The 55,770-nt window shown below is 64.5% G+C and carries 59 protein-coding genes (1 of these 59 only partly in view); 24 read left to right on the forward strand and 35 right to left on the reverse strand.

What is annotated here, in order from left to right; genetic code table 11:
- Nucleotides 1–1,521, forward strand: a 1,521-nt coding sequence (locus tag ACIGGF_RS22195) for a DUF222 domain-containing protein (protein ID WP_397523324.1), incomplete at its 5' end; no start/stop codon positions are given.
- Between the two features lie 149 nt (nt 1,522–1,670).
- Entirely contained in the window at nt 1,671–2,009 is a 339-nt protein-coding gene (locus ACIGGF_RS22200; RefSeq protein ID WP_397523325.1) for a TfoX/Sxy family protein, read from the forward strand.
- 98 nt (nt 2,010–2,107) lie between these two features.
- Here the strand turns inward: ACIGGF_RS22200 and ACIGGF_RS22205 are convergent, their stop codons facing one another.
- On the reverse strand, nt 2,108–3,463 hold the full coding sequence (locus ACIGGF_RS22205) for an NtaA/DmoA family FMN-dependent monooxygenase (RefSeq protein WP_397523326.1): 1,356 nt from the start codon (nt 3,461–3,463) through the stop codon (nt 2,108–2,110).
- A 182-nt stretch (nt 3,464–3,645) separates the two neighbouring features.
- Here ACIGGF_RS22205 and ACIGGF_RS22210 point away from each other — a divergent pair, with 182 nt between their 5' ends.
- Entirely contained in the window at nt 3,646–4,404 is a 759-nt protein-coding gene (locus tag ACIGGF_RS22210) for an HAD-IIA family hydrolase (protein ID WP_094631006.1), read from the forward strand.
- Nucleotides 4,404–5,477, forward strand: coding sequence for an isochorismate synthase MenF (locus ACIGGF_RS22215; protein WP_397523327.1), 1,074 nt, complete (start codon nt 4,404–4,406; stop codon nt 5,475–5,477). The genes ACIGGF_RS22210 and ACIGGF_RS22215 overlap by 1 nt, the downstream gene beginning before the upstream one ends.
- A gap of 5 nt (nt 5,478–5,482) precedes the next feature.
- Here ACIGGF_RS22215 and ACIGGF_RS22220 read toward each other — a convergent pair whose 3' ends face one another.
- The 4 genes from ACIGGF_RS22220 to ACIGGF_RS22235 are packed head-to-tail and all read right to left on the reverse strand — an operon-like array spanning nt 5,483 to nt 8,584.
- Nucleotides 5,483–6,706, reverse strand: a complete 1,224-nt coding sequence (locus ACIGGF_RS22220; protein WP_397523328.1) for an O-succinylhomoserine sulfhydrylase — start codon at nt 6,704–6,706, stop codon at nt 5,483–5,485.
- Nucleotides 6,703–7,116, reverse strand: coding sequence for a rhodanese-like domain-containing protein (locus tag ACIGGF_RS22225; RefSeq protein ID WP_397523329.1), 414 nt, complete (start codon nt 7,114–7,116; stop codon nt 6,703–6,705). The genes ACIGGF_RS22220 and ACIGGF_RS22225 overlap by 4 nt, the downstream gene beginning before the upstream one ends.
- 45 nt (nt 7,117–7,161) lie before the next feature.
- Nucleotides 7,162–7,689, reverse strand: a complete 528-nt coding sequence (locus ACIGGF_RS22230) for a hypothetical protein (protein ID WP_397523330.1) — start codon at nt 7,687–7,689, stop codon at nt 7,162–7,164.
- Nucleotides 7,690–7,723: 34 nt separating this feature from the next.
- The gene (locus ACIGGF_RS22235) at nt 7,724–8,584 is read right to left on the reverse strand and encodes a TauD/TfdA dioxygenase family protein (RefSeq protein ID WP_397523331.1); all 861 of its coding nucleotides are present in this window, start codon (nt 8,582–8,584) and stop codon (nt 7,724–7,726) included.
- 294 nt (nt 8,585–8,878) lie between these two features.
- On the opposite strand from ACIGGF_RS22235, the gene ACIGGF_RS22240 reads away from it, so the two are divergent.
- Nucleotides 8,879–10,264 (forward strand): FAD-dependent oxidoreductase, encoded by a 1,386-nt coding sequence (locus ACIGGF_RS22240; protein WP_397523332.1) that lies wholly within the window; start codon nt 8,879–8,881, stop codon nt 10,262–10,264.
- Between the two features lie 66 nt (nt 10,265–10,330).
- Here the strand turns inward: ACIGGF_RS22240 and ACIGGF_RS22245 are convergent, their stop codons facing one another.
- The gene (locus tag ACIGGF_RS22245) at nt 10,331–11,200 is read right to left on the reverse strand and encodes an SMP-30/gluconolactonase/LRE family protein (protein WP_397523333.1); all 870 of its coding nucleotides are present in this window, start codon (nt 11,198–11,200) and stop codon (nt 10,331–10,333) included.
- A 55-nt stretch (nt 11,201–11,255) separates the two neighbouring features.
- Between ACIGGF_RS22245 and ACIGGF_RS22250 the strand changes: the two genes are divergently transcribed.
- Entirely contained in the window at nt 11,256–12,002 is a 747-nt protein-coding gene (locus tag ACIGGF_RS22250) for an amidohydrolase family protein (RefSeq protein ID WP_397523334.1), read from the forward strand.
- A 1-nt stretch (nt 12,003) separates the two neighbouring features.
- Here ACIGGF_RS22250 and ACIGGF_RS22255 read toward each other — a convergent pair whose 3' ends face one another.
- Both ACIGGF_RS22255 and purT read right to left on the reverse strand, forming a co-directional pair.
- On the reverse strand, nt 12,004–12,486 hold the full coding sequence (locus ACIGGF_RS22255) for a DUF456 domain-containing protein (protein ID WP_397523335.1): 483 nt from the start codon (nt 12,484–12,486) through the stop codon (nt 12,004–12,006).
- A 24-nt stretch (nt 12,487–12,510) separates the two neighbouring features.
- Nucleotides 12,511–13,716, reverse strand: coding sequence for a formate-dependent phosphoribosylglycinamide formyltransferase (gene purT / locus ACIGGF_RS22260; RefSeq protein WP_397523336.1), 1,206 nt, complete (start codon nt 13,714–13,716; stop codon nt 12,511–12,513).
- Nucleotides 13,717–13,804: 88 nt separating this feature from the next.
- Between purT and ACIGGF_RS22265 the strand changes: the two genes are divergently transcribed.
- Nucleotides 13,805–14,881, forward strand: coding sequence for a CaiB/BaiF CoA transferase family protein (locus ACIGGF_RS22265; protein WP_397523337.1), 1,077 nt, complete (start codon nt 13,805–13,807; stop codon nt 14,879–14,881).
- Nucleotides 14,882–14,983: 102 nt separating this feature from the next.
- Here the strand turns inward: ACIGGF_RS22265 and ACIGGF_RS22270 are convergent, their stop codons facing one another.
- Complete coding sequence (locus ACIGGF_RS22270) at nt 14,984–16,465, reverse strand: PLP-dependent aminotransferase family protein (protein WP_397523338.1); 1,482 nt, start codon at nt 16,463–16,465, stop codon at nt 14,984–14,986.
- A 91-nt stretch (nt 16,466–16,556) separates the two neighbouring features.
- Here ACIGGF_RS22270 and ACIGGF_RS22275 point away from each other — a divergent pair, with 91 nt between their 5' ends.
- Nucleotides 16,557–17,081 (forward strand): methylated-DNA--[protein]-cysteine S-methyltransferase, encoded by a 525-nt coding sequence (locus ACIGGF_RS22275; protein WP_397523339.1) that lies wholly within the window; start codon nt 16,557–16,559, stop codon nt 17,079–17,081.
- 65 nt (nt 17,082–17,146) lie between these two features.
- Here ACIGGF_RS22275 and ACIGGF_RS22280 read toward each other — a convergent pair whose 3' ends face one another.
- The 8 genes from ACIGGF_RS22280 to ACIGGF_RS22315 all read right to left on the reverse strand — a co-directional run bounded on the left by ACIGGF_RS22280 (nt 17,147) and on the right by ACIGGF_RS22315 (nt 23,918).
- Nucleotides 17,147–17,587: an LGFP repeat-containing protein gene (locus ACIGGF_RS22280; protein ID WP_397523340.1), complete on the reverse strand. Its 441-nt coding sequence runs from the start codon at nt 17,585–17,587 to the stop codon at nt 17,147–17,149.
- Nucleotides 17,588–17,676: 89 nt separating this feature from the next.
- Nucleotides 17,677–19,332, reverse strand: a complete 1,656-nt coding sequence (locus ACIGGF_RS22285) for a signal peptidase I (RefSeq protein ID WP_397523341.1) — start codon at nt 19,330–19,332, stop codon at nt 17,677–17,679.
- Nucleotides 19,333–19,335: 3 nt separating this feature from the next.
- Nucleotides 19,336–19,944: a SipW-dependent-type signal peptide-containing protein gene (locus ACIGGF_RS22290; protein ID WP_397523342.1), complete on the reverse strand. Its 609-nt coding sequence runs from the start codon at nt 19,942–19,944 to the stop codon at nt 19,336–19,338.
- Nucleotides 19,944–20,453: a hypothetical protein gene (locus tag ACIGGF_RS22295; RefSeq protein WP_397523343.1), complete on the reverse strand. Its 510-nt coding sequence runs from the start codon at nt 20,451–20,453 to the stop codon at nt 19,944–19,946. Before ACIGGF_RS22295 ends, ACIGGF_RS22290 begins: the two co-directional genes overlap by 1 nt.
- Entirely contained in the window at nt 20,450–21,049 is a 600-nt protein-coding gene (locus tag ACIGGF_RS22300) for a signal peptidase I (protein WP_397523344.1), read from the reverse strand. Before ACIGGF_RS22300 ends, ACIGGF_RS22295 begins: the two co-directional genes overlap by 4 nt.
- Entirely contained in the window at nt 21,046–21,552 is a 507-nt protein-coding gene (locus tag ACIGGF_RS22305) for a hypothetical protein (protein ID WP_397523345.1), read from the reverse strand. The genes ACIGGF_RS22300 and ACIGGF_RS22305 overlap by 4 nt, the downstream gene beginning before the upstream one ends.
- 60 nt (nt 21,553–21,612) lie before the next feature.
- Nucleotides 21,613–22,212, reverse strand: a complete 600-nt coding sequence (locus ACIGGF_RS22310) for an alternate-type signal peptide domain-containing protein (RefSeq protein ID WP_397523346.1) — start codon at nt 22,210–22,212, stop codon at nt 21,613–21,615.
- Between the two features lie 416 nt (nt 22,213–22,628).
- A complete protein-coding gene (locus tag ACIGGF_RS22315) occupies nt 22,629–23,918 on the reverse strand; it encodes an adenylosuccinate synthase (protein WP_032380192.1) in 1,290 nt (429 codons plus the stop codon).
- Between the two features lie 163 nt (nt 23,919–24,081).
- Here ACIGGF_RS22315 and ACIGGF_RS22320 point away from each other — a divergent pair, with 163 nt between their 5' ends.
- From ACIGGF_RS22320 to ACIGGF_RS22330, 3 genes are all read left to right on the forward strand, one after another.
- Complete coding sequence (locus tag ACIGGF_RS22320) at nt 24,082–24,786, forward strand: hypothetical protein (protein ID WP_397523347.1); 705 nt, start codon at nt 24,082–24,084, stop codon at nt 24,784–24,786.
- 16 nt (nt 24,787–24,802) lie between these two features.
- On the forward strand, nt 24,803–25,576 hold the full coding sequence (locus ACIGGF_RS22325; protein ID WP_397523348.1) for a site-2 protease family protein: 774 nt from the start codon (nt 24,803–24,805) through the stop codon (nt 25,574–25,576).
- A gap of 117 nt (nt 25,577–25,693) precedes the next feature.
- Nucleotides 25,694–26,161: a pyridoxamine 5'-phosphate oxidase family protein gene (locus ACIGGF_RS22330; RefSeq protein WP_397523349.1), complete on the forward strand. Its 468-nt coding sequence runs from the start codon at nt 25,694–25,696 to the stop codon at nt 26,159–26,161.
- On the opposite strand, the gene ACIGGF_RS22335 is transcribed toward ACIGGF_RS22330, so the two are convergent.
- The 3 genes from ACIGGF_RS22335 to ACIGGF_RS22345 all read right to left on the reverse strand — a co-directional run bounded on the left by ACIGGF_RS22335 (nt 26,151) and on the right by ACIGGF_RS22345 (nt 28,723).
- The gene (locus ACIGGF_RS22335; protein ID WP_397523350.1) at nt 26,151–27,080 is read right to left on the reverse strand and encodes a cation diffusion facilitator family transporter; all 930 of its coding nucleotides are present in this window, start codon (nt 27,078–27,080) and stop codon (nt 26,151–26,153) included. The two genes, ACIGGF_RS22330 and ACIGGF_RS22335, sit on opposite strands and share 11 nt — an antisense overlap.
- 94 nt (nt 27,081–27,174) lie before the next feature.
- On the reverse strand, nt 27,175–28,269 hold the full coding sequence (locus ACIGGF_RS22340) for an aromatic acid exporter family protein (protein ID WP_397523351.1): 1,095 nt from the start codon (nt 28,267–28,269) through the stop codon (nt 27,175–27,177).
- Nucleotides 28,270–28,306: 37 nt separating this feature from the next.
- A complete protein-coding gene (locus tag ACIGGF_RS22345; protein WP_032380738.1) occupies nt 28,307–28,723 on the reverse strand; it encodes a DUF3151 domain-containing protein in 417 nt (138 codons plus the stop codon).
- A 148-nt stretch (nt 28,724–28,871) separates the two neighbouring features.
- Between ACIGGF_RS22345 and ACIGGF_RS22350 the strand changes: the two genes are divergently transcribed.
- Complete coding sequence (locus tag ACIGGF_RS22350; protein ID WP_397523352.1) at nt 28,872–29,669, forward strand: hypothetical protein; 798 nt, start codon at nt 28,872–28,874, stop codon at nt 29,667–29,669.
- A gap of 12 nt (nt 29,670–29,681) precedes the next feature.
- Here ACIGGF_RS22350 and fbaA read toward each other — a convergent pair whose 3' ends face one another.
- Complete coding sequence (gene fbaA / locus ACIGGF_RS22355; RefSeq protein ID WP_243594553.1) at nt 29,682–30,722, reverse strand: class II fructose-bisphosphate aldolase; 1,041 nt, start codon at nt 30,720–30,722, stop codon at nt 29,682–29,684.
- A gap of 332 nt (nt 30,723–31,054) precedes the next feature.
- On the opposite strand from fbaA, the gene ACIGGF_RS22360 reads away from it, so the two are divergent.
- Both ACIGGF_RS22360 and ACIGGF_RS22365 read left to right on the forward strand, forming a co-directional pair.
- Entirely contained in the window at nt 31,055–31,801 is a 747-nt protein-coding gene (locus ACIGGF_RS22360; RefSeq protein WP_397523353.1) for a VTT domain-containing protein, read from the forward strand.
- A gap of 28 nt (nt 31,802–31,829) precedes the next feature.
- Complete coding sequence (locus ACIGGF_RS22365; RefSeq protein WP_397523354.1) at nt 31,830–32,525, forward strand: DedA family protein; 696 nt, start codon at nt 31,830–31,832, stop codon at nt 32,523–32,525.
- 29 nt (nt 32,526–32,554) lie between these two features.
- Here ACIGGF_RS22365 and ACIGGF_RS22370 read toward each other — a convergent pair whose 3' ends face one another.
- The 4 genes from ACIGGF_RS22370 to ACIGGF_RS22385 all read right to left on the reverse strand — a co-directional run bounded on the left by ACIGGF_RS22370 (nt 32,555) and on the right by ACIGGF_RS22385 (nt 35,955).
- Nucleotides 32,555–33,691, reverse strand: coding sequence for a glycoside hydrolase family 76 protein (locus ACIGGF_RS22370; protein WP_397523355.1), 1,137 nt, complete (start codon nt 33,689–33,691; stop codon nt 32,555–32,557).
- A 61-nt stretch (nt 33,692–33,752) separates the two neighbouring features.
- Nucleotides 33,753–34,442, reverse strand: a complete 690-nt coding sequence (locus tag ACIGGF_RS22375) for a TrmH family RNA methyltransferase (protein ID WP_397523356.1) — start codon at nt 34,440–34,442, stop codon at nt 33,753–33,755.
- On the reverse strand, nt 34,439–35,080 hold the full coding sequence (locus ACIGGF_RS22380) for a DUF6636 domain-containing protein (protein WP_397523357.1): 642 nt from the start codon (nt 35,078–35,080) through the stop codon (nt 34,439–34,441). The genes ACIGGF_RS22375 and ACIGGF_RS22380 overlap by 4 nt, the downstream gene beginning before the upstream one ends.
- Nucleotides 35,081–35,166: 86 nt before the next feature.
- Nucleotides 35,167–35,955: an SDR family oxidoreductase gene (locus tag ACIGGF_RS22385; RefSeq protein WP_397523358.1), complete on the reverse strand. Its 789-nt coding sequence runs from the start codon at nt 35,953–35,955 to the stop codon at nt 35,167–35,169.
- 89 nt (nt 35,956–36,044) lie between these two features.
- Here ACIGGF_RS22385 and ACIGGF_RS22390 point away from each other — a divergent pair, with 89 nt between their 5' ends.
- Nucleotides 36,045–36,497: a hypothetical protein gene (locus tag ACIGGF_RS22390; RefSeq protein ID WP_397523359.1), complete on the forward strand. Its 453-nt coding sequence runs from the start codon at nt 36,045–36,047 to the stop codon at nt 36,495–36,497.
- On the opposite strand, the gene ACIGGF_RS22395 is transcribed toward ACIGGF_RS22390, so the two are convergent.
- Nucleotides 36,465–37,103 (reverse strand): lysoplasmalogenase family protein, encoded by a 639-nt coding sequence (locus tag ACIGGF_RS22395; protein ID WP_397523360.1) that lies wholly within the window; start codon nt 37,101–37,103, stop codon nt 36,465–36,467. The genes ACIGGF_RS22390 and ACIGGF_RS22395 overlap by 33 nt on opposite strands.
- Nucleotides 37,104–37,233: 130 nt before the next feature.
- Between ACIGGF_RS22395 and ACIGGF_RS22400 the strand changes: the two genes are divergently transcribed.
- The 5 genes from ACIGGF_RS22400 to ACIGGF_RS22420 all read left to right on the forward strand — a co-directional run bounded on the left by ACIGGF_RS22400 (nt 37,234) and on the right by ACIGGF_RS22420 (nt 42,363).
- Entirely contained in the window at nt 37,234–37,833 is a 600-nt protein-coding gene (locus tag ACIGGF_RS22400; RefSeq protein ID WP_397523361.1) for a hypothetical protein, read from the forward strand.
- Between the two features lie 111 nt (nt 37,834–37,944).
- Nucleotides 37,945–38,406: a MarR family winged helix-turn-helix transcriptional regulator gene (locus tag ACIGGF_RS22405; RefSeq protein WP_397523362.1), complete on the forward strand. Its 462-nt coding sequence runs from the start codon at nt 37,945–37,947 to the stop codon at nt 38,404–38,406.
- The gene (locus tag ACIGGF_RS22410; protein WP_397523363.1) at nt 38,403–39,629 is read left to right on the forward strand and encodes an MFS transporter; all 1,227 of its coding nucleotides are present in this window, start codon (nt 38,403–38,405) and stop codon (nt 39,627–39,629) included. The genes ACIGGF_RS22405 and ACIGGF_RS22410 overlap by 4 nt, the downstream gene beginning before the upstream one ends.
- Before the next feature lie 276 nt (nt 39,630–39,905).
- Entirely contained in the window at nt 39,906–41,768 is a 1,863-nt protein-coding gene (locus tag ACIGGF_RS22415; RefSeq protein ID WP_397523364.1) for a hypothetical protein, read from the forward strand.
- Entirely contained in the window at nt 41,755–42,363 is a 609-nt protein-coding gene (locus ACIGGF_RS22420; RefSeq protein ID WP_397523365.1) for a class F sortase, read from the forward strand. Before ACIGGF_RS22415 ends, ACIGGF_RS22420 begins: the two co-directional genes overlap by 14 nt.
- Nucleotides 42,364–42,384: 21 nt before the next feature.
- On the opposite strand, the gene pyrE is transcribed toward ACIGGF_RS22420, so the two are convergent.
- The 5 genes from pyrE to clpB form a co-directional block, all read right to left on the reverse strand.
- Nucleotides 42,385–42,933, reverse strand: coding sequence for an orotate phosphoribosyltransferase (pyrE, locus tag ACIGGF_RS22425; protein WP_397523384.1), 549 nt, complete (start codon nt 42,931–42,933; stop codon nt 42,385–42,387).
- 105 nt (nt 42,934–43,038) lie between these two features.
- Nucleotides 43,039–43,614 carry a LemA family protein gene (locus ACIGGF_RS22430; protein WP_397523366.1) on the reverse strand — a complete coding sequence of 192 codons (576 nt, stop codon included), beginning with the start codon at nt 43,612–43,614 and terminating at the stop codon, nt 43,039–43,041.
- 57 nt (nt 43,615–43,671) lie between these two features.
- Nucleotides 43,672–44,757 (reverse strand): hypothetical protein, encoded by a 1,086-nt coding sequence (locus ACIGGF_RS22435; RefSeq protein ID WP_397523367.1) that lies wholly within the window; start codon nt 44,755–44,757, stop codon nt 43,672–43,674.
- Between the two features lie 85 nt (nt 44,758–44,842).
- Nucleotides 44,843–45,772: a DUF5666 domain-containing protein gene (locus ACIGGF_RS22440; RefSeq protein ID WP_397523368.1), complete on the reverse strand. Its 930-nt coding sequence runs from the start codon at nt 45,770–45,772 to the stop codon at nt 44,843–44,845.
- Nucleotides 45,773–45,872: 100 nt separating this feature from the next.
- The gene (clpB, locus tag ACIGGF_RS22445) at nt 45,873–48,419 is read right to left on the reverse strand and encodes an ATP-dependent chaperone ClpB (protein WP_397523369.1); all 2,547 of its coding nucleotides are present in this window, start codon (nt 48,417–48,419) and stop codon (nt 45,873–45,875) included.
- Nucleotides 48,420–48,638: 219 nt separating this feature from the next.
- Here clpB and ACIGGF_RS22450 point away from each other — a divergent pair, with 219 nt between their 5' ends.
- On the forward strand, nt 48,639–49,802 hold the full coding sequence (locus tag ACIGGF_RS22450) for a globin domain-containing protein (protein ID WP_397523370.1): 1,164 nt from the start codon (nt 48,639–48,641) through the stop codon (nt 49,800–49,802).
- Nucleotides 49,803–49,818: 16 nt separating this feature from the next.
- On the opposite strand, the gene ACIGGF_RS22455 is transcribed toward ACIGGF_RS22450, so the two are convergent.
- Nucleotides 49,819–50,490, reverse strand: coding sequence for a hypothetical protein (locus ACIGGF_RS22455; RefSeq protein ID WP_397523371.1), 672 nt, complete (start codon nt 50,488–50,490; stop codon nt 49,819–49,821).
- A 290-nt stretch (nt 50,491–50,780) separates the two neighbouring features.
- Between ACIGGF_RS22455 and ACIGGF_RS22460 the strand changes: the two genes are divergently transcribed.
- Nucleotides 50,781–51,200, forward strand: a complete 420-nt coding sequence (locus tag ACIGGF_RS22460) for a helix-turn-helix domain-containing protein (RefSeq protein ID WP_397523372.1) — start codon at nt 50,781–50,783, stop codon at nt 51,198–51,200.
- Here ACIGGF_RS22460 and ACIGGF_RS22465 read toward each other — a convergent pair.
- Entirely contained in the window at nt 51,197–51,472 is a 276-nt protein-coding gene (locus ACIGGF_RS22465) for a DUF2277 domain-containing protein (protein WP_397523373.1), read from the reverse strand. The genes ACIGGF_RS22460 and ACIGGF_RS22465 overlap by 4 nt on opposite strands.
- A 22-nt stretch (nt 51,473–51,494) precedes the next feature.
- The gene (locus ACIGGF_RS22470) at nt 51,495–52,064 is read right to left on the reverse strand and encodes a TetR/AcrR family transcriptional regulator (RefSeq protein WP_397523374.1); all 570 of its coding nucleotides are present in this window, start codon (nt 52,062–52,064) and stop codon (nt 51,495–51,497) included.
- 88 nt (nt 52,065–52,152) lie between these two features.
- On the opposite strand from ACIGGF_RS22470, the gene ACIGGF_RS22475 reads away from it, so the two are divergent.
- Complete coding sequence (locus ACIGGF_RS22475; protein WP_397523375.1) at nt 52,153–53,550, forward strand: cytochrome P450; 1,398 nt, start codon at nt 52,153–52,155, stop codon at nt 53,548–53,550.
- 15 nt (nt 53,551–53,565) lie between these two features.
- Here the strand turns inward: ACIGGF_RS22475 and dinB are convergent, their stop codons facing one another.
- Nucleotides 53,566–54,753, reverse strand: a complete 1,188-nt coding sequence (gene dinB, locus ACIGGF_RS22480) for a DNA polymerase IV (RefSeq protein WP_397523385.1) — start codon at nt 54,751–54,753, stop codon at nt 53,566–53,568.
- Between the two features lie 167 nt (nt 54,754–54,920).
- Between dinB and ACIGGF_RS22485 the strand changes: the two genes are divergently transcribed.
- Nucleotides 54,921–55,770 carry the beginning of a putative bifunctional diguanylate cyclase/phosphodiesterase gene (locus tag ACIGGF_RS22485; protein WP_397523376.1) on the forward strand. Its footprint extends 1,424 nt past the window's final position, so 850 of the gene's 2,274 nt are visible here — the first part of the coding sequence; its start codon is at nt 54,921–54,923; its stop codon lies off the right edge, out of view.

Raw genomic sequence — 55,770 nt, forward strand, 5'->3', positions numbered from 1 at the left:
TTGTTGCCGCACACCGCTGCGGCGCTGCGGGCGGGGTTGCTCGATACCAAGCACGTGCAGATGATCCGCGAATTCTTCAAACACCTTCCCGCGAGGGTGGACCCGCAGACCCGAGATCTGGCCGAGCAGCAGTTGGTGGGCTTCGCCTCGACCAGGCTGCCCGACGACTTCGCGCCGTTGGTGGCGAACCTGGATTCGATCCTCAATCCCGACGGCGACTTCGACGAGGACGAAGACGAGGACGGCAAGCTGAAGCCACGCAAGCGTCGGGATGCGTTCTTCTATCTCGGGGAGCAGGGTGCCGACGGGATGTCGGAAGGAAATTTCTGCGTCGACCCCGAATTGCGGGCCTACCTCGAAGCGTTGTTCTCCAAAGCCGCGAAGCCGGGAGTGGACAATCCGGCCGACCCGACATCGGTGGTGCACGACGCGACCGGCAGCGACCAGGCCGGCGAGAAGGCCAGCAGCGGCAGTGACGACAAGGGCGGGAGCAAGAGTCGCGGGAACGGCAGCGGCGGGATGCCGAACCCCGAGCCCACTGACCGCGATGCCGGGTCCAGTGATGCCGGAATGTGGCACAGCAACAACTGTGGCAACAACTGTGGCAGCGACTGCGGCGACGGTGAGTGCGACTGCGACTGCGACTGCGACTGCGGTCAGTGCGGCTGCGGCGACAACTGCTGCGATGGAGCCAACTGTGGCGACTGTGGTTGCGGCACAGGGTCTGATCGTTCCGACGACTCCGACGCAACCGATATCGACGGCAGCGACGGCAGCGACGGCACCGGCAACGACATCCACGCACCGGATCCCGCAGCACCAGACACCGCGGTGCGGGATGCTGCTGCTGCGCGGGATACGCGCAGTCAACGCGAACGCCATCACGATGCCCTCAAGCTGGCGCTTCGGCACACCCTCGCCTCCGGGACTCTCGGCACCCACCGCGGACTGCCCGTCACCGCCATCGTCACCATGAGTCTGAAGGATCTCGAATCGGGCTGCGGATACGCGATGACCGCCACCGGATCCCGCGTGTCGATCCGCGACGCCATCCGCATGGCATCTCATGCCCACCACTACCTGACGATTTTCGACGACAACGGCAGAGCCCTGTACCTCGGTCGATCCAAACGCATCGCCTCAGCAGACCAACGCATCGTGCTCATCGCCCGCGACCGAGGCTGCAGCTTCCCCTCCTGCACCCGACCCGCCACCTGGTGCCAAACCCACCACCTCGACGACTGGAACGACGGCGGACCCACCGACATCGACTCCCTCACCTTCGGCTGCGACATGCACCACGCACTCGTCGGCACCGGCCCAGGAAAATGGGCAACCACCAAAACCCCAGCAACACACAGATATCCGGGCCGCACCCTCTGGCACCCACCCACCGCAATGGACCCACGCAGGCGTGGGCTGATCAACCACGCACACCACCCAGAAGAAGTCCTCTACCCACCCGACCACCACCACGACACCGGCGACACCGGCGACGAGGAACCACGACAACCGGCCTGACGACCCACAACAGCACCAGGGCACAGCCCTGCCTGCTGCACACGGCCACCGCGAAGCAAAGGAGATTTCGGACAGTGTGAACCCACGGTTGCGAACGGTACCGATCAGGTCTTCGATGAGAGCGACGTCGATCGGAAGGGCGCAAGCACATGGCGTACGACGAACCCCTTGCAGACCGCATCCACGACATCCTCGCCGACCAGGAAAGTCTGCGCGAGCAGAAGATGTTCGGCGGTCTGGCGTTCCTGGTGCGAGACAAGATGGTGGTGTGCGTCGGCACCGGAAGCCGTGCACTGCTGGTTCGCGTGGACGGGGTTCGCGAACCCGAATATCTCGAGCACGCAGGGGCACACCACGCCGTCATGGGCCGAGATCGCTCGATGGGCGCAGGGTGGATCACCGTCGACGCCGAAGCGCTGACGAGCGAAGCGGCACTGGGGTTCTGGGTCGCTGCAGCCCTGGAGCACAACGTCAACAGTGCTGACTGAACCCAAACTCCGGTCGTACAACGGGGGTCTATGCGGCGGCCGAGTACAGGGTCACCGCCTCGGGTGCTGTCACGATGACCTCGGCTACCGGCCTGGCGTCAGCTGAAAGCACCCCGGTATCGAGCCGCCGGATGGGACGCGGGCAGGGTGTCGCGTCCAGTGAGTTTGCGTCGCACGGTGCCCTCGCCGTAGTCGCGTTGCGCAAGGCCGCGGCGCTGCAGAACAGGCGTCACATGCTCGATGAACTCCACGTAGCTGCCCGGGATCGTCGAATTGATGACGTTGATTCCGTCGACTCCGACGGAGCGCCACTGCTCGAGCCGATCTGCGATGGAGTCCGGCGTTCCCACCACACGGCCACTGCGGCTGCGCATTCGAGCCAGATCTCGAACGGTGGGCTCTCGATCTGGAATGGCTTCTCGGAGCCACTGCAACGTACTCAGGGACCCTTGCGCCTCGACCTCGCCGATCGGCGTGTCGAGATCGTAGAAACCGAGGTCGATACCGATTCCACCTGCAGCGTGCGCGATGACCGTGGACTCGTCGACGTACTCGTCCAGCTCGGCCGCCTTGGTAGCCGCTTCGGCCTCGGTGCTCCCGATGACGAAAGACAGGCCCTGGAAGAACTCGAGGTCCTCTGCGGATCTACCGGCCTCGACGACCAGACGACGCGTGTCGGATATGAGCGAGCGAGCGGCCTCGGGTGAAGGAGAAGCAATGAACTGGGCCTCGGCGTTGCGCGCCGCGAAGCGTCGGCCCGTCGGAGATGATCCGGCCTGGAACAGCAACGGCGTCCGCTGCGGAGACGGAGCCACGAGATGCGGGCCCTCGACGCGGTAGCGCGCGCCGACATGATCGATCTTGTGCACCTTCGAGAAGTCGCCGTGTCGACCGGATGCCTTGTCCTGCAACAGAGCTCCGTCGTCCCACGACCCTTCCCACAGCTTGTACACGACATCGACATACTCGTCAGCCCAGGCGTATCGATCCTCGTGGAGAGCCATGTCTCCGAAGCCGAAGTTGCGCCAGGCGTTGGGCGACAGACTCGTCACGATGTTCCATGCGATGCGGCCGTCCGACGCGTGATCGAGCGTGGACATCTTCCGTGCGAAGTTGAACGGATGCTCCTGCAGAATCGACGACGTGAGTGCGATCCCGAGATGCTCTGTCTCATAAGCGATCGCAGACGCGATTACGGTCGGATCGTTGCTGGGGATCTGCAATCCCGATTCGACGAACTTCTCCCACGACCCCTGATAGTCGTCGTACAGACCCACGACATCGGCAAAGAATATGAAATCGAACTTGCCACGCTCGAGTTCTTTCGCCAACGACACCCAGTGCTCCAACGAGGAGAAACCGGTCTGCTCCGCCTCCGGCCTGCGCCACGCACCGTGCACGATATGAGATGTGGTGTTCATGACGAATGCGGAAAACCTGAGCGGCCGGGTCATACCGCCACCTTGCCACGACCGCAGCGCGCCGAGCCGAGCTCCACTGGTCAGCCCGATTTCAGCCGGTACAGACGTGCGGAACAACTGCGGGCGAGTTGACAGGAGCGGCGCGGCAGCACGGCCCGGTAGTTCACAATGGAAGGGTGAGCGAAACCGAGAAGCCCCAGCAGTGGACGTACCTGATGGATATGGACGGAGTTCTCGTCCACGAGGACCATCTGATTCCCGGTGCCGACACGTTCCTCGCCGAGCTGCAGGCCAACGAGATCCCGTTCATCGTACTGACGAACAATTCGATTCGTACCCCACGTGACCTGAGGGCCCGCTTGGCGTTCACCGGCCTGGACATTCCGGAGAAGTCGATCTGGACCTCGGCTCTGGCCACTGCGACCTTCCTGGGCAACCAGCGGCCCGGCGGCAGCGCCTATGTCGTCGGCGAGTCGGGTCTGACGACCGCCCTGCACGACATCGGCTACACACTCACCGATTCGAGCCCCGACTACGTGGTGCTCGGCGAAACGCGCACGTACTCGTTCGAGGCCATCACCACCGCCATTCGTCTCGTCGAGAGGGGTTCGCGCTTCATCGCCACCAACCCCGACGCCACCGGACCATCGCGCGAGGGATCGCTGCCTGCAACCGGTTCTGTCGCGGCGCTGATCACCAAGGCCACCGGCAAGGAGCCGTACTACGTGGGCAAGCCCAACGCGCTGATGATGCGCTCGGCGTTGCGTGCGATCGGCGGGCACTCGGAGAACACGCTGATGATCGGCGACCGCATGGATACCGACGTGCTCTCCGGCCTCGAAGCCGGGCTGCAGACCATTCTGGTGCTGACCGGGATCTCGACCGTGCAGTCAGTCGAGCAGTACCCGTACCGCCCGACCAAGGTGCTCGATTCCGTCGCCGACCTGGTGGGCCGCACGCAGAACCCGTTCTGATGACACTCGAATTCGTTCTCTCTCGCCAGGATCACCACGTCGTCGGGCTGGGCGTTCGGCACACTTTTCCCGATGTCGCCGACGCGATCGCCGCGGTGCGGGACGGCCGTAACGTCGTCGGCGCGCTCCCGTTCGACATGTCCGACGCCACCGCGCTGATCGAGCCCGAGGAGTTCTACCGCCTCGACGGGCCCTGGATGACAACAGACTCCCTGCCGTCGCTACCAGAGGTGACCGTCGCGCGGCAGATTCCCGAACCGGATGTTCATGTGCAGCGGGTGCGGGATGTCGTCGCGCAACTGGAAGCCGGTGTCGCCGAGAAGATCGTGCTCGCGCGGGCCATCGAAGTGACCGCGGATTCACCCATCGAACCTGTCTCGGTGTTGAGCGCGCTGGTCTCCCGCGATCCGATGGGCAACGGCTTCCTGGCCGATCTGTCGCCCACGAGTGACACGGGTAGAAAGATCGTGGGTGCCAGCCCCGAACTGCTCGTACGCAAGCGCGGCAACATCGTCACCTGCCATCCGTTCGCCGGGACGGCTGCACGCTCGACCGATCCCGACGAAGAAGCGCGCATTTCTGCGGCCTTGGCAGCGAGCGCCAAGGATCAGGCCGAACACCGATTCGTGGTCGACGAGATCCGAGCCGCGTTGGCACCGTTCTGCGACACGCTCGACGTACCCGAGTCACCTCAACTCAGCAATACTCCCCAGCTGTGGCACCTCTCGACGCCCATCGTCGGCACCTTGGCCGATCCCGAGACCTCGGCGCTCGACCTCGCGTTGGCGCTGCACCCCACCGCCGCAGTCGCCGGTGTGCCTCGAGCCGCAGCGATGGCTGCGATCACGGACGTCGAAGGCTCACGCGGCTTCTATGCCGGAGCCGTCGGGTGGACGGACGGTAGCGGCGACGGCGAGTGGATGGTCACCATCCGTTGCATCGAACTCTCGGAGGATCGGTTGTCCGGGACGGCCACAGCCGGCGGCGGCATCGTCGCGAATTCCGACCCCGACGCCGAATTGGACGAAACCACAGCGAAGTTCAGAACGGTGCTCAGCGTCTTCGAGAACTGATCCACCTACTTCAGGGCCTGGTCCAGGTCCCCGATCAGATCCTCGGTGTCCTCGAGGCCGATCGAAATGCGCACGACGCCGTCGGTGATGCCCACCGCTGCACGACCTTCCGGCCCCATCGCACGGTGTGTGGTGGTGGCCGGGTGGGTGATGAGCGACTTCGAATCGCCAAGGTTGTTGGAGATGTCGACGATCCGCAGTGCGTCGAGCACCTCGAAGGCACGCTTCTTGCCCTCGCCCTCGGGGGCTTCGAGCTCGAACGTGACCACCGTGCCCCCGCCGGACATCTGCGACTTCGCCAGCTCGTACTGCGGATGTGATTGCAGGAAGGGGTATTTCACCCAGCGCACTGCAGGGTGAGCTTCGAGGAACTCGGCGATCTGCAGCGCGGAGTTCACCGAATGCCGCACCCGCACCGGCATCGTCTCGAGTCCTTTGAGCAGCGTCCAGGCGTTGAACGGACTCAGCGCCGGGCCGGTGTGCCGCATCAGAGTCTGCACCGGACCGTCGATGTACTCCTTCGATCCGAGAATCGCACCGCCGAGCACCCGGCCCTGACCGTCGATGTGTTTGGTGCCCGAGTACACGACCACGTCGGCACCGAGTTCGAGGCTGCGCTGCAGTAGCGGCGTCGCGAACACGTTGTCCAACACCACAGTTGCACCGGCAGCATGCGCCAGCTCGGAGACGCGCCTGACATCGACGAGCGACTGCATCGGATTGGACGGCGTCTCGAAGAACACCGCCGTCGTCGGCACCGACAGGGCCTGCTCCCACTGCTCGAGGTCCTCACCGTCGACGAACACGGTCTCGACGCCCCAGCGCGGCAGAATTTCGTTGCAGACGACGAAGCAGGAGCCGAACAGGCTACGGGCAGCGACTAATCGGTCACCGGACTTCAGCAAGGCACCGAGCGCGGTGAATACCGCAGACATCCCGCTCGACGTACCGAAGCATGCCTCGGCACCCTCGATCAGCCGGAGACGCTCCTCGAACATCTTCACTGTCGGGTTGCCGTAACGCGAGTACACGAAATGATCGATCTCGCCGGTGAAGGCCTGCTCGGCCGCGCCGGCGCTCTCGTACACGAAACCCGAAGAGAGATAAAGCGTTTCGGCATTCTCGTCGAAGCCGGATCGCATCAGACCGCCGCGCACACCGAGAGTTCCCTGACCAACGCCTTCAGGTAAGGGCTTCTCGAAACCGCCGCCTTTGGGAATGCTCGTCACGACTGCCTCCACGGCAATCCGACCGCACGCCACCCCACGGCTCCGCGGTGGCCATCGGCGTCGGTGGCACCTTCGAAGCCGTCGAGCACGTTGTAGGACGGTCCGATTCCGGCAGCCGTCGCGGCTTCCGCGGCACCGATCGAACGCTGACCGGAGCGGCACAGGAACACCACCGGCCGATCTCCGTCCACGCCTGCGGCTTTCAGGTCGTCGACGAAGTCGGTGTTGCGGGCACCGTCGGGGTAGCTGACCCACTCGATCAGGTGCGTCGGGCGATCGATACCGGAGGTGTCCGGGACACCGACGTACTGCCACTCGGCGCGAGTACGAACATCCACGAGCACCGCCTCGGGGTTGCTCTGCAACAACTCCCAGGCAGCTTCGGGGGTTATGTCACCTGCGTAGGTCACTGCATCAGCCTTCCGTCACTTGCCGTTACGAGTTCACACACGACATCACACATTGCACACCAGCCACGTGTCGTCCACGCGCACGAAATTCCAGACATCGTCGGTCCGCACGCCGGACTTCTCTTCCCTCAGCGGGAGCGTGACCATGCCGCGATCGCCGTTCACTTCGTATCCGGTGGGCACACCGTCGATGGACGTCTCGCCGTTGCGTTCCACGTCCTCTTCACGGTCGGTGCGGTATTCCGAGTCGTCCCCCGGGATCAGGCGCTGAACCTGGTCACCGCACGTATTCGCGCGCAGCAGGTTCGCGTCACCGGTGTTCTGCGCTTCGAGGAAACCGTCCGCTGCGTCGGTGAGCAACTGGGCCTGTGTCACGTTGTCCTCCGCGGGGGCGAACCTGGACGCCGCGAAGATACCGACGAGCAGTACGACGACGATGCCCGCGGCGATGATGAACGGCCACGGGGTGGGCGGGCGCTGCTCACCGGAGTCGGCAGCCGCCTGGGATGCGTTGTTGCGCGCTTCCTCACGACTGTCGACCCACTGCTGCCTACGTTCACTCCACGACGCCATGTAGGCAATCTTCCTCGATCCGACGGGCCCGAAACTACCGGGGTCCGACGGGGATGTCGCCGCGCAACGTGATGCGGTGCATCTTGCGGTGCTCGGTGCCGTAGTCGCGGTTGGCGTAGTGCGAGGTGCTGCGGTTGTCCCACAGCACGAGGTCGCCGAGACGCCAGCGGTGTCGCACGATGTGTTCGGGCTTGGTCAGGTGCGCGTACAGCAGGTCCAGAATTCCGCGGCTCTCCGCCTCCGAGACGCCCACGATGTGGGAGGTGAAACCCGGATTGACGAACAGCCCCTTGCGGCCGGTTTCCGGATGGACCCGCACGACGGGATGTTCGACGGGGACCAGCGCAGTCACTTCCTTGCCGTCCCACAGGTTGCCCTTGCCGCCACGCTTCTGCGCGAGGTAGTAGCCGAATTCGCGGTTGCCGTCGTGAATCGCGGTCAGTCCATCGATCATTCGCCGAACGGGCGCGGACAGTGATTCGTAGGCGAGCTGGCTGTCGGCCCAGTTGGTGTCGCCGCCGTGCGGTGGCAGGACGACGGGCCGCAGGATCGAGCCCATCGGTGGTCGTTCCATGAATGTGACGTCGGTGTGCCAGACGTCGGCGAAACCGTTGTCCTGGCTGTCCAGGGCGTAGACCTCGGGGGCGACGTGCCCACTGTCGTGCACCGGGTGGCCGGCCGTGAGGTCGCCGAGACGACGGCCGAACTCGACGTGTGCCGCGTCGTCGAGAGTTTGTCCGCGCAGCACCAGCACCTTGTGTTCGACGAGCGCTCGACGTACGGCGTGGATGTGCGCATCGGATGCCGTCGCGACGTCGAGGCCGATGACCTCGGCTCCGAACGACGGGCCGAGCTTGTCGAGCGTGAGAATGACGGGTTGTTCCAGGGTGGTCATGTGTCCTCGAATCTGTACACGGCGAAGGGGCTGATTCAGGCAGCGCTGCCGTCGAAAGAGGGTCCCGTCCTGTTCAGGGAGGGGAAGGGCGTCGGGTCAGGTCACCGACAACACATGTTGGTGCAGGTACGACAGAAGTCGACGGTGAACCGCCGGACCAGGTATGTCGTCTCCACCGGTCAATTCCTACCGGAACCCGGGGAATACGGCAAGTTGCCCACTGCCCCAGCTCAGGTTGTCCTTAATTTATGCTGGGGTGTCCGCACTTCCCTCGAAGAAGGTAGCTCGCTGCACATGACTGATCAGACTCGTCCACTCCGCGTCGCCATCGTCGGTGCCGGACCGGCCGGCATCTATGCCGCCGACGCGCTCATGAAGTCCGACCACAATGTCAGCGGACCGGGCGTGAGCATCGACCTCTTCGAGCGGATGCCGGCACCGTTCGGGCTCATCCGCTACGGCGTCGCCCCTGACCACCCGCGCATCAAGGGCATCATCACCGCCCTGCACAAGGTGCTCGACAAACCCCAGGTTCGCCTGCTCGGCAACATCGACTACGGCACCGACATCAACCTCGACGACCTGCGCCGCTTCTACGACGCCGTCATCTTCTCCACCGGAGCCAACGCCGACCGCGCCCTCAACATCCCCGGCATCGACCTCGACGGCAGCTACGGCGCCGCCGACTTCGTCTCCTGGTACGACGGCCACCCCGACGTCCCCCGCACCTGGCCCCTCGAGGCCGAGAAGGTCGCCGTCCTCGGTGTCGGCAACGTAGCCCTCGACGTCGCACGCGTGCTGGCCAAGACCGGCGACGAACTGCTTCCCACCGAAATCCCCGCCAACGTCTACGAAGGACTCAAGGCCAACAAGGCACTCGAGGTCCACGTCTTCGGCCGCCGCGGACCGGCGCAGGCCAAGTTCACCCCGCTGGAGCTGCGCGAGCTCGACCACTCACCGAACATCGAGGTCATCGTCGCGCCCGAGGACATCGACTACGACGAAGGCTCCGAGCAGGCCCGCCGCAACTCCAAGCAGGTCGACATGGTCGCCAACACCCTGCAGGACTGGGCCATCCGCGACGTGGGCGCTCGCCCGCACAAACTGTTCCTGCACTTCTTCGAGTCCCCCCACGAGGTCCTCGGCGAGGACGGCAAGGTCGTCGGACTCCGCACCGAGCGCACCGAACTCGACGGCACCGGCAACGTCCGCGGCACCGGCAAGTACAACGACTGGGACGTCCAGGCCGTCTACCGCGCCGTCGGCTACCTCAGCCAGAACATCAGCGCCCTCCCCTTCGACGAGCAGGCCGGCACCATCCCCAACGAAGCCGGACGCGTCGTCGAGTCACCCCACTCCACCACGCCCGTTCCCGCCACCTACGTCACCGGCTGGATCAAGCGCGGACCCGTCGGTCTCATCGGTCACACCAAGGGCGACGCCAACGAAACCGTCGCGAACCTGCTCGAGGATGCCCCGAACTTCACCGGTGCCGCCGAGCCGGACCTCGACGCCGTCACCTCCTTCCTCGAAGGCAAGCAGGTTCCCTTCACCACCTGGGACGGCTGGTACCGCCTCGACGCCCACGAGCGTTCCCTCGGTGAAGAAGAAGGCCGCGAACGCGTCAAGGTCGTCGAGCGCGAGGACATGCTGAAGGCATCCGAGCCCGACAAGGCCTGAGTGCCTGCGGCAGTGGTGTGGTTGAGTGCCCTCTGGGGCACATAGTCACACCACTGCCTTCGGCACCTACACCCGAACCGCCAACAGCTTTCCCTCGGTTTCGATCTTGCGTTGATGCTCGTTGAAATCCGGTGCAGCGCAGACGAACAGCGTACGTCCGTCGGATCCGCCGAGTCCGCAGGCGAATACCCCGAGGTCGAAGTCGAGCTGATCGAGAACCTCTCCGCCCTGCGCGACGTGCAACACCCGCTGACCCAGTGCGTCGGCGATCCACATCGTGCCGTCGGTGTCGATGCAGCAGCCGTCGGCGGCCACCTTCACCTCACCGATGGCCGTCGCCATGTCCGTCGACGTCGGCAGTTCGCCGAACTTCGCCCAGTCCCGTCGCTCCCCCAGCGATCCGTCCTCGGCGATGTCGAAGGCACTGACCCGATTGCCGACCGTCTCGTCGACGAGCAGTTCACCAGAATCGGTGAACGCCATTCCGTTGGGGAAGTACAGGTCCGAGGCGACGACGTGCGCGGAACCATCGGGGTCGACGCGAATCAGATCGGCCGTTTCGACGGGAGCGAAGTTCATCAGATCGAACCCGAAGTTCCCGATGTAGGCGCGGCCCTGCGCGTCGACGAGCATGTCGTTGAGATTCGCCCGCACGTACGTCGACAGGTCGGCGTGCACGGTCAGCGAACCGTCGTGCTCGCGCAGCAGCAGCTTGTAGTCGCGCATCGACACGATCAGCAGTCGGCCGTCCGGCAGCCATCCCAGGCCCGACGGTTGATTGGGAACCTCGGCTTCGACTCGCACATCCGAGCCGTCTTCGAGGGCGGATACGACGCGGTGGGAGTAGAAGTCCGATACCCAGATTCTCCCCTCGTGCCAGCGTGGACATTCGAAATAGGTGTAGCCGTCGAGAACGACAGTGGTCTCCGGTTTCATATTTTGCATTCAAACACCGCGACAGGGGGCCGCGACGGCGAATCCGCGAGCTGGCATGCTGGGACCCGTGTTCGACGCCCACCTACACATCATCGACCCCCGTTTTCCGTTGATCGAGAACCATGGATTTCTGCCCGATCCCTACACCGTCTCGAATTATCTGTACGACGTCGACGGGCTCGGCATCACCGGCGGCGCGGTGGTCTCGGGATCTTTTCAGGGCACCGATCAGACCTATCTTATGGCTGCGTTGGAGACGCTGGGGCGCGGCTGGGTGGGCGTGACTCAGGTCGATCCCGAGTGCTCCGACGAGGACATCGTCGCGCTCGACGACGCGGGCGTGCGCGGAATGCGGTTCAACCTCAAACGCGGCGAGACGGACGTGGAGATGCTCACCACCCAGGCACGTCGCGTGCACGAACTGGTCGGATGGCACGCCGAGCTCTATGTCGATGCCTCCCTGCTGCTCTCGCTGGAACCGATACTCACCAAATTGCCTGCGGTGAGTATCGATCACCTGGGCCTGTCGACTCAGGGTCTGCCGTACCTGCTGAACCTCGTCGACCGCGGTGTACGCGTCAAGGCAACGGGATTCGGCCGAGTGGATCTCGACATCGCCGACACGCTGCAGCAAATCCATCGGGTCAACCCAGCAGCGTTGATGTTCGGCACCGATCTGCCGGGCACCCGTGCCCCACGCCCGTTCTCAGAGAACGACATCGACATCATCACCCATGCCGTCGGCGGCGACCTCCCCGCTGTGCTCGACGGTAATGCCCGGGCCTGGTATCGCGTCTCTTGATCTAGAGGAGTACTGCCCCGCCGAGCCACACCGCTGAGGCGAGGAGGGCACCGAACAGTTCCACCAGAATCGACAAACCCGCGGCCTTGGTGGCGTGCACGGTCGACTTCCAGGCCTCGGAATGGTTGCCGTGCCTGGGGACTTCGGCCACATAGACGCCCGCGATGAAACCGATGAACAGCCCGACGACGGGGATGACGAAAAATCCGACGATGCCGAGCAGGCCGCCGATCATCAGTGACCGCATCGGCACGCCGGCCTCCCGCATCCGTCGGCCCGGCCACGTGTATTTCACGACGCCGCTGAGCACCAGCAATATCGTCGCGATCGCGAACACGGTCCACGCGGCTGCTCCGCCGGTGACCCACGCCCACACCGCAACTGCTGCAAAGATCAAGATGGTGCCGGGCAGAATCGGTACGACGATGCCGATCAGGCCGACCAGAATCACCAGGCCGACCAGGACTTCTCCGATAGCGCTCATGAGCTCAGTGTGCCCTGCATCGGGTCAGACGACGGGACGAACCTTGCCTGCTGCCGCGCGGGCCCTGCTCCGCGCAGTGTCGATGTCCGACGCGGTCGATACCGCAACACCCATCCGCCGCCGAACGAAACTCGTCGGCTTTCCGAACAGACGCAGGTCGGTTTCGGGAACTGCCAACGCATCGGCGACGCCTTCGAACGAAATTCCGTCTGCATCGACACCGCCGTAGATGACTGCCGACGCTCCCGGCGAGAGCAGGGTCGTGTCGATCGGCAGACCGAGCACGGCACGGGAATGCAGCTCGAACTCCGAGAATCGTTGCGTGCGAAGCGTTACCAGGCCGGTGTCGTGCGGCCGGGGGCTGACCTCGGAGAAGTACACGGCATCGCCCTGCACGAACAGCTCGACCCCGAACAGCCCACGACCACCGAGCGCCGTCGTGATTCTTTCGGCAACGTCGCGCGCACCGGCGAGGGCCGCGTCGGACATCGGTTGTGGCTGCCAGGATTCGATGTAGTCACCCGATTCCTGCAGGTGGCCGATCGGCTCGCAGAAGTAGGTGCCGTCGCTGGCCCGCACGGTGAGAAGTGTTATTTCGTAATCGAAGTCGACGAATCCCTCGACGATGACGCGGCCGAGGTCGACGCGACCGCCCTTCAAGGCATAGTCCCACGCCGCCTCGACGTCTTCTTCGGTGCGCACGACGGACTGCCCCTTGCCCGACGACGACATGACCGGCTTGATGACCGCCGGAAAACCGATGGTGGACAGGGCTTGTCGAACATCGTCCAGCGAATCGGCGAACGCGTACGGCGAGGTGGGCAGCCCCAGCTCCTCCGCTGCCAAGCGTCGGATACCCTCGCGGTTCATCGTCAACTGCGTCGCGCGAGCCGTCGGAATCACCACCGTCCGACCACGTTGTTCCACCTCGGCGAGGGCATCGGTGGCAATGGCCTCGATCTCCGGGACCACGAAATCCGGCTGCTGCGAATCGATCAGCGCCAGAAGTTCTTCCGCGTCGCTCATATCGATGGTGAACGCGTGATGCGCCACTTGGTGGCCTGGGGCATTGTCGTAGCGATCCACGGCGATCACCTCGACGCCGAGACGTTGGAACGCGATGATCACCTCTTTGCCCAGCTCACCTGCGCCGAGCAACATCACCCGGGTGGCCCCGGGGGTCAGCGGAGTACCGATACGGGCGGGATCTGGGGCAGTCACAGCCCTCATTATCCACACCCCAATTGGTTGGACGACCTAGTACAAGTTAGTCTCCATTCACATTCGCAGCTGACTAGTCGGAACGAGGCAAATAACCGTGTCGAACACTGGTGGACCGCTGACAGGGCTCCGAGTAGTCGAACTCGCAGGCATCGGCCCCGGCCCGCACGCGGCGCTACTGCTGGCCGACCTCGGCGCAGACGTCGTCCGCGTCCAGCGCGCCGGGCAGATCTCTCCCCACGATCACCAGCTGCGCAGCCGCACGATCGTCGAGGCGAACCTCAAGGATCCCGCCGACATCGAGAAGGTTCACGGCCTCATCGAGCGCGCCGACGTGCTGATCGAGGGATTCCGCCCCGGCGTGACCGAACGACTCGGACTCGGCCCCGACGACGCCCTCGCCCGCAACCCGCGCCTGGTCTACGGCCGCATGACCGGTTGGGGCCAGGAAGGCCCCTGGGCGCAGACCGCAGGCCACGACATCAACTACATCTCCGTCACCGGGGTGCTGAACGCAATCGGCCGCGAGGGCGAGCGGCCGGTGCCGCCACTGAACATGGTCGGTGATTTCGGCGGCGGCTCGATGTTCCTCGTCTTCGGCATCATGGCGGCGCTCTACGAGCGCCAGAGCTCCGGGCAGGGACAGGTGGTCGACGCGGCCATGGTCGACGGCACCGCTGCACTGTCGCACATGATCTGGGCGTGGCGTGGCGTCGGCGCATGGAGCGACGACCGCGGCACCAACCTCCTCGATACCGGCGCACCGTTCTACGACACGTACGAGACCTCCGACGGCCGCTACATGGCAGTCGGCTCGCTCGAGCCGCAGTTCTATGCCCAGCTCCTCACCGGCCTCGGCCTCTCCGATGCAGACATCCCGTCGCAAATGGACAAGTCCAGGTGGCCCGAACTGCGCGAGAAGTTCACCGAGACTTTCCTGTCCAAGACCCGCGACGAGTGGGCCGCGATCTTCGACGGCACCGACGCCTGCGTATCGCCGGTCCTCACCTTCGCCGAGGCTCCGAACCACTCACACATGAAGGATCGCGACTCGCTCATCGACATCGGCGGCGTCACGCAACACCGTCCGGCACCGCGCTTCTCCCGCACCGAGAACGGGGTCCCGACGCCACCGCCGGCCGCCGCTACCGACATCGGGTCGGTCTGGGTTTAACTGCCGCACAACTGGGTCATTCCGCAGGCTCCACTCCTGCCGCCGAACTCGAAGTTATGGACGCATCTCGGCTGATTTCCGTCCATAACTTCGAGTTCGCGGTCAGAAGACCAGGGCCGGCTGCTCTGCTTCGGCACCCGGGGCGAGGGCTCGATACGCCGCAGCCGTTGCCGCAACAGCGGCCCGAAGTTGTTGCGGCTCACGGGTGTACGGCAGCCTGATGTAGCGCTCGAACGCACCCTCGACGCCGAACCGTGGACCCGCCGCCAGCACAGCGCCGAAGGCTGGAGCCGTGGCTGCCAGCGCACTCGATACCGGCGCGGGCAGCTGAAGCCACAACGACATGCCACCTTCCGAACGGCGGTACCGCCAATCCGGAACATGTTCGGCCAGAGCATCTTCGAGAACGTCTCGGCGCTCACGCAGTTGCGATCGACGCAGATCGAGCGCGGGTTCGGCGTCCTGAAGCAAGAACGACGACGCCAGCTGATCCATGATCGACGTACCCAGGTCGTGAGCTGCCCGCGACCCCGCAAGCTGCGAGACCAACGACGGGTGTGCCCTGATCCACCCGATCCGTAGGCCGCCCCAGAACGACTTGGACGCCGATCCGATCGTGACGATGTCGGAGCCCGAGACCCGCCCGAACGATGCGACGGGGGGCGGCGGAGGTGCGTCGAGCCACAAGTCCACCATGGTCTCGTCGACGATGAGCGTCATCCGGGTGCCGCGAGTGATGCGCGCGAGTTCGGCCCGGCCTTCGGCGCTGAGCACCTGCCCGGTGGGGTTGTGAAAATCCGGAATGAGGTACGCGACCTTGGCAGCCGTTTGCCGTGCGGCACTGCGTATTCCGTCGAGATCCCAATCACCGTCGGCCGGACGTACCGGCACCGGCACGGGACGGGCACCCACGCGCCTGATGGCTTCGAGTGCGTTGGGATACGTGGGGTGATCGATGAGCACGCGATCGCCGGGAGAGGTCAATGTACCCAGCAGCAGCCGGACTGCTTGCTGCGCACCGGACGTCACCATTATTTGATCGGCCGTCGTCGGCAGACCACGTTCCACGAAGCGTTGCGCGATTGCCTCCCTGAGCACCGCCAATCCGATGGGCTCCATGCCGTGCGTCGGCAGATACATCGGAAGTGCTTGCAGCGCAGACTCGTACGCGGCCGTCATGGTGCCGTCCGCGGCCGACATCGCCGCGTGGGACATGTCCACCACCGGACCCGTCGGCGACGTCGATTGAATGAGCAACCCGTTGGGCGTGGGGGCGGCAGGCAACGCGACCGTACTGCGGGAGCCCTGCTTACTGATCAGATAGCCCTCGTCACGCAGCACCGAGTACGAGGAGGTGATCGTCGTGCGGCTCAGGTCCAGGGCGGCTGACAGATCACGTTCACTGGGCAGGCCGACTCCGAGCGGGATTCGCCCGTCGTGAATGAGCAGGCGAACACCGTCCGCCAACGCTCGATACGTGGGGCGCGAGGCTTTGCGCTTGCCGGATCCATCCGAGGACGCGTCGCCGCGCCAGCTGCCGAGATCGCGGGCCAGTGACGTTGCATTGAGGACTCTGGAGGCCATGATTCCCAGTATTCGCCTACTGGTATCGAACTTTCAAGTCCATTCGGAGTTCGACTGGACTGCTTGCAGGCTCCGGGTTAATACTGGACCGATGCCGGGCCGCACACTCTTCGACACCGCCATCGGACGCTGCGGTATCGCGTGGACCGACGATGGTGTGGTCGCGGTCGCGCTGCCGGAGCCGTCGGACGAGGCGATGATCGATTACCTCGCCGGCTTCGCTGCGACGGAAGGATCGGTCGACGCACTCGCCGCCGATGCGATCGACCGGATCGTGGCCCTACTGGAGGGGCGGACCGTTGACATGAGGTCCATTCCGCTGGTTCTCGACGTATCGGTGTTCGACGCCTCCGTGTACACGCTGTGCAGTGAGATTCCCCGGGGTTCGACGCTGACGTACGGCGAGATCGCACGCCGACTCGGCCATCCCGGCGCGGCGCAAGCAGTGGGCGGGGCACTCGGCCGCAATCCCGTGCCGATCATCGTTCCCTGCCACCGTGTACTGGGCGCGGGTACCGAAGTCGGCGGGTTCTCGGCACCGGGCGGAGCGAATACCAAGCAGAGAATTCTCGGTATCGAAGGAGTGTCAGGATTCGACGAGCCGACTTTGTTTTGAGCGATGAAGTTTATTTCCGACCGCTCGACTGAATAAATGCACTGAAACGGGGCGGGGATCAGTTTTCAGGCAGATATCTCGAAGGACGGCATCGATCCGTCGACCGACGAAACCAATACGGCCTCCGGTCCGAGGCTGACGTCCGATTCTTCCGATCGACCGCCGATGGTGAACGCTCCCACTTCCGGCAACCATCCGATAGCTCCACGCTGAAAGAGGTTGTACCGACCGGATCCAGTGGGTGTGGGGCGCTCGTTGCTAATCGGATAGCCAAGTGCGTTATAGGGTCCCCCGTGCCCGAGGTACCACTCGAGGATCGGCCCGTGCACTTCGTGCGCGCCGCCTTCGGGCAGGGCGAACACGGTGGCGTGCGTGAATTCGAGCATTCCTCCGCCCTCGGGGCCGAGCATGAATTCCCCGGTCTGCGCGCCGATCCACGGGTGTTCGTAAGCGAAGCGATCGAATTGGTAGCTGAAAACTTCCAGTCCACTGTAATTCTCAGTCATCGCCCGACCTTCCGTCGCTTTATCTGACGACAATTATCCATAACCTCGAGCAGATGCGCAGTTCGATTCGGACATATATGTACGAATCGCTAGTTCAACAGCGCCAGAATGTCCGCTGGAATCTGGTCGGTTGCCGTCGGATCGACCACTGTCCGCGACCACGAGCCGCCGGCACCGTCGAGACGAACGAGCTGATCCGGTCGGAGCAACCACAACTGCTCCCCCGACCAGTTGACGCCGTAGCCGTATGCCTCACTGGACGTGGCGGGGGCGCTGTACTGGACTGCTCCGGTGGCGTCGACGATCTGCAGTGTCGGTGCGCCGTCGATGTCGACTACCTGGGCAGTCGACGCTCCCGACGGCGAGGTCGCGGGGCCGGACAGAACCGCGGGAGCCGGCGGGGTGGTCGTTGTGGTCTCTTCAGGTGGCGGTGCGACGGCCGGAGCCGCGGCAGGTGTGTCGGTGGTGGTCGATGGTGTCGTGGTGGTCGGCGGGAGGACTGTGGTCGTGGGCGCAACGGGTGCGTTGGATTGGGTGGTAGTCGGTACCGGCTGGGTAGTAGTCGGTACCGGCTGGGTGGTAGTCGGTACTGGCTCGGTGGTGCTCGTCGGTGGCGGAACAAGTGCCTGAGGGGCGCTGCGGGCCGCCGACCCCGCGGTCGTACTAGCCGTTCCTACAGGGCTGCAGCGAGCACTGGGCAAGACCACATTAATAATCCCAGGATTGAGTGCTATGTCTCTCTGGGGCCCCTCCGCGGATACGCGAGTGCCCGACACAGTCTGAATTGTGTATGTGTAAGTACCATTCAGTGCGCCGAGGGCGATAAGCCCACCATTCGAGATGGTTACTGACAACTGACCCGCAGCCACCGGAACCGTCGCCAAAATGGTGCTCGACCCCTTCAACCTCATTACGTACTGATAGGTGTATCCGGTTCCAGCTGTCGGCCAACTCAGGACACTCCGCGTGAGCCCAGAGTTAGCGCAGGCGAGAGAGGTAGGTGGGAGCAGCGGCGGTGCTGTGGTGATCGTCCCGCTGACCGCCGTCGCCGTATCCTGCCCTGCTGCAAGGGTTGTCGGAGTGTTCGAGGCACTGATGCCCACTGCCGAGATGGCCGCCAATGCGAGCACGACACCGAGTCTGGAGGCGCCGTGCTTCGGCGCGCTATGCCGCCCACTGGGCGGTTCCTGCAGTCGATCTTCTTCGTCGGACTGTGCAGGGGATTCCGCAGACCTGCGAAAACCGAAGGCGGTCATCAGAAGTGCGCCCACGGCGATACCCCCGATGAACACAGCGACGGGACCGCTGAGCCAGGTGACCGCGTAGCCCAGTTTCCCGACGCTGAAGAACACTCGATCGGCCTCGGACACCACGTAGCTCTCGGCGTCGGGCTCGGCGTTGGCGTCACCCTGCAGGAACAACTGCACGCTGTCGGTTCCTACCGCGCCGATTTGCACGACGCGGTGGGTGATTCCCGTACCCGAAGCGTTCGTCACCTTCACGACGTCGCCGACCGCGATCTCCGCCGCCGGAGTCGACTTGCTCAGCGCCAGCGCGCCGGTGTCGATCGCCGGGGCCATGGACCCGGAACGGAAGATCAAGGGGGTGATTCCGAAGAACACGGCAGCCAGCGCGAACAGCACGCAGAAGAGCCCGGCGACAGCACCGACCGTCAAAGCGATCTCGCGAAGCAGACGCGGGCGAGATCGCACGTGGGTGGTGGAGGCGGCGTGGGTATTGGACATGATCTACGTCGAAGTCGCGGTGATGGTGTAAGTGACCTTGCCGGACAGAGCAGGGCTCGGCTGAGCCCCGGCTGTCATCGTCACGCTGATACAGAGCTGATCAGATTGGTTCAAGGCAAGAGGTCGATTCAAAGCCGGGAACGGCTTCGAGGTTCCCAAGCCGGTGACTGTGCTGACGGCCGCACCGGAGCACGCATTGCCGGTCGGTACACCGGTGTGCACCGAGGAACTCAGCCTGTTCCCAAGGTCAGCGTTATTGGCTACTACGGAAATTGTGTATGCGTTGGCTACGGAACCGGACGCGTTGGACACTAGGAGTCCGGCCGCGACGGTATCGCCGGGGAAGATTGCGGGATTGGCCAGAGTGGTCGAGAACGCGACTGGATCGTTGTCGACCCCTGGGGCATCACCCAACTTGATGTCCAGCTTGCCTGTGGTGAACACTCCAGACGTCGCGGTCGCCGTATCCGACCATGCTGCAAGGGTCCCCACGGCACCGAGGCCGAGGACGATGCCGATCGACATGACGGCCCGAGCCCGAGCGCTGATCAGAGCGAGGCCAATTCGGTGAACAACCGACTTCGCACCGACCGAGTCTTTGTGACGCGACATCACCGCTGCGCCCCTTCCATATCCATCCGTGCACCCGACAGCTCCGGGCACACGTCGCTCTTACTGTTGTCCCACTGAAGAATCAGATCAATTTGTGCTGTGGAGGTGCGGGTGTCGTTGCCGGCTGATTCGGACATCGCGACTACCACGTCGATTTGTTTCTTCTCCCCGGCGGGGACGCTGGTCAGTGCGCATGACTCGGTCACGGCGTCACCGATCGAGACATCGAGGGCGCGAACGAATGCCGGATTGTCACTGTCGAGAGACACCCACAACCGCCCGTCGGTCTCGGTGTCGTTGAATACATAGAACTGCGAACTGCGAGAGTCTTGCGGAACCCACCGAATGTCGTTGTCGAATAACGGGCTTGTGAAATCGGTATCCCACCGCTCGCCGTCGGCGCTGTACTTGATCGTCTGAGCCGCTTGCGTTGGACCAGCACCCATCAGCAGAACAACCGAACTCCCCGCGAAAGCTGCGGTGCAGGCGACGAACATGCTGTGCTTCACCGCGCCCGCTCCTTCCGGCTCCGGTGACGATCCATACCGGCCCCGACGAACATCACCAGCGCGTAGCCGAACAGACCTATGACGATGACCGCGACCGTGATCTTGCGCTGCTCGCCGTTGAGCCAATTGTTGACGTAGCCCATGTACGGAACCGAGTACCAGACCTCACCGCGTATCTGACCCACCTGCACCGGGTTCTCGTCGTCAGCGCCGTTGTTGTCGCCCCGCGTGATGAATGTCTGCTCGCCGCGGCCGCTCTGCCGAGTGGCGACGATACGGTGCGTCACCACTTCGGGCTCACCCGAACGTATTTGGTAGGTAATCGGCGTTCCGACAGCGAGTTCGTTCGGCTCGACGGGCCGCACGACGATCAAACTGCCGGGCGGATACGTCGGCTCCATCGACTGAGTCAGGACGGTATACGGAGTGGAACCGGTGACACGCGGAACGACGACGGTGGCCAGAAGAATCAAAACCATCACCGCAAGAAGGGTGTACGAGCCTATGCGGCTGACCCACCACCACACTCCGGTGTGCTCCTCCTCGTCCTCGCGCGGAGGGACGACCGGGATGACGTCGGTGTCGTCGGTGGTCATGCCTGATCCGCTCGGAAGGAGAACGTCACCGTCGAGGAGACGCTCTGAGGTGGTGCGTCGGACGTAGTGAGGCGAAAGCACCACACCTCGCTCGCGCTGGGTGCCAGAGGTCTTGCGGCAGGAGCGACCGGCACCTGAGCACCCGCGGCGTTGCCATTGAAGAGAACTGTCGCGCCCGTGGGTGCGCCGGATAGGGGGCATGCTCCGGCGTTCGCGACAGTGCTCGCAGTCAAAGTAAACGGCAGCGAGCCATTCACCGTTGTGCCCTGCAGCCGAAAAGCGAAGGGAGTGGTTCCGTTGTTGCGAATCAGCAGTGGTGCCTGCGCGAAACCGTTGGGCGTGAGGCCGGTGTTACCGAGCCCCGGAATGACGAAGTTCGGAACCTCGGCCGAACCCTCGGGGCCGAGTTTGATGTCCAAGGTGCCTGAGGTGATGGTTCCGCCACCAAGGACTTCTTCGTCGCGCCACAGCGCGCCCGTCACCTGTGCCGAGCCGAAGCTCACCACAAGGACGGACGCAGCTGCCAGCGCCCAGTATCGACCGTGCTTCAAAGGAACCAGGACTCAGGGGCGGATCTGCGTGAGATCGAGCGTGAACTCCGACAGATCGATGCTCTGGTCTTGCGCCTCGGTGCCGGTCTGGCCCGCCAATTCACCCGTGTTGCGGTCGAATGTGAATCGAACCTCGACGCTGATGATTTGGTCAGCGGGTGCGCTCGTCGTCCGCGTGATCACGGCAGTTCCAGCGCCATCCGTAGGCAGAGGGTTGTCGGCAGCGTCGGTGGCGGCAACTGATGTAGTGATGGCGGCGAGCAATTCGGCCGAGTCCGGTGATTCGACGTCGACGACATTGCTGATGTCAGCTGTCAGATTCGCGGTCAGGTTTTCACCCTCGGCCTCGACCAAGAAGTCAGCCGTATATGCGACCGTGTCACCCGGCACGATGCGGAACGTGTTGATATCGATGTCCACGGGCGTGACGTCGTAAGAGACGTCTTGCCAATTCACAGAGTCCTCGTCGAGAATGAGGCGAAGGTCTCCGGAGGTGATCGTTCCACCGCCGAGCGTCTCGCTGTCGTTCCACAGAGCCAGCGATCCCATGCCGCCGAGCAGCAATACCGCCGCCGCTCCCGCCGCTACTGCACCCTTGGTTGCCTTGTTCATTGACGTTCTGCTTTCTTCGTAGGCCTTCGAGAACAGGCCGGGTGAGGGGGGTGACCCGGTCGGGTCGTCGGCCATCCGAAGAAGGCCTCCGCAACAGGTGCGATGCTCATTGTTTCGCCATGTTCACCTGGTCCGTTACCCAAGTAGCAGTAAAAGTCCTAGGGTCTTTTTGACCGAATCAAGCAAACTTTGCGTTTACACATCAAAGCTCGCTGTAAAGCATCCTCGAGCGCGAAGTACGAGACAGTCTTGGCGGTTCTCACCGGTCAGACGCCATCCAACAGCGACTACGACCGCCTTCGGCACACTTCGCCTACCCGAACCGCTGTTTCGGCCGAATCGCACGAAGCCCCTCGCACCGAGCACGAGAAAGCCCCGAGGCAACATGCCTCGGGGCTTCGTCTCGATCGAAATACTTACCGCAGAATGTCCCGACGAACGATGGTTTCGTCCCGGCCCGGTCCGACGCCGATGCACGACATGTACGCACCCGACAGCTCCTCGAGACGCAGGACGTAGTTCTGCGCGTTGATCGGCAGTTCCTCGAAGGTGCGGGCACCGGAGATGTCCTCCCACCAACCGGGCATCTCTTCGTAGATGGGCTTCGCGTGATGGAAACCGGTCTGGGTCATGGGCATTTCGTCGTGCCGAACGCCGTCTACGTCGTAGGCGACGCAGATCGGCACGGTGTCCAAGCTGGACAGCACGTCGAGCTTGGTCAGGAAGTAGTCGGTGATGCCGTTGACGCGAGTGGCGTATCGCGCGATGACCGCGTCGAACCAGCCCGTACGTCGTGCACGACCGGTGGTGACGCCCACCTCGCCGCCCTGCTTGGCCAGGTACTCGCCGTGATTGTCGAACAGCTCCGTCGGGAACGGACCCGAGCCGACGCGCGTCGTATAAGCCTTGAGGATGCCGAGCACGGTCCCGATCTTGTTGGGGCCGATGCCGGAACCGACGGACGCGCCGCCTGCGGTCGGGTTCGAGGACGTGACGTAGGGGTATGTGCCGTGATCGACGTCGAGCAGCGTGCCCTGCGATCCCTCGAGCAGAATGGTCTCACCGCGCTCCAGAGCCAGGTTCAACTGCAACCGGGTGTCGGTGATGCGGTGCTTGAAGCCCTCGGCCTGCTCGAGTACCTCGTCGACCACCTGCTGTGAATCCAGCGCCCGTCGGTTGTAGATCTTCGAGAGCACCTGGTTCTTGAATTCCAGTGCGGCCTCGACCTTTTGGGTGAGGATCTTCTCGTCGAGCACATCGGCCGCGCGGACTCCGACGCGGGCGATCTTGTCCTGGTAGCACGGCCCGATCCCGCGTCCGGTGGTGCCGATCTTCTTGGCACCGAGGAAGCGCTCGGTCACCTTGTCGATGGCCACGTGGTACGGCATGATCAGGTGCGCATCGGCGCTGAGCAGCAGGTTCGAGGTATCGACGTCACGCTTCTCGAGGCCGTCGAGCTCGGTCAGCAGCACACCCGGATCGACGACGACGCCGTTGCCGATGACGTTCTTCACGCCCGGTGTGAGGATTCCCGACGGGATCAGGTGCAGCGCGAACTTGTCGCCGTTCGGAAGCACGACGGTGTGCCCGGCGTTGTTGCCGCCCTGGTAACGAACCACCCACTGGAGTCGTTCGCCGAACAGGTCGGTGGCTTTGCCTTTGCCCTCGTCGCCCCACTGGGCGCCGATCAGGACTATCGCCGGCATGTGCTCTCCTACGTTGCTTTCGTGCGAGGACGTGCTGCAGATTTACTCGGACGAACGCAGCAGTCACCATTTGTCGCAGGCGCGACAGTGGCCGGGAGAACAGTCTAGCCGAGCCGGTGAGCTGGCCCGCATGCCGCTACGGTGGAGCCGAAACGAGGGCACTATGGTCGTGACGAGTTTCGACCGAAGACCGAGGAGCGCCGTGACACCGTTCGTTCTGCACTGCGGAAGTCCGCTGTTGCCGATCGCGCTGACCGACGTCCCGCTGCGCAGCGCCGATGCCGTACCGAGCGACGACGATTGCAACGGCCTCTTCTCCGACATCGACTCCGCTCCCGCACCCCGCATCATCGTCCTGGGCGACGACGCATCCCTGGCCGCAGTTCTGACCCGCTTGATGCGTACCGACCGTCTCCACATCGAAGTCGCATTCGTACCGGAGACGGCGACCAACGCAGCTCACATCTACAAGCTCGGGACCGGATCACGCGCCGCCAAAGTGGCACTCACCGGCACCGCGTCGAGCACACCTCTGATCCGCGACGACGCGGGTAAAGCCGTCGTCGGCCGAGCGCTCCTCGGGGGTGCGGACGGCGCGGAACTCGAGGGCGAGGCCTACGTCGACGACACTCGACTGTTCTCCGGCGTCGTCCCCGGTGTCGAGGTCTCCCCCACCCCGGACATGCCGGGCCTGCGCGCGCGAGTGATCGGCCGTCGACGTCTACTGCCCCGCCGTTGGGTGAGCGGGCGGGCGATGCAACTCGGGACCCCTGCCGCGCAACTGATGCGCGACGGCATCGCCGGCGACAGAACAGTTAAGAGATCCACGTTCTACCGCCACAACCAGGAGTGGTTGCTGGTCCGATGAGCGTCCAGCTGGTTCCATGAGCGTCCCGCTGCGACGTAGTCCCGTCCTGCCGAGCCCGGTGTTCGTTGCCGTTCTCGCCGTAGCCGGAGCAGGCGGAGCCCTCGCCTGGCAAGCCGAGGACGTCACCTCCTTCACCGCCCGCCTCGGAGTATTCGTTCTGGTGCTTGCCGGCTGGATCGCCTCGGTGTGCCTGCACGAATTCGGTCACGCGTTCACCGCATTCCGCGCCGGAGATCGCGAAGTCGAACTCCGCGGCTACCTGACGCTCAACCCGCTGAAGTACACCCATCCGCTGCTGTCGATCGTCTTGCCGGTGATGTTCATCGCGATCGGCGGAATCGGATTGCCGGGCGGAGCGGTCTATCTGCGCACCGGCCAGTTCTCGGCCTCGACACAGCGGCGTATCGCACTGGCCGGCCCCTTCGCCAATGCTGTTGTCGCCGTAGCACTTCTGGTGGTCATCAGAGCTTTCGGCACCGACGGCAACCACCCCGCATTCTGGTACGGGCTCAGTTTCCTGGCGTTCCTGCAGATCATGGCCACCATCCTCAACCTGATTCCGGTGCCCGGACTCGACGGATACGCCGCACTCGAGCCCTCACTGTCACCCGCAACGAGGGCATCGCTGAACCAGTTCAAGCCGTACGGCTTGCTCGTACTCGTGGCGCTGCTGTTCGTCCCCGCCGTCAACTCCGCATTCTTCGGCGCGATCTACACCTTGTTCGGATTGTCCGGGGTTCCCGAGTTCTTCGCCGGCAACGGCAATTACCTGATGCGATTCTGGATCTGACAGGGCCAGCGGGAAAGACTGCACGATATCGATCGCAATCGACGGGATCCCGTCTCCTCCGACAAGTTGTGTGCAGAATTTCCCAACCCTGTCGGTGCCGGATCGCATACTTTCACCATGACGACGTGGACGGAGTTCTCGACAGCAGCCCCGGCTCTGGCATCGGCGGTACAGGCCAGATTCACTGCCAACAAGCATCATGTTCTTGCTACGCTGCGTGCGGACGGCTCACCGCGCGTGAGCGGAACCGAGGTGGAGTTCGACGCCAGTGGCGTCCTGCGCCTCGGCTCGATGCTCGGTGCCGTCAAGGCGCGGGACCTTCAGCGCGACGGACGGTTCGCCCTGCACAGCAACCCGGGACATCATTCGATGGAAGGTGGTGACGCAAAGATCGGCGGAGTGGCCGTCGAAATCACCGATCCTGCTGTGCTGCAACCGATTTTCGACGCCGCGCCAGCCGAGCTGGTGCCGTATCACGTGTTCGATCTCGATATCACCGAGGTCGTACTGACGTCTTTGGTGGACGATCACATGCAGATAGACATCTGGCGTCCGGGCACCGAGATTCGCACCGTTACCAGGTGAGCTCGTCCTTGCACGCTCGGCCGTGCGTCGCCGGCTCGACCTGCACGGTGGCGTGGTCCAGACCATAGGTGGACAGCAACGACCTGGCACGATCGAGCACCATCGACGACGAGCCCTCGCACTCGAGATGCACTGTGGCGACGTCCATCCCGGTGGTGAGCGTCCACACGTGCAAGTCGTGCACTCCCGTCACACCGGGAAGAGCGCTCAGGTCCCCGGTCAACGCATCCACGTCGACGTCGGCTGGGCTGGCCTGGGTGAGAATGCGGAGCGCCGAGCCGGCCAGCTTGATCGCCCGCGGAATCACCCACAGGGAGATCAAGACACCCACGACGAGGTCCACCCAGGTCCACTGGAACAGCAGCATCAGTACACCGCCGACGAGCACCCCGACGCTGCCGACCGCGTCGGCCAGAACTTCCATGTATGCGCCGCGGACAGCGAGAGAATCCTTGGCATCGCTGCGAATGAGCAGCATGACGACGATATTGGCCGCCAGACCGGCTGCCGCAGTGAGAATGAGCGGTAAGCCAGGGATGTCGGGGGCGTCGCCGATCCGCGATATCGCCTCGTACATGATGAAGGCCGCAACACCGAGCAGCAGAACGGCATTGGCGATGGCGGTGAGCACCTCCGCGCGATGCCAGCCGAATGTTCGCGCAGCGACCGCGCTTCCTTTACGAGCCAGCACCAGTGCGATCAATCCCATCGACATACCGAGTACGTCGGTGAGCATGTGGCCGGCATCGGCGAGCAGGCCCAGCGACCCGATCGCCAGTGCCACAGTCGCCTCGACGACGAGAAACACCACCAGGATCGCCAGAGCGACAACCATCTTGCGCACCCGAGACCTGGGTGGCCCCGCACCTGCGGGCGCATGACCGCCGATGCCATGACTGTGCCCGTGACCCGCGCCCATGACTCCCCCTCTCACACCTGTCACCACGTCCAGCAGTCACCATATGCGTATATACGCATATGTGCAATGCTGTCGTCCGGGACGGGGCTCCCGGTCACACCTCCGGCGGAACGTGGGGATTTTTCACCGTCGGTGGCAGCGTCGCCAACGCCGAAATGCGCTTGAGCCCAGCGACCTGCAACAAGTCGACGATGATCGACCGCAACTGAGCCAGCACCACGGTCGCCGACAGGCCCGCATTCGAGATCAACTCGGGCTTGGCGCCGGCAGCAACCGAACGCAGCACTCGGGCGGCCTCCGCAGCGTCCGGCTTCTGCCCCGGATCGGCGAGAACCATCTGCCGCAACACTTCCACGGCATGCGCCAGCTTCTCCACCTCGTCGACGACGCGTGGATCGAGAATTTCGTCGTCTCGCACCAGCGTCAGCGACCGCCGCGCGAGCACCCGGATGTTGCGCACAGCGTTGTCGATGGGATCCGCTGTCGCCGCGAGCGCGGCCAGACGATTGCGGTGATTCCAGTACATCGGCGAGATTCGAGCGATTTCTCGGCCGCCCTTGAGGTCGGTTCGAAGCGCATCGATACCCGCCTGCGTCGCACGTGCCTTCCGCAACGCATCCTCGATCGGTTTGGGGTCGTTCGCCACCAAACCGTCGGCCACCTTCTGCAAGACACTCGCAGCCGTCGCCAACACGTTCGCCGCGTCCTTGCGCGCACGCCACACGGGATGCGTCGGAATCAACGCCACGATCGCGATGCCCACCAGACCGCCGACCAACGCGTCGACCATGCGGTTGGGGCCACCCATGTTGCCCGGCGGAATCAGCGTTGCCACCAGCACGGCCGACGACCCGGCCTGCATCGCGATGATCGGACCACCGTCGAGGAATACCGCGGCCGACATCGCGAGCGCGACCACCAAGGCGATCTGCCAGGGCCCGCTACCGATCAGCGAGATCAACAGATCGCCGACGCCGATGCCGACCGTCACTCCGGCCACCAACTCGACCGACCGCCGCAGGCGAGCACCCAAAGAGACACCGAGCGACACGACGGCAGCTATGGGCGCGAAGAACGGTCGTTCGTGCCCGACGAGGTCCGTGGCCACGAACCAGGCCATTCCAGCCGCCAGCGCGCACTGAATGATCGGCAGCAGCGACAACCGGAGCCGCTCGCTACCCGCCTTCATCCGGCTCCGGCCGCGCGATCGACTCGCGCGGGCTCGGTCAGCCCAGGCCGAGCGCTTCTGCTGCCTTGGGGTCACAGTCTTCGAGGAGGTCGAGGCAACGGGCGTACTCGTCGTTCTCGTTGATGTCGCGGGCCGCTTTGGCGAGGACTGCGACGCATCGGAGGAATCCGCGGTTGGGCTCATGGCTGTACGGGACCGGCCCGAATCCCTTCCATCCATTACGACGCAATTGGTCGAGACCACGGTGATAACCGGTACGAGCGTAGGCGTACGCGGTGATGGTGGCACCCGATTCGAGTGCGCCCTCGGCGAGGTACGCCCACGCGATGGACGCCGTCGGATGCGCTGCAGCGACCGTCTCGGGGGCCTCGTGATTCAGCAGAGCGGATTCGGCCTCGTCGTCTCCGGGCAACAGTGTGGGTTGGGGTCCGAGGAGATCACCGAAAGAAGTCATGGCGATCATTGTGCCCCTACGTCACCGAATCGTGTCCGAACACCCCCGCCTCGCTCGTTCCGGAGCGCAGATGCGGTCGTTAGGCTGCCAGCTGACGAAATGTGGGACATACCGCTCTTGCAAGAATTCGGTGAACGAGGGAGAACGCATGCCGGACGAGAAGAAGAATGCGCCCCCCGCGGCCGACGCTCCCACCGAGAAGATAAGCATCGAAAAAAACAGCACCGCCAAAGACAGCACCGACACAGACGCTGCCCCGAAGAGCGTTGGGTCTCCCGCAGGCGAACGGTCGACACCGACAGCGAAGCCGACCGCGGCACCGCGTCGCATCCCGCCGCGCGATCCTGCTGATCGAGTCTCGAAACCTGTTGCGGCAGAGAAGAAGAAGCCGGCAGTGGTACCACCGCCGGTCGGGCCCCGCAAGATCGAGCCCCGCACGAACGAACACTCGCAGCCCGGTGCCAAGCAGGCAGCTCCCCAGCGCGTCGGACCGTCGCCCGCAGAGTCCGGGAAGCCTGGCCACAAGAAGTGGTGGGCGGCGCTGGTGGCTGCGGTGCTCGCTATCGCTGTGGTGGCTGCCGGGGCTTACCTGCTGATCGACCGTACGAGCGAGGACACTTCGCCCGAGGCGCGGATCCGATCGACGGTGGAATCGTTCACCAGGGCGCTGGCCGGCGGCGACCTGGCGACTCTGCGCAGCACCTCGTGCGGCGATCTGGCGACCTTCTACCGCGAGATTCCGGACGCGGAGTTCGCCGACGTCCACCGTGTCTCCGTGGAACAAGGAAGTATCCCGACGGTCGACAGCATCGACGCCATTCAGGTCACCGACGCGACCACCGCGATTGCCCAGGTGATCGCGCACACCGATGCCAACCCGAACGATCGGTCGCCGCGCACCTTCGACCTACGCCTGGAAGGCGATCAGTGGAAGGTGTGCAGCTGACGCTGCATGTGCTCAGCCTGCGGAAACGCTGCGGCCGGCGGACTTGAGGTCGTTGCATGCCTCGACGACGCGAGCCGTCATTCCGGCCTCGGCCTTCTTGAGGTAGCTGCGCGGGTCATAGGCCTTCTTGTTGCCGACCTCCCCGTCGATTTTGAGCACACCGTCGTAGTTGGAGAAGAAGTGTCCGGCGATGGGACGGCTGAATGCGTACTGGGTGTCGGTGTCGACGTTCATCTTCACCGTCCCGTACTCGAGTGCCTCTTCGATCTCGCTCTTCGCCGAACCCGATCCACCGTGGAAGACGAAGTCGAAGGGCTTGGAGCCGGAGGCCAGGCCGAGCTTCTCGCTGGCCACACGCTGACCGTCGGCGAGCACGGACGGCTTGAGCTTGACGTTGCCCGGCTTGTACACCCCGTGCACGTTGCCGAAGGTGGCCGCGAGTAGATAGCGCGAACCTGCGTCACCGGCGCCGAGAGCCTCGACGGTCTTGAGGAAGTCCTCGTTGGACGTGTACAGCTTGTCGTTGATCTCGGCCTCGACGCCGTCTTCTTCGCCGCCGACGACACCGATTTCGATCTCCAGGATGATCTTCGCGGCCGCCGCGCGAGCCAGCAGATCCTTCGCGATCTCGAGGTTCTCGTCGATCGGAACGGCCGAGCCGTCCCACATGTGCGACTGGAACAGCGGATTCTTACCGGCGTCGACGCGCTCCTGCGAAATCGCGAGCAGCGGACGCACGTAGGTGTCCAACTTGTCCTTGGGGCAGTGGTCGGTGTGCAGGGCGATGGTGACGTCGTACTCGGCGGCTACCACATGGGCGAACTCGGCCAGTGCGACCGCACCGGTGACCATGCTCTTGATGCCGAGACCGGATCCGAACTCGGCACCGCCGGTCGAGAACTGGATGATGCCGTCGCTACCCGCGTCGGCGAAGCCCTTGATGGCGGCGTTGATGGACTCGGAACCCACACAGTTGATTGCCGGAAAAGCGAACTTGTGTTCCTTCGCCCGGCCCAGCATCTCGGCGTAGACCTCGGGAGTTGCGATAGGCACGGCGTCATTCCTCCAATGGAAGTTCGATAGTGAAAGTTCGATTGTGTCCTGTGCAGTATGGCAACCTCCGAGCCCGGTGTCGTGCGTACCCGCTCCACTCACGCTTGCCTCGGGTCATTCCGCAGGCTCCACTCCCGCTTACCTCGGGTCGTTCCGCAGGCTCCACTCACGCTTGCCTCGGGTCATTCCGCAGGCTCCACTCACGCTTGCCTCGGGTCATTCCGCAGGCTCCACTCACGCTTACCTCGGGTCGTTCCGCAGGCTCCCGCGTTCGTTGCCGGCCCACACCTTCTGTTCAGGACTTACCGGTTTCGGCCGGTAGTGTGGGCGCGGTGAGTCTTCTTGCTGCCTCGGAATCGGTGACGACAAATCTGGCCCTGCTGCCCGGATTCCTCGACCCCGTGAACCTGCTCAACTCCTTCGGGACCTGGGTGCTCGTCGGTCTCCTCTTGGTGGTGTTCATCGAGTCGGGCTTGCTCTTTCCCCTGCTCCCCGGCGATTCCCTGCTCTTCACGGCCGGGTTGATCGCCGCATCGAAGTCCACCGAGATCGAGCCGTTCGCCTCCATCTGGACGCTCGTCATCCTTATTCCGATCGCGGCCATCCTCGGCGATCAGGTCGGCTTCCTGATCGGCACCAAGGGCGGGGCCGCTCTCTTCAAGAGCAACGACGCGCGCTTCTTCAAGAAGAAGTACATCGACGAGTCGCACCTGTTCTTCGAGAAGCACGGTCCGATCACCATCATCCTGGCGAGGTTCGTGCCGATCGTGCGGACGTTCGCGCCGGTCGTCGCCGGTGCATCGCACATGAAGTACTCGCTGTTCCTCACCTACAACATCGTCGGCGGCATCCTCTGGGGCGCGGGCGTGACGGTACTGGGGTATCTGCTCGGGCAAATCGCGTTCATTCGTGAACACGTCGACATCATCTTCCTGCTCATCGTGGCCGTCTCCGTACTGCCGATCGCCTGGGAAGTCGGCAAGCGCATGATCAGGGCCCGCAAGACCCCCTTGGGCGAGGCCACCGACGTCATCGAATCAGACGACATCGAAGCCGATACCCCGGATATGAAGTCCTGATCGAGATCTTCCGAAAGTGATCGAGTCCATGTCGTCGATTACCTCTGCACTGCCGACCGCGTCCGTTCAGGCCGCGGGCAGTTTCGGTCCGCTGGAAACTGCCGGTCCTCTTGTCGTGTGGATCGTCGTGATGACCTTCGTGTTCATCGAATGCGCGGTGATCATCGGGTTGTTCCTGCCCGGGGATTCGATGCTGATCACGGCAGGAATCGTGATGGCCACTCATGCGTCGGGCACCGGTCACATCTGGGCGCTGTCTCTCGGTGCGATGGTCGCCGCCATCGCAGGAAACCAGGTGGGGTACTCGATCGGTCACCGAACCGGCTCGACGCTGGTGGCCCGCAAGAACGGCAAGTACCTCAACACCAAGAACCTGCACAAGGTCAACCTTCTGCTCGAAAAGCATGGATTCTGGGCAGTTCTGGTCGCGCGGTGGATCCCCTGGGTGCGCACCCTGTGCCCGCTGGTCGCAGGTGCCGCGAAGATGGACCACCGCAAGTACACGATCGCCAGCACTCTCGGTGCCATCATCTGGGCTCCGGTGCTGCTGCTGATCGGGTTCTACTTCGGGTCATTCATTCAGCGCATTCCCTGGCTGATGCCCGCTGTGCTCATCGGCATGATCGTGCTGCTCGTCGTCGGAACCGGACTCGGCATCTGGCAGTACCGCAAGGAGATGTCACGACCCGAGGAGACCATCGAGGTCGAAGAGGTACTCGAGTAGGTCTACCCAAGGCCCGTCCGAAACGTCCTCTAGAAATCTGCAGCTGCGACGCGGTAGGCCGCTTCCATGAGCATCCAGCCGCCGAGTTGAACCGACAGATCCCGCTCGGGTACGTCGGAGGGTCGAACCGTTCCCTGCGTGAAGGCGGCGATGTGCAGGCCCTGCCCCGGGAAGCGCGCTTCGCAAGTCCAATCGGCACCGAACAGGGGGTTGTCCTCCACTTCGAGTCGGTTCTCCCACGCGGCCTCGGCAGAGGCGAGAACGATGGCGGCAGCGACGGCCCGTGCACGTTCGTCGGCGTCGGTATCGCCGGGTAGGTCGGTGGCCACGAGGGCCAGGTAGCGCGCAAGAACGGAATTGAACAGGCCGCCGTCTCCCCCGCCGCCGCCCGTGATGACGAGGTTGTGGGTCAGGTGGTTCTCCACCGCGTCGACCAACGCGTGGACTCGCTGCGCGTGCCTCGATTCGCCGAGCCGGAGAGCGAGTTCGGTTTCCAGGCCCAGCGCGACGCCCTGGCAGTAGCTGTAGACAGCGCGTTCCACCTCGCCCTGTTTTCCGGCGTCGACGAGGTCGCGGGTGGAGTGCATTCCGTCGAAGATCAAGCCGGTTCGGGTGTCGCGCAGGGTGCGATCCATCCAGTCGGACATCTCCTGAGCACGCCAGAGCCGGCCGGTACGGGCGAGCATGATCGCGGCCGGACCGTTGGCCGGGGCGTTGTAGAAGTCGGACTTCTTTCGCCACGGGATGCCGCCGCCCTCGGCCGGAGCCCACGCGTCGAACAGTTCCATTTCGATCTGCTGGATGCCGCGCCGATTTCCGACGAAGTGCTGACGCTGCGCACGTTCGAGAGCCAACCCCAGCCAGGCCATGTCGTCGTAGTAGTTGTTGGTCCATCCGCTGATGTTGCGAATGCGGTGCGACCGAGTGATCTTGGTCAGTCGTCGACGACGCTTTGCGGTGAGGTCACGATCGGCGGCATCGACTGCACAGTCGAGCAGATGGGCCTGCCACCAGTAGTGCCAGCGCAGAAACATCCGCTCCCGACGGACCGGAGGCCAGGCCACCACCGCGAGCGTCGTGCCCGGCAATCCCCACAGCCGACGCATGTGCCGCTCGACGACGGCCCCCTCCGCAGCGTCCGCACGCTGCGACCACAACTCCTGCATACCGGAGATCCTGCCACTACCGTTGCCGATTCGTTACATCCCGTCCCGGATCAGCGCGCTGTCACCAAGCATTGTCGAGATCTGCATGCTGCCGAATCCACGCATGCATGGCGATACCGGCGGCAACACCTGCGTTGATGCTGCGGGTGGAGCCGAATTGGGCGATCGACACCGTCATCGACGCCGAGTCGCGGGCACCGTCGCTGACGCCGGGTCCCTCCTGGCCGAACAACAGCAGACACTCGCGCGGCAACTCGGTCGTCTCGATCGGTACCGATCCGGGAGTGTTGTCGACGGCCACGACGACGAGACCTTCCTCGGCGGCGAACGCCATCAACGCCTCCACCGAATCGTGGTGGTGGAGGTGCTGGTAGCGGTCGGTGACCATGGCACCGCGGCGATTCCAGCGACGACGCCCCACGATGTGCACCGCCTGGGCGGCAAAGGCATTGGCGGTGCGCACGACCGTGCCGATGTTCGCGTCGTTGGTGAAGTTCTCGATGGCGACATGCAGCGAGTGACGCCTGGTGTCGATGTCTTCGACGATGGCCTCGCGCCGCCAGTAGCGGTAGGCGTCGACGACGTTGCGGCGGTCTCCACCGGCGAGGAGCTCGGGATCCAACCGTGGATCGTCGGGTGGCGGTTCGGAGTGGCACGCCGCCCAGGGCCCGACGCCGTTGGGATTGTCGCCCCACTCGGTGGGCCCGGCGTCACTCGACGACGGTGGGCGCTCTATCTCGTTGTCGCTCAATAGAGTTCGTTGCTGTCCGGTGCGATGCGGAATCCGTGACCCGTCGCATCGTCGACGCACGAGATGCCGTTCTCGGCGGAGGTACAGGTGAACCCGGCCTCGGCGATGGATGCGCCCACCGCCAACGGTGGATCGATCGTTTCGCCACCCGAGGTGTACACCGCTCCGCCCGCGCACATGAATGCCGCAGGGCCTTCGTTGGTGACTCGAATTCCGTTGCCCCAGCTGATCATGCAGTCGTCGGGCCGCGGCGGGACCGGCGTGGTGGTGCCCTGACACCCGGCCTCGGTGCGGTTCGCCAACGGCACGATGCCGCACTGGAACAGCCCGTCGGGTGAACTGAAGTAGTACGCACCCCCGATAGCCGCATACGTCGTCTGCGGTTCGGCAGTGGGCGGCGGTTCCACCGGCGGCGGGGGTGGAGGCGGCGGTGCCTCGGTGGTCGTCACCGGAGCGAGGGTGGGGGGCGCGAGGGTCGTCGTCGTCGGCGCAGTCGTGGTGGTCGACGACGGCAACGGCGATGGTTGGGCGGCGGATTCGCCGCTACAACCGGAGAGAACGAGAGCCGTGACCGCCCCGATCCCGATCAGCCAACCCCGCTTCGACCCCAGCCTGCTCGAACCACACGTGCTCAGCATGAAGTAACCCCGACCCACCTTCCGACACCGATCACTCGAAAGACCGACGATACCGGCGCACTGCCGGCATCGTTCGGCGAGAAGGTCTAGGTGTGGCTCAGGCGCCGGTTGACCTCGCGAGTGAGCCATGCAGGCGAGAAACGTGATCCGAGCGAGAGTGCCTTGGACGGCAAACCGACCGGGAAATGCACCTTGTGCAACCGACGCTTGACCGGACGGGTCGCGTCGAAGATCGCGTCGGACACATCTTTCACGGTGAGCTTGATACCCAGCGAGCTCGTGGTGCCCGTCGACACGCCCTGGGTCATCGCCGTCTGGACGAACAGCGGCCACATGGCCTTGACCGATATGTCGTACTTGCTCCACTCGAGGTCCAACGCCTCGGTGATGCCGCGCACTGCGAACTTGGACGCACCGTAGGTGACCAACTCGGGCTGGCCGTAGATGGCCGACGCGGAGCAGAGGTTGACGACCTGTGCGCCTGCGGTGTCCTTGAGGTAGGGGAAGGCAGCGAGGGTGCCGTAGATGACCCCGTTGAAGTTGATGTCGATCTGCCGACGGTGCACCGACAGCGGCATGTCCTCGAAGGGACCCGCGGCGAGTATTCCGGCGTTGTTGATCAGGATGTCGAGTCGACCGTCGCCCTCGGAGACGAACTCCTTCAGCTGGGTTTCCCACTGGTCCGAGTTGGTTACATCCAAGATGCCGGTGACGACGCGGCCGCTGAGCGAGGCAGCTTCTTTACCGAGCGAAGCCAAGCCGGTCTCGTCGATGTCGTATGCACCGACGAGGTAGCCATTGGCAGCGAACTTGAGAGCAGTTGCGCGGCCGATACCTGCTGCTGCGCCTGAGATGAAGACAGTTGGTCGAGTCACATCGATCACCGTACATGTAACCCTACTTACCGGTAACCCCCTATCGTCGAATGGTGAACGGCCGCCGCCGGCGGCCCAGGAGTGTCGAAGTGAACAACGCGAGAATCGTGCGAGCCGTCGTCGTCGTGACGATCGTCTACGCAGTTGTGCTGGCGGTCTGGATCGGCTGGCTGAGCAAGCGCACGCCACCCGGAACGCTCCCCTATCAGCTGGCCGCCCTGGTCGCCGGATTCGGCGCGGCTCTCGGTCTGGCGATGATGATTGCCGGACGCCCGACTCGGGAGCAGAAGGAGCTGATCGAGCACGGCGTCGAAGGCTGGGCGACTGTGGACGCCATTCGCCGCATCGACGACGAGACGGCCGAGCTGGACCTGGAGTTCACCGTGCCGGGTTCGAGCAGCTACTTCGGCAAGATCGTGTACGACATTCCCGATTCCGACACCGCGCGGTTCGAGCCCGGCACGGTGATCGCGGTTCGTGTGGATCCCGCCCACCGCGAACGGGTGCTGTTATTGCCTCGACCGCAAGGCCTCGACGAGTAGCACCTGCGCCGCCACGTACGTCGACAGAACGATCGACTCCGCGGCCCGCCGCGGTCGGTCCTCGGTGAGGAACAGCCGGCGGAACACGATCAGCGCATCCGATGCCGTGAACAAAACACCACCGATCATCAGTCGTCTGTCGCCGCCGCGAGCCGGGGACACGGCAGACAGTGTCGAGGTGGTTGCCAGCACCGCTCCGTACGCCGACAAGGTCGACGCCACCGCCGGCTGACGCCTGGCAAGCAGGGCCGCAGCGGCCGCCCATCCGGCATACCGAGGAACTGCGTCGACCAGCGTCGGGCGTGCACCTCGCCGCAGGAGCAGGTACGTGTAACTGCCCTGCATCACCGCGAATGCACGTGCGCCCCATTCCAGGGCCGAATCGTCGTCGGGATCGATCAACAGAACATCCCCTGTCGTGGCCGCAGCGAGACCGACCAGCAGCACTCGGTCGCGTACCGGGTCGAGCCCGGTCGCCAACGCCGGAACGATCATCGGTTTGGCGATGCGCTGCAACGGCGTCGAGCCGGTCCAGGCACCGAGGACTGTCACCGCCCCGGCAACCAGAGCGGCGACGCGAGCACTATGCATCCTGCCGTCGGCCATCCCACTCCTCCATCGACACCATCACAACCGACATCACATGTGACGTCGACCCCTCGAGCTTGATACTCGCAGGTCGCGTCGTCATCGTGGAAAGGTCGGTCGGAATCGTTTCGAAGTAGTGGGGACCATCATGCGCCGCAAACTCACCGGGCAGGCAGGCTCGGCACACACCGACTTCACGGGCCACCCCAACCCGCTGCTGCGCGACATCGACGTCCGTCAGGCTCGCATCAAACAGTGGGTCGCGGTGCTTCTCGTCGTCATGATCCCGGTGTCACTGTGGATCGGGCTGAGTGCCCACGCCGATCAGCAACAGCGCCTCGAAAACCAGAGGGGCTCGATCCACCAGGTCACCGCCACCACAACGGCTACTACGACGACGCCATCCGTCACATCGGCGGATTTCGGCTCGTCCGGTGCCGCCGCTGCCACTGCTGTCGACTCTCGCTGGGTCTACCGAGGCGTCGAGCACACCGGTCGCGTCAGCGTCGACACCGGTTCTCCGATCGGAACCACCGCTCAGATCTGGGTCGACGACAGCGGCAACCTGAGCCTGCGGCCACTGACGTCGTCGGACGTCGTAGCAGCGTCGATCTTCAACGCGATCGGAAGCTGGGTGTTGGCCGCGGTGCTTCTCCTCGGCATCTATTTCGTGGCGCGCTTCCGATACGACGGTCGACGTATCGCCGAGTGGGATCGTGACATTGCCGAGCTGTTGAGCCGACACTGATCTTGTGAGCCGACACTGACTTTTTCGGCCGACAACTGACCTGACAACCCCGTCGCGACCGTTGTCAGGCGCGTATTGTGATAGATAGTTAGTGTATGTAACAATAAACCGGTGAGTCACACCGACGAAGACATCCGGGACCTTCTTTCGCAGCTGGTCACCAGTTCGTCACGCTTCGTCCGGTTGGCCGCCCGGTTCGGCAGCGACGAATGGCCGAAAGCATGGATGCGAGCTCTGTCGCTGCTCGAGGAGTATCAGCCGCTGCGGATCAGCACCTTCGCCGAGCTGGACCGATGCTCCCAACCGTCGGCGACGGCATTGCTCGCCAAACTGAGCAACGCCGGCCTCGTCGCCAGACGACCCGACCCCGACGACTCACGTGCCGTACGCGTCGAGATGACCGAGGCCGGCCACCGCTGGCTCGCCGACGGACGACGCCACCTAGTCGATGGACTGGTGCCCTACCTGTCCGACCGCGACCCAGAACAGATTCAGAAACTGACCGACGGCCTGAGCGAGCTTCGCAGCATCCTCGCGCCCGTCGATCACGGAATGAGAGGAACTCTTTCGTGACCGCCACTACCTCCTCCGACAGCCTGCTGAAGCAGCCCCGCGCAGTATGGGCCGTCGCATTCGCCAGCGTCATCGCCTTCATGGGCATCGGTCTCGTCGACCCCATCCTCAAGCCCATCGGGGAACAACTCGATGCGTCGCCGTCTCAGGTGTCGCTGCTGTTCACCAGCTACATGCTCGTCACCGGCGTCGCCATGTTGATCACCGGAGTGGTGTCCAGCCGCTTCGGCCCCAAACGCACTCTGCTGGTGGGCCTGGCGATCATCGTCGTGTTCGCCGCGCTGGCCGGCACGTCGGGATCGGTCGGCGAGATCATCGGCTTCCGCGCCGGCTGGGGACTGGGCAACGCCCTGTTCATCGCCACCGCGCTCTCCACCATCGTCGGTGCAGCATCCGGCGGCGTCGCCCGCGCGATCATCCTCTACGAGGCAGCACTGGGCATCGGCATCGCGACCGGCCCGCTGGTCGGTGGCCTACTCGGCGGATTCAGCTGGCGCGGACCGTTCTTCGGCGTCGCAGTCCTGATGGCCGTCGCGTTCATCCTGCTGATCGTCATGCTCCCGGACACCCCCAAGCCCGCGCACACCACGTCGATTCTCGATCCGTTCCGCGCGCTGCGGCACCGCGGACTGCTGACCGTCGGCATCACGGCGCTGCTCTACAACTACGGCTTCTTCACCCTGCTCGCCTACACCCCGTTTCCACTGGACATGGGCACGTACTCGATCGGCTTCATCTTCTTCGGCTGGGGCCTGTGCCTGGCCGTGGCGTCGGTGTTCATCGCGCCGAAACTGCAGCGGGCCTTCGGAACGCTGAACATGATGATGCTCGCACTGCTGCTGTTCGCCGTCGACCTGGGCGTCATGGCGATGTTCACCGAGAACAAGACCGTCCTGATCGTGGGAACCGTGGTGGCCGGGTTGTTCCTCGGCGTCAACAACACCCTGATCACCGAGACCGTCATGATCTCGGCACCGGTCGAACGATCCACGGCATCGGCGGCGTACAGCTTCGTCCGCTTCACCGGCGGCGCAGCGGCACCCTATCTGGCCGGCAAGCTCGGCGAATCGAACATGCACGTGCCGTTCTGGGTGGGTGCCGCATGCACCGCGCTGGCAATCGTCGTGCTGGCAACCGGCAGGAAGGTCTTCGCCCACGTCGACGACCACGAACCCGCGCCGCACAGCATCGACGAGGCCCGCGCGGTGACGGTCGGCGACTGAATCCGGATAGATACGAACCGTTCTGCACGACGGCCGAGATCACGCATCTCGGCCGTCGCTCTGCGTCGAAGACCACACAAGTAACACCAGTCTCATCAGTAACACTTTCATAACCAATTCTCAGGTAAACACTTTTTCCGTAGGTAGGACCGGACGGTTGGTTTACGGTTCCCCTCATCACGGTTGTTCGTGTGACTCACCAACAACACCCGTTCCGCGTGGGAGGGCGGGTGCGCGCAGCACGATGCTGCCACTGACCGAAGGGCCACAATCTCCATGTCGCAGAAGTCGATCGCCAGGTCCAAGAAGGCGCGCCTCGCCGCAGCCGGGGCCGCCATGGCACTGTCCCTCTCCATCGTTGCACCGGGAATCGCCAGTGCTCAGCCGTCCGGCACAGCAGACAGCTCCGAAGAACAGCAGCAGCCAGCCACCGAAGACGGTGCCGAATCCGGTGCTCCGACCGAAGAAGAGGGCACAGGCACCGAAGGATCCGGCACCGCCGAAGGCCAAGCCGACGCCTCCGTCGACGGGGAAATCGAAGCACCCGCCCCGTCGGTGACCCCCCAGGATGCGGCAGCAGGCGTCGAAGCTGCAGTCCCGGCCCCCGAAGCCCCCTCGGCCATTCGCCCCCTGCCTCAGATCGTCCCCGGCATCGTCATGAACGACGACGGCACCGCGACCGTCAGCCTCGACATCATCCCGCAGCTTTCCGACGCCGAGAAGAAGGCAATCGCCGACGCGGAAGCGGAAAGCAAGCTTGCCGCTGAAGCATCCGCCGCGGCTCAGGTGCGCCTCGACACCGCCAAGGCAGCCGAGGCCGAAGCGAGCACCGACGCCACCAAGGCCGAGGTTGCCGCGGCCGAAGCCGATGTCAAGGCAAAGGCTGCCGTCACGGCGGCTGCATCGGCCAAGGTTCAGAGCCAGGCTGCAAGCGCTGCAGTCACGGCCGCCAAGAACACCGCAGCAGACTTGAAGACCGACGCCGACGAGACAAAGGCCGCAGCCGATCAGGCCGCAGCCGACGCCAAGACGGCAGAAGACCTGGCCGTCGAGCTCGAGGCCGCAGCGGTTTCGGGTGATCCCGAAGCCACCGCCGCTGCCGACGCGGCGCGTGTCGACGCCGATGCCAAGGCAGAGCTTGCCGTCACCGCACGGGCCGAGGCCGACGCGTCGAACAAGGCAGTGGAAGAGTCGGTCGCGGCGCTGCAGGAGTCGTTCAAGAACTTCAACCTCGCCAAGGTGGTCGCGGCCACCCGCGCCGCCGCAGCGACCGCGGCAAAGTCGCTCGCCCTGCACGTCGAGGCACAGACTGCGGCCGCAGTAGCCGCCATGGCCGAGCAGAACGCCGCGAACCTCGAAGCCGCTGCCGAGGCCGCAGCGGGTGAGGAAACCGAATCCGAGAAGGCCGCCGCCGACGCCAGGACAGCAGCGGACGCTGCCAAGGCCGACGCCGAAGCCAAGGCCGAGGCAGCAACCGCAGCCCAGGCCGCCCTCGACGCCGCGCCGTCGGATGCCGATATCGCAGACCTCGAGCAGGCTGCAGCCGACGCCGCACAGGCAGTCGTGGATGCCGACGCAGCAGTGGTGGCCGCAGATGCAGATCTGCAGGCCAAGACCGAGGCAGCCGCTACGGCCAAGACCAACGCCACGGACGCAGCGGCCGCACTGACCGCCGCTCAGGAAACCGCGACGACCGCCAAGGCAAAGGCGGACGCCGCAGCGAAGGTCGAGGCCGATCTCAAGGCCGAGGCTGCCGAACTGGCCGCCAGCGGACCGAAGTTCAGCTGGACCATCAACCTCGGCGACACCGTCCGCGAGGATGTTCCGGTCACCGAGGTCGACGAGAACACCGTCGTCGTCGACAAGACCGGCGTCTCCCTGGTCGGCGTCAAGAACGAGGACGGATCGTTCACCGTCGCGGACTACTTCACCACCGAAGAGGACGGTGTCGTCAGCGTTGCCGGAGAACTGCCGCCGGTCGATCTCGCTCTCGGTGACGCCTCCGACGAGGCGTCGGGCGCATCGGACAGCTCGTCCAACACCCCGGTGATCCTGGCCGGAGTCGGAGTGGTCGTAGTGGCCGCTGCGGGTGGCGCGTTCTACCTGCGTCGTCGCAGCTCCACCGATGCCACCTCGTAACACCCGCTGGCTGTGGACGGCGATCCTGGCCTTCGTTCTACTCGTATCAGGTTGTGCGAGTGACGAAGTCAAGATCGCCGCACCTGATCGCTCGCCGGTGCAGTCGCAGATTTCCGCGGCTGCGCCGGCGATCGACGTCGCTCCCGCTCAGCCGGAGTACATCGAGCTGAGGTCGTCGGACGGCACCACCTACCTGAGCAGCCCCATCCATCCCGATCCGCTCTACCGCGGCGGGGAAAGTGGCCAGGTACTGAACCCGGTGGACGAATTGCCGGCCTGGTGGGCCGAGAGCGGCATGCCGGGAACCTCGACCGAAAAAACGGTAGTTGTTGCGGGACATAACTATTCGAAGCGGGATGCCCCGTTCAAGGCGTTGCGGGTGGCGACCCCGGGCGACACCGTCGCGCTGCGGACTGCCAACGGAACTCTGCAATACGCGGTCGAAACGGTGGGCCCACTTCCGAAGGGATCACTGCTCGCCGACAACGAACTCCGCAAGTCGGTACCGGGTCGACTGATCCTGGCCAACTGCGACGTCCAGGGCGGCGAGCCCACCGACGACAACTTCGTCGTCGTCGCGCAGCTCGTTCGCTAGCAGGGGATCTCGCGACCGGGGCTACAGGCCGAGGTCCGCCAAGCCGAGCAGTGATCGATATTCGAGTCCCTCGGCCGCGATGACCTCGTCCGCTCCGGTCGCCCGGTCCACCACCGTGGCCACTCCGACGACCGTCGCGCCGGCGTCCCGCAGAGCTGCGACGGCGGTGAGGGGCGAGTTGCCGGTCGTCGTCGTATCCTCCACCACCAGAACACGTTTGCCGACGATGTCCGGTCCCTCGATCTGACGCTGCATCCCGTGCGCCTTGGCTGCCTTGCGCACCACGAACGCGTCGATCGGACGACCCTCGGCGTGCATGATCGACATCGCGACCGGGTCTGCGCCCATGGTCAATCCGCCGACAGACACAAAATCCCAATCGGAGACCAGGTCTCGCATCAGCTTGCCGATCAGCGCACCCGCCCGATGGTGCAGCGTTGCCCGACGCAGATCGACGTAGTAATCGGCTTCCTTACCCGAAGACAACGTGACCTTTCCGTGCACGACGGCAAGCTCTTTCACCAAATCAGCCAATTCCTGCCGGTCCGAATTCGCGGCACTGTCGGCCATGTCGGGGTTCCTCTCGTCGCGCCACGGTTCTTCGATGATCGCTACGAACTTACCCACAGCAGAGCGTTTCTTTCCTGTCGGCTCATGACTCCCGCCGCACTGCAGCTACGCGGCAACCTGAGAAGACAACTGCTCATCGAGCTGCTCCCTCGTCTCCACGAACGGTTCGGGGGCTGTCATCGAACGAGATTTGGCAACGATCGAGGACGGGAAGGTGCCGACCGCCTGGGACAGCCGGTACGCCGTGTCGTTGTACACCCGCACCGCACCCGCAATACGACGTTCGGTGACGCCGAGCTCCCCGGCCGGTCCTTGGAATGCCCAGTTGCCCAGCACGTTTCGACCTGCATCGGCCTCGGTGAGGACGGCATGGAATGCGGCGGACAGCGAATTCTCGGCGGCTGCCTGCGCCGATAGTCCCAGTTTGCGGTCGCGCACGGCCATGGACCACGACCTGGCACCGCCGAGCTGACGCACCGCCTCGGCGGACAACCCGGATGCCTCGGCGGCCTCGAGGAACGGGACCAACAGTGTTCGTCGCCGCTCGAGCTCCACCTCGACCAGCCGCAGGCTCTGCTCCGTCTGCTCGCTGTACCGACTCAGCCGACGCGCCGTGCTCACTATGTATGCGACCAGCAACCCGACGAGAACCACGATGAACACAACCACGAAAACCGTCACGAGGTACGAATTTAGCCGCGTCTGCGCTTCCGAGCCTGTTAACACGCCCGAATCGGGTCAGGGTTGATTGCGCCGACGTTCCGAATCGAACGGAATGGGACGCGACGCCGGCGGACGCGGTGCCGGGCGCGACGGATTCGTCGAACGCGCGGCCTGCGGGCCGGCCGCATCGGGCCGGGGCGGACGCGGCCTGCGACCTGGTTCCTGCGGGCGCGCCTCGGGGTCACGGGGTTCTTGTGGGCGAGAGCCCTGAGCACGGAGTTCCTGTTGACGAGGTTCCTGAGGACGCACTACCTGCGGACGAGGTTCCTGAGGACGCACTACCTGCGGGTGTCCACCCTGGGGCGGTCGAACTCGCGACTCGGGCCGGTTGGGCTCGGCAGAGCGTGGCTCCGACACCCCCGACTGGGCCTGCTGCGGCTGCCCGCCGTGGGGCTGCTGTGTACGTGCCTCGGGGACCAGCGGGCGGCCCGGATCGCCACGATCGCGGCCCACCTCGCCGCCGCCTGCGCGTGCGCCGTAGACCGCGCTACCGCGCACGGGTGGCAGCACGTGCAGCAAACCGGACAGCCGCGCTACGGCGTCGATAGCGGCGTCCCAATCACGGCCCGAGCTGCCCAGCGGCAGCAGTCCGAGGGTCCAGTCCTTCTCGCTCCACAGCAGCTGAAGGTGCTCCGGAACGGATTCGGTGAAGGCAGCCATACGCTGGTCGCAGACCCGACGAGCGATATCGATATCGGTGGCGAACACCACCCGCGGCCCGATGGACCCGAGCAATTCCATGTCCTCGTCGCGCGGCGGTGGCGTCGAGCGGGGCCGTAGGTCTATGTCGACGTCGGAACCGACCGCGCGCTGCACGGCCACGATGGTGCCCGTCTCTTCCACGTCGAAAAGAACGAACTCCTCACCCCGTCGAACACCGGTGACCACTCCGAGAGCCACGTCGAACTCGGGTTTGGACAGGGCAGCACGAGAGAACCGGCCGACCAGTTCTCGATCGTGAGGTCGATAGTCGTAGCTCTGCGCTTTGGCCCACATCTGCCGCAGCCGCCCGGACTGATCTCGCTTGGACCTGTCGATGTAAAGCAGGGCCACCGCACCTACCAGTGCAATCGCCGCAAGGCCGAACCACATTGCCGTCATCGCGCACCACCTTAATCGACATCCACACCGTCACTGCCCAACACCACCGGGTCCTGTGAGCGATCACTGGAACAACTCGAGTTACTTATCCGCCCAAATTCGGAGTTTCGATGACGACGTTCGCGCGAATGGTCCCGTCCTCGACGGGCTCGCCCTGCACCACGACGAAACCGCCGACGGGCAGCGACGCCAGATCGCTACCGGACAACGAGATGATCTGGGTCTGGGGTGTGGTCTGCACCGTGACCTGAGCGCCGTCGAGGCCGTCGAGTGTCAGGGTCGAACCGTCGTTCGCGGTGATCGTCCCGGCCGACGAACCGAGCTGACCGAGGATCTCGGGAATGCCCCCTGGAATCAGCTCAGGCGTGGTGGCGGCACCCGATTCGGTGGGCTGCGGGGTGGTCGTGGGCGCGCTGGACGTGGGTGGCCTGATCGACGTCGACGGTGCCGCGGCGGTTCCCGGCTCGTCGGACCTGCCGCCCAGAAACGCGATCCCCGCGACGACCACCACCGCCAACACCACGAACCAGAGCAACACCAGAAGCCACGTACGTGGGCCCTTCCCACCCGAGCGAGTGGCGAACGGCTCCTCCGGCGGCGGCGCGCCCCCGAACTGCTGCGGTTGCCCGAACTGCTGTGTCTGCCCGAACTGCTGCGGTTGCCCGAACTGCTGTGTGTGCCCGAACTGCTGCGTCTGCCCGTAGGCCTGGTTGGCGGCCGCCTGGTCCTGCGGGTCGTACGGAGGAAAGACCTGAGTCGGCTGGTAACCCGGCGGATAGGCCTGCGGATCCGGATTTGCACTCGGATAAGCCTGCGTCGGATACGCCTCGGTCGGCTGGGCATCCGGATACTGCTGGGCACCTGGATACTGCTGGGCACCTGGGAACTGCTGGGCGTCCGGATACTGCTGGGCACCTGGGTGCCCGTAGTTCTGGGTCGGCTGGTTCGAGTCCGGCTGCTGCGCTGCGTCCTGATCGCGATCTCGGGGTGCTCGCGGGTCGTCCGGATTCGTCATTCCACGAGGGTACCCACCCGAAGGAACAGGGCTGGAGGCTGCGGAACGACCCGTGGGACAGCAAAACGGGCCCGCTCGCGCGGGCCCGTTTCACCTACCGCTATCCCAGGATCAACCGTTCGCCGTCCGGGCTCGCGTTGACCGACACCACGTCGCCGTCCTGGACATCGCCGGCGAGCAGCAGTTTCGCCAGTTGATCTCCGATGGCCTGCTGGATCAGTCGGCGCAGCGGCCGCGCTCCGTAGAGCGGGTCGTAGCCGCGAGCCGCGAGCCACATCTTCGCCGGCGACGACACCTCCAGCGTCAGCCGTCGAGCGGCCAGCCGCTTGGTGAGGAAGCCGAGTTGGATGTCGACGATCGACTCGAGCTGGTCCTCGGACAGTGCGTCGAACACCACCACGTCGTCGAGTCGGTTGACGAACTCGGGCTTGAACGAACGCCGCACCGCGTCCATCACCTGCTCCTTGGTGCCGCCGGCGCCGAGGTTCGAGGTGAGGATCAGAATCGTGTTGCGGAAATCGACGGTTCGGCCCTGGCCGTCGGTCAGACGTCCTTCGTCCAACACTGCGAGCAGGATGTCGAACACATCGGGGTGCGCTTTCTCGACCTCGTCGAACAGCACGACCGTGTACGGACGCCTACGGACCGCCTCGGTCAGCTGGCCGCCGGCCTCGTATCCCACGTAGCCCGGAGGGGCACCGACGAGGCGAGCGACGGAGTGCTTTTCGCTGTACTCGCTCATGTCGATGCGCACCATCGCGCGTTCGTCGTCGAAGAGGAACTCCGCCAACGCTTTTGCGAGCTCGGTCTTGCCCACACCGGTGGGTCCGAGGAACAGGAACGAGCCCGTCGGACGGTTCGGGTCGGCCACCCCGGCGCGGGAGCGTCGGACGGCGTCGGACACCGCCTGCACTGCATCCTTCTGTCCGACGACTCGCTTGCCGAGTTCGTCTTCCATCCGCAGCAGCTTGGCAGTTTCGCCTTCCAGCATTCGGCCGGCCGGAATTCCGGTCCAGGCCGCCACCACGTCGGCGACGTCGTCCGGACCGACCTCCTCCTTGAGCATCACGTCGCCTTGGGCAGGTGAGGCCTCGGTCTTGGCGGCGAGTTCCTTTTCGAGCGTCGGAATCCGTCCGTACCGAAGCTCGGCGGCCTTGCCGAGATCGCCGTCGCGTTCGGCGCGGTCGGATTCGCCGCGCAGATTCTCGAGCTCCTCTTTGAGGGTCCGCACGGAGTCGATGGCGTTCTTCTCGTTCTGCCAGCGTGTGCTGAGCCCGGCCAGCTTCTCCTGCAGGTCGGCGAGTTCTTGACGCAGTTTGTCCAACCGAGCCTTCGACGCCTCGTCGGTCTCCTTGGCCAGGGCCATCTCCTCGATCTCGAGGCGACGCACTGCGCGTTCGACCTCGTCGATCTCGACCGGGCGAGAGTCGATTTCCATGCGCAGACGCGACGCGGCCTCGTCGACGAGGTCGATGGCCTTGTCGGGTAGGAACCGGGCGGTGATGTACCGGTCGCTCAGGGAAGCGGCGGCGACAAGGGCGGAGTCCGTGATCCGAACGCCGTGGTGCACCTCGTAGCGTTCTTTGAGTCCGCGCAGGATGCCGACGGTGTCCTCGACCGATGGCTCACCCACGTAGACCTGCTGGAAGCGGCGTTCGAGGGCGGCGTCCTTCTCGATGTACTTGCGGTACTCCTCGAGGGTCGTCGCACCGACGAGTCGCAGTTCGCCGCGGGCGAGCATCGGCTTGATCATGTTGCCCGCATCCATCGCCGATTCACCGGTCGCTCCGGCACCGACGATGGTGTGCAGTTCATCGATGAACGTGATGACCTGACCTGCGGAGTTCTTGATGTCGTCGAGCACGGCCTTGAGCCGCTCCTCGAATTCACCGCGGAACTTCGCTCCCGCGACCATCGAACCGAGGTCGAGCGACACGACGGTCTTGCCGCGCAGGCTCTCCGGAACGTCGCCGGCAATGACGCGCTGGGCGAGCCCTTCGACGATTGCCGTCTTGCCGACACCGGGCTCGCCGATGAGCACCGGGTTGTTCTTGGTACGCCGAGACAGCACCTGGACGACACGCCTGATCTCGGTGTCGCGTCCGATGACGGGATCGAGCTTGCCTTCTCGGGCCAGCGCGGTCAGGTCGGTGCTGTACTTCTCCAGCGCCTGGTAGGTGTTCTCGGGATCGGCGCTGGTGACCCTGGCGCTGCCACGGACGGCCTGGAATGCGTCGCGCAACTCGTTGGGTCCGGCACCGTGGCCGGACAGGAGCTTCGCAACATCGGAATCTCCACCTGCGAGACCCACCATGAGGTGTTCGGTGGAGACGAACTCGTCGTCGAGTTCGGTGGCCAGGTGTTGCGCTGCGGTGATCGCGGCGAGAGTTTCACGGCCGAGTTGCGGAGTGGTGGTCGAACCGGATGCCGAGGGCAGGCGGTCGACGAGGTTCTGCGCTTCTCGACGCACCGTTGCGGGGTCGACGCCGACGGCCTTCAGCAGTGGGGTGGCGATGCCGTCGGTCTGATCGAGCAACGCCACCAACAAATGTGCCGGACGGATGTCCGGGTTGCCGGCCGCGGATGCGGCCTGCAGGGCAGCGGAAAGTGCTGCCTGCGACTTCGTGGTGGGAGTGAAACTGTCCACCGGTCACCTTCTTTCTCGGATCGGTAAGTGCGTGTCGCTGGGTACAACCATAGACAAGTTGAGTCTGTTCCGCTCAACCTTAGTTTTTTGTCGTGCGCGTTTTGCGTACCTGGAGGGGCGCAAAACGCGCACGACGAAAGAGCCCTCTCGCGCGAACGTCTCGATCGGTCTACTTTGGTGACGGTCGACAGCAGTAACAGGTGGGGTGGAGGTTGATCGATGCTCGACGCGCGCACGATCTCCCTTGTCCGTGCCGGTTTCAAATCCGTCGTGGCCTCTCCGGATGGAACAGCCCGCCTCTCGCGGTCCTTCTACGCCCACCTCTTCGCTGAATATCCCGACTTCCGATCCCTGTTTCCCGCCTCGATGGACGCACTTCGCGACCACTTCGTGCTGGCAATCGGCTACGTCTTCGAACATCTCGACGACGACAGCCGCGTCGAACCGTTTCTCGAACAACTCGGCCGGGACCATCGCAAGCACGGGATCTCGGGCGCACACTTCCGCGCGGGCAGCTCCGCGCTCATCAGTGCATTCCGCACGTTCTCGGGCAACGAGATGTGGACCGACGAGGTCGAGACGGCGTGGCACGACGCCCTCACGGTGGTGAGCAACGCGATGGCCGCCGCCGCGGACGACGACGAGCTACCGCCGTATTGGAGCGCCACCGTCGTCGAACACCAACGGCACTCCGACGACCTCGCGGTGGTGCGATTGAAGACCGACGGCGAGATTCCCTACTTCCCCGGCCAATACGTCAGCGTGCAGATTCCGCAGCGATCCAAGTTGTGGCGGTATCTGTCTCCGTCGATTCCGAGCAACCCGTACGGCGAGATCGAATTCCATGTTCGACGCGTCTCCGGGGGCTGGGTATCGCCGGCGATGGTCACCGAGACGGCAGTCGGTGATCGGTGGCTGATCAGTCCGCCGCTGGGCGGAATGCACGTCGATCGCACCATCGGTGAGGACGTGTTGATGATCGCCGGGGGCACGGGCCTGGCTCCGCTGCGTGCTCAGGTGATGGACATGGCACAGCGAAGCAACAATCCGCGGGTGCATCTGTTCGTCAGCGGGACGTATCCGTGCGATCTCTACGATCTGGACACTCTGTGGCAACTGTCGCTGTCGAACCCGTGGCTGACGGTGGTGCCGGTGACCGAGCACCTCGAGGATCCGTGGTGGTACTCCGGCCCGCCGCGTGAACTGCCGTGGGGAATGCACCATCGGCTGCACGGCGCAGTGGGCAAGGTCGTCACCCAATTCGGCTCGTGGGCCGATCGACAGATTCTGGTCTGCGGGTCGCCCTCGATGGTGCGCACCACGCTCTACGCGTTACGCAAGGTCGGGACCCCGATGGAGCACGTTCAGCACGATCCGTTCTGATTGCGCTGCAACGCCTTCAGCTCGACAGCGACTTCGGCGGTATGACCTCGACGATTCCGCCTGCCACCAGTCGCGGGGTCCAGGCCTCGGTGACGAGTCGTCCGTCTCCGGTGATGATGGCGTCGGGGTCGGGGTCGATCAGGATGGGGTACCCGGTATCCGCAGTGGCTCTGACGTTCTGCACCAGTCGGCCGTTCTCGATGGTGTAGTGCACGTGCACCGGCTGTAGGTCGCCGTCGAATGCCCACGGGCGACCGATGAAGATCACGGCCTGACCCGCCTGGTCCAGTACCGACACCGAGCCGTCGTGTTCGAGCCGCAAACTCCACAGCGGCGGCATGGATGTCGTGAACTCGAATCTGTGCGGAGCCCGCGGATCCAGAAGATGAATCATCAGCAGCGCGTCGTCATCCGGATCTCGTTGCGGTACAACGATTTCGAATGATTCGCACTCGTAGAACCTGGATCCGAACGGTCCGGGAATGCCGGCGCCGAGATCTCCCGCAATGGCGAGTTCGAGCCGAATGTACCCGGAGCCGTTCTCGGCTCGCAGGGTGATTCCCTCGGAAGGATGCGGCGTGGGCGACTCGTCCCGCGGAGCGTAGGACAGCACGGCACGCAACAGCGGTTCGACCACCTCGGCGTCACCGTCTCGTGAATCGAACGTTCGTCGTCGACGACCGGTCATCTCCACCCCCTTCGCCTGGCAAGACAGTCTGCCACCGAGGCTCCGATCGTGCCGACGGTTCCGCGGAAAACCATTCGTTCGATCCTTCTCGACCAGAGGCAGCCCGGCCGGAACCGCGCGGAGTAATCACCCGGACAAGAAACCGATCAGTACGATCCTTGTCCGAGTTTCTGCAGGTCAGCCATGGTCCGGCAGACGCGAAGTAGCCGCTACTATCAACCGGTTCGGTCCGCGGCGGATCGATCTGCCCGGTGGGCAGCGGTCGTGTCAGGAAGGCAACCACATCCCCGATGTCCGCTGATTTCGCCGCTCGTCTGAATCACCTGTTCTCCACGATCCACCCGCCGGGGCGCAAGCCGCACACCAATGCCGAGGTCGCGGACGCTCTCGCCCTGCGCGGACGCAATATCTCCAAGCCGTACATCTCGCAGCTGCGATCAGGGCAACGCACCAACCCCTCCACCGACACCGTCACGGCACTGGCAGCTTTCTTCAAGGTCAAGCCCGACTACTTCTTCGACGACATCTATGCGGACAAGGTCGACCATGATCTCGAATTGCTCACCCAGCTGAAGGGATACGGTCTACGCCGCCTGTCCGCACGGGCGTTCGACCTGTCGGAGGAATCGCAGAATCTACTCAGCTCGATGGCCGAGAAACTGCGCGTCAGTGAGGGACTCCCCGCTGTCCCGCCGGACAGCACGCGTTAGGACCCGGTTTTCGCAGCCAGTCTTGCCTGCACTTCCGGACGCCTCAGCGGCGGCACCGTGGGAGGTGGCTGCCGCCGCTCCGGCAGCGCATCGAGGAGCCGATGCGTCGTTGCCGTCACCTCGGCGACGGCCGTTTCGAAGGCATCGCGGGTGGCGTCGGATGTCTTCTGCACGCCGCTGATCTTGCGGACGTACTGCCGCGCGGCTGCTTCGATCTCATCGTCGGTCGCGTGCGGTTCCAACCCCCGCAAGGTGGTGATGTTTCGGCACATACGTCGACGATAGCGCCGCAACTCACTGCTCGAGAAGACCTGACAGTGCGCGTAGGCACAGTTCACGGACCTGCTCGCGGTCGAGAGTCCTGCGCTCGACCCAGTCCAGACAGACCGCTCGCACGAAGGCGATCCAGCCACGCAGCGCTGTCCGTACCATCTCGTCGTCCGCGAATGCCGCGGGCAGCGCGGCGAGGATCCGCTCCTGCTGGACAGCGAATTCTTGCGTGAGAATGTCGTCGATCAGCCGGTCGCCGAGCAACGCGCCGCGGTTGACGGCCCGAACGCCGTGCGCATGTTCGTCGGAGTAGGCGATGTACGCGTCGAGGCCTGCTGCGACCTGCTCGAGGACCGGCAGCGACGTGTCCGGCGCGGTGGCAGCGAGGTTGCGAGCGGATTCTGTGCGCACGATCTCGACGAAGAACTCCCGCTTGGACGGGAAGTAGTGGTACATCAACCCGCGTGAGACCCCCGCGCGGTCGGCGACGTCCTCGATCCACACATCCTCGTATGGCAACTCGGCGAACATGGACGAACCGATCTCGAGCAGGTGTGCACGCCGTTGCGCCGGGGTCATCCGCTTTCGAGTCATGGGCCTCGAACTTTACTTGACACGAGTTCAACAGTGAGTACGGTCACTATTGCACACCGATTCAACAGACCCAGACCATGGAGCGGCGATGTCGACACAGTCCGCGGTGCGAAACGGCTCGCTACCGCATCCCCCTTACCGTCTCCCGGTTCTCGGCGACCTCATCGGCGTCGATCCCCGCACCCCGCTTCAGGACTCGACCGTCCTGGCCGGCCGGCTCGGCCCGATGTTCGAGCGCGAAATTCTCGGCCGACGCTTCGTCTTCGCCTCCGGCGCCGACGTGGTGGGCGAGTTGTGCGACGAGAAGCGCTTCGAGAAGTTCCTGCCCCCAGGTGTCGAGAATCTGCGCGACATCGGAGCCGACGGACTGTTCACCGCGTACAGTCACGAGCCGAACTGGCAACGCGCCCATGATCTTCTGCGTCCGGCGTTCACCGCGGGAGCGATGCGTGGATACCACGAAATCATGGTCGATGTCGCGGACGATCTGATCGAGCACTGGGAAAGTCGTTCCCGCAGTGGCACATCGACCGACGTCTCCTCGGACATGACGAAGTTGACGCTCGAGACCATCGGCCGTACCGGCTTCAGCTACACCTTCGGCTCGTTCGCACGCGCCGAGCCGCACCCGTTCGTTGCCGCCATGGTCGGTGCGCTGACCTACAACCAGCGGCGAGCACTGCTGTCCATCCCTGCGTTCGCAAAGCCGCTTTTCGCGCGATCCGATCGCCGATACGCGCACAACAAGCAGTACTTGGCCGATGTTCTCGCCGATGTCGTCAGGACGCGCCGCCGTTCCTCCGAGGAGTTCAGCGACCTGCTGCAGATCATGATGGACGCGGCGAAAGATGCCGACAATCCGAATGCACTGAGCGAAGCCAACATCGGATACCAAATTCTGACGTTCCTGATCGCCGGGCACGAGACCACCTCGGGCGCATTGTCTTTTGCGTTGTATTACCTCGCGAATCACCCCGAGGTGTTCGAGCGCGCCCGCGCCGAGGTCGACGAGGTCTGGGGCACCGGCAAACCCCAGTTCGGTCAAGTCCCCAAACTGCGGTACGTCCGCCGAGTCCTCGACGAATCACTACGCCTGTGGCCGACGGTTCCCGCGTTCGGACGTGGCGCGCGGGAAGCCACCGTCATCGGCGACGACTACCGCATGGCGGCCGGCGACTGGGCCGTCGTTCTGGTGACGGCCTTGCACCGCGATCCAGTGTGGGGTGAGCATCCGAACGACTTCGACCCCGACAATTTCCTACCCGATCGCATCAAGGCCCGCCCCGCGCACGTGTACAAGCCGTTCGGTACCGGTGAACGTGCCTGCATCGGAAGGCAATTCGCAATCCACGAGGCCGTCCTGGTGCTCGGCACCATTCTGCAGCGATTCGATCTGCAGGCCGATCCATCGTATCGGCTGAAGGTTCAGGAGCGACTGACCATGATGCCCACCGGTTTTCGGGTGCAGCCCACAGTTCGCACATAATCGGTTCGCAACCAATCAGTCCGGCAGGAGAGGTACCGAGACTCCCGGATCTCTGCCGAGCAACACCCCACGCGTCAACGAGGTGGAACCGAACTTCCTGTGCACCCCGTCGAGAGCCCGGTCGAGAGCCGACGCCTCCGGTGGCGTGCGCACCTGCGGTGCGTCGAACTGCAGTTCCAGTTGCTCCGCGCCGCCCTTGTCGATACTCGAGACGGTGACGCCGATGAGGGTGATGCCCTTCTCGTCGATCAGCGGAGCCGCATCGCGGAGCAATTCGAGTGCAACGTCGAGAATGTCCCGGGTGTCGGCGGTGGCGCGGCCGAGTGTCTGCGACCGGGTGGCACGAGTGAAGTCGGCAAAACGCAAGCGCAACATGACCGTTCGGCCGGTTCGTTCCGCCGCGCGCATTCGGTGCGTGACTCGATCGACCAAACCGATCAACGACGCCTCCACCTCGGCGGTGTCGTGTCTGCCGCGGCCCAGTGCCCGTTGCGCGCCGATGGAGCTGCGCGACTTGCCGGGTTGCACGCGTCGGGGATCACGGCCCATGGCCAGGGCATACAGGTGCGCTCCTGCGCCCTTACCCAACACCGAGGCCAGGGACCGCTCGCCGTACGCCGCGATGTCGCCGACCGTCCGGATGTCGAGAACGTGCAATTTCTCGGCGGTCACTTTGCCGACACCCCAGAGTCTTTCGATGTTCAGCGGGTGCAGGAAGTCGAGCTCGCCGCCGGGCGGAACCAGTAGGAGCCCATCCGGTTTGGCGAAGGCACTGGCCACCTTGGCCAGGAACTTGGTGGTCGCGATCCCGACGGTGATGGGCAGCCCCACCTGCTCGGCGACGTCCCGGCGCAAATGCTCACCGATCGAGGCGGCGCTGCCCGCAATCCTGTGCAAACCGCCGACATCGAGAAACGCCTCGTCGATGGAGATCCCCTCCACCAGCGGTGTGGTGTCGTGGAAGACGTCGAACACGTCCTTGCTCGCCTGCGAGTACGCCTCCATGCGCGGCGGCATCACGATGGCCTGCGGGCATACGGCTCTGGCCTGGCCGCCGCTCATCGCGGTCCGCACGCCGAATGCTTTGGCCTCGTAGCTGGCGGCGAGCACCACTCCCCCGCCGACGATGACCGGCTTACCGCGGAGCCGAGGGTCGTCGCGCTGTTCCACGGAGGCATAGAAGGAGTCGAGGTCGGCATGCATGATGCTTGCCAGGCTCGGATTGTTCGACTCCACGAATCCATGGTCGCACGGGGCTCCGACAGAGTCGGACGACTCAACTCGACCGATCGGGAACGCGGAAGTGACCCAGATCACCGAGTGTGTCATTGTTGAAGACGTCGGATCGGCGTGAACGGCTGGAGAGAATCGTGACGGCCTGGTGGCGGTGGTACGCGGCCCTCGGCGTACTCGGCTGCGTCGCCTACCTGGCAGTTCCGAGCATCTTCCTGGCTCAGACTATCTTCGTCGTCGTCGGTGCGTCGGCCGTGGCCGCCACGGTGATCGGCACCAGGTTGCACCGGCCGAGCAACCGCACTGCATGGCTGACCATCGCGCTGGGCACCGGGCTCTGGGTCGTCGGCGACATCGTGTTCCAGTGGATCCATGTCACGCGGGGCAGCGTCCCCGACCCGTCGCTCGCCGACGCGGTCTATCTCGTGGCCTACCCGATCTACGGGTTCGGCCTGTTCCTGCTCGTCCGGCACAGGTGGCGTGCGAGCGAGCGCGGTCACGTCGCCAACAGCGCCATCGTCATGGTCGCGTTCGGATTGCTCACCTGGGTGTTCGCCGTCCAGCCTTCGCTCGGCAACGACGGCATCTCGGGTACCGCCGGGCTGGTCGAGGTGGCCTACCCTGCCATGGACGTCTTTCTGCTGGGGTTGCTGGCCCACTTCGTCGGCTCACGGCAGTGGCGCGCCCTGTCCTACCGGTTGCTGACGGCGGCAGTTCTACTACTGGTCGTCACCGATGTCTTCGACAACTTCTCCATCATCTCGGAGTCGCCGTCGGATCGCTCCCTGTTCGACGTCGGGTGGACCATGTCCTACGTCCTCATCGGCGTTGCCGCCCTGCATCCGTCGATGCGACGCATCACGAGCCCCGAGATCGAGCCCGACGCCCATCTGATGGCGTCGTTCACCACCCCGACTGTCGTCGTGCTGACCGCCGCCACACTGACGGCTCCGGTGGTCATGTTCATCGAGGTGATCCGCGACGAGC

The organism is Rhodococcus sp. NPDC078407 (assembly GCF_044542515.1).
GTDB lineage: Bacteria > Actinomycetota > Actinomycetes > Mycobacteriales > Mycobacteriaceae > Rhodococcoides.

Coding starts and splice junctions, on each gene's coding strand:
- ACIGGF_RS22200 (WP_397523325.1), top strand. CDS start 1,671: ATGGCGTACGACGAACCCCTTGCAGACCGCATCCACGACATCCTCGCC.
- ACIGGF_RS22205 (WP_397523326.1), bottom strand. CDS start 3,463: ATGACCCGGCCGCTCAGGTTTTCCGCATTCGTCATGAACACCACATCT.
- ACIGGF_RS22210 (WP_094631006.1), top strand. CDS start 3,646: ATGGATATGGACGGAGTTCTCGTCCACGAGGACCATCTGATTCCCGGT.
- ACIGGF_RS22215 (WP_397523327.1), top strand. CDS start 4,404: ATGACACTCGAATTCGTTCTCTCTCGCCAGGATCACCACGTCGTCGGG.
- ACIGGF_RS22230 (WP_397523330.1), bottom strand. CDS start 7,689: ATGGCGTCGTGGAGTGAACGTAGGCAGCAGTGGGTCGACAGTCGTGAG.
- ACIGGF_RS22235 (WP_397523331.1), bottom strand. CDS start 8,584: ATGACCACCCTGGAACAACCCGTCATTCTCACGCTCGACAAGCTCGGC.
- ACIGGF_RS22240 (WP_397523332.1), top strand. CDS start 8,879: ATGACTGATCAGACTCGTCCACTCCGCGTCGCCATCGTCGGTGCCGGA.
- ACIGGF_RS22245 (WP_397523333.1), bottom strand. CDS start 11,200: ATGAAACCGGAGACCACTGTCGTTCTCGACGGCTACACCTATTTCGAA.
- ACIGGF_RS22250 (WP_397523334.1), top strand. CDS start 11,256: ATGCTGGGACCCGTGTTCGACGCCCACCTACACATCATCGACCCCCGT.
- ACIGGF_RS22255 (WP_397523335.1), bottom strand. CDS start 12,486: ATGAGCGCTATCGGAGAAGTCCTGGTCGGCCTGGTGATTCTGGTCGGC.
- purT (WP_397523336.1), bottom strand. CDS start 13,716: ATGAGGGCTGTGACTGCCCCAGATCCCGCCCGTATCGGTACTCCGCTG.
- ACIGGF_RS22270 (WP_397523338.1), bottom strand. CDS start 16,465: ATGGCCTCCAGAGTCCTCAATGCAACGTCACTGGCCCGCGATCTCGGC.
- ACIGGF_RS22275 (WP_397523339.1), top strand. CDS start 16,557: ATGCCGGGCCGCACACTCTTCGACACCGCCATCGGACGCTGCGGTATC.
- ACIGGF_RS22280 (WP_397523340.1), bottom strand. CDS start 17,587: ATGACTGAGAATTACAGTGGACTGGAAGTTTTCAGCTACCAATTCGAT.
- ACIGGF_RS22285 (WP_397523341.1), bottom strand. CDS start 19,332: ATGTCCAATACCCACGCCGCCTCCACCACCCACGTGCGATCTCGCCCG.
- ACIGGF_RS22290 (WP_397523342.1), bottom strand. CDS start 19,944: ATGTCGCGTCACAAAGACTCGGTCGGTGCGAAGTCGGTTGTTCACCGA.
- ACIGGF_RS22300 (WP_397523344.1), bottom strand. CDS start 21,049: ATGACCACCGACGACACCGACGTCATCCCGGTCGTCCCTCCGCGCGAG.
- ACIGGF_RS22310 (WP_397523346.1), bottom strand. CDS start 22,212: ATGAACAAGGCAACCAAGGGTGCAGTAGCGGCGGGAGCGGCGGCGGTA.
- ACIGGF_RS22315 (WP_032380192.1), bottom strand. CDS start 23,918: ATGCCGGCGATAGTCCTGATCGGCGCCCAGTGGGGCGACGAGGGCAAA.
- ACIGGF_RS22320 (WP_397523347.1), top strand. CDS start 24,082: ATGGTCGTGACGAGTTTCGACCGAAGACCGAGGAGCGCCGTGACACCG.
- ACIGGF_RS22325 (WP_397523348.1), top strand. CDS start 24,803: ATGAGCGTCCCGCTGCGACGTAGTCCCGTCCTGCCGAGCCCGGTGTTC.
- ACIGGF_RS22330 (WP_397523349.1), top strand. CDS start 25,694: ATGACGACGTGGACGGAGTTCTCGACAGCAGCCCCGGCTCTGGCATCG.
- ACIGGF_RS22335 (WP_397523350.1), bottom strand. CDS start 27,080: ATGGGCGCGGGTCACGGGCACAGTCATGGCATCGGCGGTCATGCGCCC.
- ACIGGF_RS22340 (WP_397523351.1), bottom strand. CDS start 28,269: ATGAAGGCGGGTAGCGAGCGGCTCCGGTTGTCGCTGCTGCCGATCATT.
- ACIGGF_RS22345 (WP_032380738.1), bottom strand. CDS start 28,723: ATGACTTCTTTCGGTGATCTCCTCGGACCCCAACCCACACTGTTGCCC.
- ACIGGF_RS22350 (WP_397523352.1), top strand. CDS start 28,872: ATGCCGGACGAGAAGAAGAATGCGCCCCCCGCGGCCGACGCTCCCACC.
- ACIGGF_RS22365 (WP_397523354.1), top strand. CDS start 31,830: ATGTCGTCGATTACCTCTGCACTGCCGACCGCGTCCGTTCAGGCCGCG.
- ACIGGF_RS22370 (WP_397523355.1), bottom strand. CDS start 33,691: ATGCAGGAGTTGTGGTCGCAGCGTGCGGACGCTGCGGAGGGGGCCGTC.
- ACIGGF_RS22380 (WP_397523357.1), bottom strand. CDS start 35,080: ATGCTGAGCACGTGTGGTTCGAGCAGGCTGGGGTCGAAGCGGGGTTGG.
- ACIGGF_RS22395 (WP_397523360.1), bottom strand. CDS start 37,103: ATGGCCGACGGCAGGATGCATAGTGCTCGCGTCGCCGCTCTGGTTGCC.
- ACIGGF_RS22400 (WP_397523361.1), top strand. CDS start 37,234: ATGCGCCGCAAACTCACCGGGCAGGCAGGCTCGGCACACACCGACTTC.
- ACIGGF_RS22415 (WP_397523364.1), top strand. CDS start 39,906: ATGTCGCAGAAGTCGATCGCCAGGTCCAAGAAGGCGCGCCTCGCCGCA.
- ACIGGF_RS22420 (WP_397523365.1), top strand. CDS start 41,755: ATGCCACCTCGTAACACCCGCTGGCTGTGGACGGCGATCCTGGCCTTC.
- pyrE (WP_397523384.1), bottom strand. CDS start 42,933: ATGGCCGACAGTGCCGCGAATTCGGACCGGCAGGAATTGGCTGATTTG.
- ACIGGF_RS22435 (WP_397523367.1), bottom strand. CDS start 44,757: ATGACGGCAATGTGGTTCGGCCTTGCGGCGATTGCACTGGTAGGTGCG.
- ACIGGF_RS22440 (WP_397523368.1), bottom strand. CDS start 45,772: ATGACGAATCCGGACGACCCGCGAGCACCCCGAGATCGCGATCAGGAC.
- ACIGGF_RS22450 (WP_397523370.1), top strand. CDS start 48,639: ATGCTCGACGCGCGCACGATCTCCCTTGTCCGTGCCGGTTTCAAATCC.
- ACIGGF_RS22455 (WP_397523371.1), bottom strand. CDS start 50,490: ATGACCGGTCGTCGACGACGAACGTTCGATTCACGAGACGGTGACGCC.
- ACIGGF_RS22460 (WP_397523372.1), top strand. CDS start 50,781: ATGTCCGCTGATTTCGCCGCTCGTCTGAATCACCTGTTCTCCACGATC.
- ACIGGF_RS22465 (WP_397523373.1), bottom strand. CDS start 51,472: ATGTGCCGAAACATCACCACCTTGCGGGGGTTGGAACCGCACGCGACC.
- ACIGGF_RS22470 (WP_397523374.1), bottom strand. CDS start 52,064: ATGACTCGAAAGCGGATGACCCCGGCGCAACGGCGTGCACACCTGCTC.
- ACIGGF_RS22475 (WP_397523375.1), top strand. CDS start 52,153: ATGTCGACACAGTCCGCGGTGCGAAACGGCTCGCTACCGCATCCCCCT.
- dinB (WP_397523385.1), bottom strand. CDS start 54,753: ATGCATGCCGACCTCGACTCCTTCTATGCCTCCGTGGAACAGCGCGAC.